Here is a 56206-nt window from a genome sequence, read left to right as displayed (position 1 = left end):
GCTAGATTGCGCAGCCATCCGGACCGCAGGCCCCGGCCTCCGCGGCATCGACCAACACCAACGGGTTGGCTTCCTGCCACGCCTGGTTAAGCGCGCGCGTGAACGTTTCCGCCGGCTGGGCGCCGGACAGGCCGAACTTGCGGTCAATGACAAAGAAGGGGACACCACTGATGCCCAGGGACTGGCCTTCCTGGAAATCGGACCGCACCGCGTCCGAGTACTTGTCCGTGGTGAACAGTTCGTCCACCTCGTCCTCCGGCAAGCCAAGCTCCCGGCCCAGTCCTGCCAGGTATTCCCGGCTGCCAATGTCTTTGCCGTGCTCGAAATGGTCGCTGAGGAGGCGCTCCTTGGCGGCATCCTGCTTGCCGTGGACGGCAGCGAGGTGGATCAGCCGGTGGGCCGTGAAACTGTTGGCCACCACCACCTTGTCGAAGGCGTAGTTGAGGCCCTCGTCCTTGGCCTGCTGTGCCACGTGCTCGAACATCTGCGAGACCTGCTGGGCCGGCATCCCCTTGCGGCTGCTCAGGTATTCCAGTTCAGTGCCATCGAAGTGCTCCGGCAGCCCAGGATCCAGCTGGTAGCTCCGCCACACCACATCAACAGAATCACGGTGCGGGAAGGATGCCAGGGCGGCCTCAAAGCGGCGTTTGCCGATGAAGCACCACGGGCAGGCGACGTCGGACCAGATCTCAATCTTCATGGCCTGCATAACCGGCCGGCAGGGGCCGCCATTCCGGCACCTGCCATGAGATCCGCCACATTGGGTCTTGTGGCAGCGGCCGTCGTGGGCAATAGTCGGATCAGGTGGTCATGCAGCGGCCCTCGGAATCGAAGACTCATCGGGTGCAAGAGCGCATCCGGTGTAATTTTGCCCGGCCTGCTGGGGAGCCCGGCCTGTAACCTGGGAGGCCAGGAATGCGGATTGGACTTGTCTCAGGGCCGTGGATCCCGGTCCCGCCGGCAACCTACGGAGGCACGGAAAGGGTGGTGGACGCCCTTGCCCGGGGCTTCGCCGCCGCCGGGCACGAGGTCCTGCTGGCGGCACCGCTCGAGAGTACGTGCCCGGTTAGGCTCGTTCCGGGGATGCGGGCCGCCGAGTACGAAGGACTCGGCACCAGCATCAGCGAACTCAGCCATGTTGTCAGGGCTTACGAGGGACTGCAGGACGTCGACATCATCCACGACCACACCATGGCGGGGCCCCTCTACCTGCACCGGCCGGCCGGGGTCCCGGTGGCCACCACCATCCACGGGCCCATCCACGCCCAAGCGGCGGATATCTACCGCGCCGTTGCCCGGCGTGGTGCCGTGATCGCCATCTCCAAGGACCAGGCGTCGCACGCCCCCGCTGTTCCCGTCACCCGGATCATCCACCACGGGGTGGACCTCTCCGCCGTGCCCGTGGGGACCGGCAGCGGGGGCTACCTGTGTTTCGTTGGCCGCTCGTGTCCGGACAAGGGACTCCTTGAGGCCATCACCATCGCCAGGCAGGTTGGAATGCACCTCAAAATTGCGGTCAAGATGCGCGAACCGGAGGAGGTCCGCTTTTTCCGGGAAGTCATTGAACCAATCCTGGGCCCCAACGAGGACTTCGTCGGGGAAGTGGACGATGCCGCCAAATACCGGTTGGTTGGCGGTGCAACGGCGTTCCTGAACCCTATCCAGTGGTCCGAACCGTTCGGCCTGGTGATGATCGAGGCGCTCGCTACCGGCACCCCGGTGATTGGGACGCTCATCGGAGCGGCTCCGGAAATTGTGGAGCACGGCCGGACGGGATTCCTGGGAAAAACCGAGGAACTGGCCGGCTTTGTGGCGGCCGCGGCCGGGCTGGACAGGGCTGTGTGCCGGCAAGCCGTGGAAGAGCGCTTCAGCGCCGCCCGTATGGTTGCCGACCACCTGGAGCTTTACGCCGAACTCATAGAAGGGAGGATGCCCTCAGGGGTTCCGCAGGTTCCCCGGGTGCACCAGAATTTATTGGGGGCCTGAATGCTTCCCGATCCAGGGGGCATCTGCCGGAGAAGGGAGCCTTTCCATGACCGCCTGGAACGAAGACAACGAGGCAGCAGTATCCGATTCGGGATCGGTCACGGTCTTGGAGGGATCGTCGTTCTGCATCTCCTCCGGCACGGGCGACATCAGTCCTGACGCCGGAACCAACGGAGTCTTCTTCCAGGACACGCGGATCATCTCGCGCTGGATGCTCAGGATCAACGGCGCATTGCGCGAACCATTGTCAGCCCAACGCCCGCAACCGTTCGAGGCCACGTTCGTGGGCCGCGCCAAATGGCCCGGCGGCAGGTTTGACAGCCCCCTGGTGGTCCGCCAGGTCCGCCACATCGGCCCGGGGCTGCAGGACGACATTTCCCTTGAAAACTATGCGGCCGAACCGGTGGAGTGCGAGATCGAGCTGCTCGTCGACGCCGACCAGGCAGACCTCTTCGAAGTAAAGGGCGGCCGTACCAGCGGCCTGGACGATACCACCCGGGCCATCACGGACGGGAGGCTGGTCATCGAAGCATCACGGCACGGCCAGCAACGAGGGACCGCCGTCGGCGCACGGGGGGCGGAGGTCAGTACGGACGGGCTGCGGTTCCATGTCACTGTTCCGGCACGGGGCAAATGGAGCACCAGCGTCATAGTGGTGCCCTTGGTCAACGGTGAGGCACCGGAGGAACCCTTCAAGGAGGGGCGGCTTCCGCACCACCGGGAAGGGGTTCGCCGGCACCTGGACTGGGAGGAAGGCGTTCCGCGGATCAGCATCGAGGACTCCAGCTTCCAGAACGTGCTCAACCGGAGCCAGAGCGACCTTGGTGCCCTGCGCATCTTTGATGCCCACCATCCCAACCGGGCTGCGGTGGCGGCCGGGGCGCCCTGGTTCATGGCCCTGTTCGGCCGGGATTCGCTGCTGACCTCCTACATGAGCCTGATGGTCAACCCCAACCTCGCCTTGGGCACGCTCCAAACCTTGGCCGGGATCCAGGGTAAGAAAGTGGACGTGGATTCCGAAGAGGAACCTGGCCGCATCCCGCATGAGGTCCGGCTCGGCGTCACTGCCGGCCTGTCCCTGGGAGGGACGGCGTACTACGGCACCGCCGACGCCACCCCCCTTTTCGTCTCCACCCTGGGGGAGCTAAGCCGGTGGGGCCTTTCCCGGGACGCGATCCAGCCCCTGCTGCCACACGCCGACCGGGCGCTGGAATGGATCGAAAAATACGGCGACCGGGACGGCGACGGTTTCGTGGAATACCTCCGGCCCAACGACCACGGCCTGGTGAACCAAGGCTGGAAGGACTCCTGGGACGGGATCAATTTCGCCGACGGAACCATCGCCGAAGCCCCGATCGCCCTCTGTGAAGTCCAGGCGTATGTCTACTCCGCGTACCTTGGCAGGTCCCTGCTGGCCCACTGGAGCGGCGATTCCGCCCTCGAAAAGCACTGGGCAGACAAGGCAGCCGCCTTCAAAGAGGAGTTCAACAAGAAGTTCTGGCTGCCGGACAAGGGCTACTACGCGGTGGCGCTGGACAAGGACAAACGGCCCGTCGATGCGCTGACCTCGAACATCGGCCACTGCCTCTGGACGGGCGTCGTGGACGAAGACAAAGCCGTGTCCGTCATGGAGAACCTGATGTCCCCGCAGATGTTCACCGGCTGGGGCATCCGCACGCTGGCGTCCGACATGGGCGCCTACAACCCGGTCAGCTACCACAACGGCTCGGTGTGGCCCCACGACACGGCACTGGTGGCCACCGGGCTGATGCGCTACGGGTTCGTGGACGAGGCCAAGCGGGTGGCCTCCGGGATCCTCGACGCCGCCCGGCATTTCGACGGGCGGCTGCCGGAGCTGTTCTGCGGGTTCGACCGTGGCGAATACCCTGGCCCGGTTCCGTATCCCACCGCGTGCTCGCCGCAGGCCTGGGCCGCGGCGGCGCCCGTGCAACTGGCACGGATCCTGTTGCGGTTCGACCCCGTCTTCACCCGCGGGGTGGTGCACCTGGCACCGATCCTGCCGGAGTCGGTGGGCACGTTCCGGGCCGAAAATGTCCTGCTGGACGGAAGCCGGGTGACCATCAAAGCCACCGGAACCACCGGCACCATTGAAGGCCTTCCGCCGGGACTGAAGCTGCTGGCCGAGCCCCGGCCGCCGCTGGCCTACCCGTTGGAAGGGGCGGCGGCGGGCCTTGGCGCCCGCAGGCTCCCCTAAGGGAGGGGGCGTTCCAGCACGAAGTCGTGTTCCACCGTGCTGCCCAGCCGGAAGGACTTGGTTCCCACCTTGCGGAAACCCGACTTCCCATAAAAGCGGATGGCCCGGGCGTTCTGGCTGTTGACGCCCAGCCAGGCGCCCGCCGCACCGGTTGCGGCGGCTGCCTCAAGGCTGGCGTGCATGAGCTCGGCGGCGGCGCCCAACCCGTGGTAGTCAGGGTGGACGTAGCACTTGCTGATCTCCACGGACGGGACCAGCGTCAGCGCGGAGGAAACGTCCGGGTCCGCGGCGGGCCGGTCCACCAGCAGGCTGTAGCCGGTGAGCGGGCCGTCGGCATCGATGACCAGGATAGTGATGTCCGGGTCAGCGAGGTAGCGCGTGAAGTGTGCTTCGCTGAGCGTGTTGGCCAGGTGCGCGGTGATGTCGGACGGTGACGACGACGGCGGGCAGGCAAGCGGAAAGGTGACGGCTGCCAGCTCGGCCAGCGGGCCGGCGTCGTCCGCTGTTGCCCTGCGGATGCTGTGGGTCATGGGGCCTTCCGGCTCAGTCGGTGATGGTGCGGATGGGGGAGCCGGCCAGCCAGGCGGTGATGTCCTCCACGGCTCCGCCGTAGAACTGCCGGTAGCTTTCCTGCGTGACGTAGCCCAGGTGGGGCGAGAGTACCGTGTTGGGGGCGGCCAGGAGCGGGTGCCCGGCCGGCAGCGGTTCCTGGTCGAAGACGTCCAGGGCCGCGCCGCGGATCCAGCCCTCGGCCAGGGCCCTGAGGAGTGCGTCCTGGTCAACCAGGGGACCCCGCGCCGTGTTCACGAGGATGCCTTCGGGGCCGAGCAGCCGCAGTTCCTCCTCGCCCACGATGTTTTCGGAGCGCGGGGAGAGCCGCAGGTGGAGGGTTGCGACATCGGCGAGGGTGAACAGTTCCGCCTTCGAGACCAGGCGCCCGCCGGCGTCGGCCGCGGCCTCCGCCGTCAGGTTCGGGCTCCACGCCACCACGTCCATCCCGAAGGCCCGGCCGTACGCCGCTACCCGGCGGCCGATCTTGCCCAGCCCCACGATGCCAAGGGTCTTCCCTGCCAGCTCGAAGCCCACCGTGGACTGCCAGCCGCCGGCGCGCAGCGAGTGGTCCTCGGCCGGCAGGTGCCGTGCGATGGCCAGCAGCAAGGCCCAAGTCAGTTCCGGGGCGGCAGTGGGTGAGCCGGGCGTGCCGCACACGGTAACTCCGTGCTCGGCCGCCGCCGCGACGTCGATCGAGGCGTTGGCCATGCCGGTGGTCACCAGCAGCTGCAGGGCGGGAAGTTGCTCAAACACCTCACGCGGGAACGCGGTCCGCTCGCGCATGGCGATCACCATCGTGGTGCCTGCCAACGCCGAGACCAGGGCGTCGCGGGAGGCGAAGGGTTCCCGGTACGAGGTGATGGTGACGCCCGCAGCCTCCAAGGCCGCGAAGTCGGCGAAGCCGTGGGCCACGTCCTGGTAGTCATCAAGGATGGCAAGCCGGTGCGTCATGGGTGTCCTTTGCGGTGTCCAGTCGTCCACAGTCACGTTCATCGTATGGCAGGGCCGCGCAGGCGGTCGCCTGGAGTTCCGGGCTCGCGCGGCGTGATAGCAATGAGGGTGATGAATCAAAGCCCATTCCCCATGTTGTCCCTGTGAGCGCCGGCGTCCTTTCCCGCGTGCCCAAGAGCTGGATCCTGCTGGCCTGCATCGGCCTGCTGGCCCTGAACCTGCGGGGCCCCTTCGTGGCGGTCGCGCCCCTGGTGGACCTCATGCAGGCCGAATTGCACTTCTCGCCGGTCATGCTGGGGCTGCTGACGAGTATCCCGGTGCTCTGCTTCTCGCTTGCTGCTCCATTGGCCTCTCTGGCGGCGCGGAGGTTCGGGGCAGAGTTCGCCGTCACGCTGACCATCCTGGGTGTCCTTGCCGGCGTGGTGGTCCGTTCCGCGGGCGGCCCGGTGCTGGTGGTGGCCGGTACCGTGCTCATCGGGGTGGCCATCACGGTGGGAAACATTGCGGTGCCCCTGATCATCCGCCGCGATTTCGCACCGCGCCGGCAGGGGACCGCCATGGGGATCTACACGGCGGCATTGAACATCGGGTCCTTCCTGACCTCGGTGGCCATGGCCCCGCTGGCAGCGGTCACCGGGTGGCGGCTTGCGCTCGCCGCCGTCGCTGTCCTTGCGGTCGCCGCCATTGTGGTGTGGGTCCTGGCGGTGGGGCCGCGCACGGCATTCCTGGTGTCGGATCCGGATGAGGCCTCGGGTGGGGACGGGCAGCGGGCGACGGCGCGCAGTTCCGGCTGGACAACGTTCGGGCTGACCGCGGGCTTCGGCGGCCAGGCGTTCTCCTACTACGGCGTCACCGCCTGGCTGCCCAGCTACCTGCACGACGAACTGGGGATGAATGCCGCGCAGGCCGGTGCCGCGTCCTCGATCTTCCAGATCCTGGCGATCGTGGGCGGCCTTGGCGTTCCCTTTGCGGCCAAATACATGAGTACGACGGCGGTGGCGGTCACCTTGGGGACGTTGTGGCTTGCCGTTCCCGTAGGGCTCCTGGTCCTGCCGCAGCTGTGGTGGCTGTGGTCCACGTCCGGCGGCATCGCCCAGGGCGGCGGCATCACCCTGATCTTCATCGCCGTGATCAAGCTGGCGCGCGACCAGGCCTCCGCCGGCCGGATGTCCGCAACGGTCCAGGGCCTTGGCTATTGCCTCGCTGCCGTTGCCCCTCCGCTGGTGGGCTTCGTCCACGACACGTCCGGCTCGTGGACGCCGGCCCTGCTGGTCATCCTGGCCTCCGTACTGACCTTCTTCGCCAGCACCACCCTGTCCGTGCGGAAGGTGCCGAAGGGGCGCTAAGGCCGCGTCCGCCGTCGGACGTTCCGCCACCCCGACGCCCGCTCACTTCTTGCATCAAACGGCGGAACGCCCGCTCACTTTCTTGGGGAAAGTGAGCGGGCGTTCCGGGTTTTCCTGCAACAAGTGAGCGGGGGTGTGAGGGGTGCTCCGTCGCCGGGCCGGCGCCCCGGATTTCGGGGGGCCTGTTGCGGAGGGCGTGCCGGCCCGGCAGACGGAAGTTGTGGTGGTTCAGGCCGCGGCCAGCTCCTCGACGGTGGCCTTTTCGCGGGCTTCCGTGAGGTAGCGGGCGTAGGCGGGGAGGGTGAGGAAGGACGGGAACTCGCGGCTGAGCGTTACTTCTTCGAAGATGTCCCGGGCGTCCTCGAAGCGGTCGCCGTCGAAGCGTTCCAGCCGGGCGAATTCCTCGTCCAGGAGTTCTTCCACCCATTCGTGGCTGATGATCTCGCCCTGGTCAGTGATGGCGCGGGCGTAGATCCACTGCCAGAGCTGCGACCGTGAGATCTCCGCGGTGGCGGCGTCCTCCATCAGGTTGTGGATGGCTACGGCGCCGTTGCCGCGGAGCCAGGACTCGATGTAGCGGATGCCCACCTCGATGTTGTTCCGGATGCCCTGCTCGGTGATGGTGCCGGTGGTGGCAGCGACGTTAATCAGGGCGCGGTCATCGGGGGTGACGTCCTCGCGGAGCCGGTCCAGCTGGTTGGGCTTGCTGCCGAGGACGCCGTCAAACACTTCGCGGCAGACGGGCACCAGGTCGGGGTGGGCCACCCAGGAACCGTCGAACCCGTCGTTGGCCTCGCGGGTCTTGTCCGCACGCACCTTCTCGAGGGCGTTGGCGTTGGCTTCCGGGTCCTTGCGGTTGGGAACGGCTGCGGCCATGCCGCCGATGGCCATGGCACCGCGCTTGTGGCAGGCCCGGACCAGCTGTTCGGTGTAGGCACGCATGAACGGCTGGGTCATGGTCACCTGGCCGCGGTCCGGGAGGACGAAGCGCGGGCCGCGGGTACGGAAGTTCTTGATCAGGGAGAAGATGTAGTCCCAGCGGCCGGCGTTCAGGCCCGAGGCGTGGTCGCGGAGTTCGTAGAGGATCTCCTCCATCTCGAACGCTGCCGTGATGGTTTCGATCAGCACGGTGGCTCGGATGGTGCCCTGCGGGATGCCGAGCAGGTCCTGGGCCAGGATGAAGATGTCGTTCCACAGCCGGGCTTCCAGGTGGTTCTCGATCTTGGGCAGGTAGAAGTAGGGGCCCTTGCCCTGGGCGAGCAGGCGGCGGGCGTTGTGGAAGAAGAACAGGCCAAAGTCCACGATGCCGCCGGCGATGGGCTGGCCGTCGATCAGCATGTGCTTTTCCGGCAGGTGCCAGCCGCGGGGACGGACCACGATGGTGGGCAGGTCGCCGTCCGCCTTCAGCTTGTAGTCCTTGCCTTCTTCGGTGGTGAAGTCGATCCGGCGCTCCAGCGCGTCGGTGAGGTTCAGCTGGCCCTTGATGACGTTCCGCCAGGTGGGGGTGGAAGAGTCCTCCATGTCGGCGAGCCACACCTTCGCTCCCGAGTTCAGGGCGTTGATGGTCATCTTCTTGTCCACCGGGCCCGTGATCTCGACGCGGCGGTCCTCCAGGCCGGGTGCCGGGGGAGCCACCCGCCAGGACGGATCATTACGGATGTGCTCGGTCTCCCTCAGGAAGCGCGGGTCCGTTCCGGCGGCAATGTCGGCCCGCCGCGCGCGCCGTGCCTGCAGCAGCTCCTGGCGCCGCTCAGCGGTGGCCCGGTGCAGCTTGGCAATGAAGGAGAGGGCATCCGGCGTCAGCACCTCGTCCTGCCGGCAAATGGGCTGGGCGGTCAAGGTAATGCCATTGATCGTGAAGCTGTCAGTGAAGCTGTTCATTTCAGTCTCCTTAAAGACGAAAGGGAAGTTCGACGGCGGGTAGCAGCAGGGTGGCGACTGAGGCACGAGGCCGAGGAGCCGGTGTCGCGGCAGCCTGCGTAAAAGGGGCCCTGCGTCCGGCCTCGGCGAGTTCTACGAGCCCAAGGCCGGACGTGGGGAATAGCAGGCAGAGACGATGCCGGTCCGAAGGCCGGACGGAAGCGCCGCCGTCGTAAGCGTTAGTGGAACTGGCCCTCTTCGGTCGATCCGACCAGGGCGAGGGTGGAGGCGTTGGGGTTGAGCGCCGTGGAGATGGTGTCGAAGTAGCCGGTGCCGACTTCGCGCTGGTGCTTGGTTGCGGTGTAGCCGCGGGATTCGGAGGCGAATTCCTTCTCCTGGAGTTCGACGTAGGCGCTCATGCCTTCACGGGCGTAGCCGTGGGCGAGGTCGAACATCGAGTAGTTCAGGGCGTGGAAGCCGGCCAGGGTGATGAACTGGAACGTGAAGCCCATGGCGCCGAGTTCGCGCTGGAACTTGGCGATGGTGGCGTCATCCAGGTGCTTGCGCCAGTTGAACGACGGCGAGCAGTTGTAGGAGAGCATCTGGTCCGGGAACTCGGCCTTGACGGATTCGGCGAACTTGCGGGCCAGCTCCAGGTCCGGGGTGCCGGTCTCCATCCAGATGAGGTCGGAGTACGGGGCGTAGGCCTTGGCGCGGGCGATGCAGGGTTCGATGCCGTTGCGGACCTTGTAGAAGCCCTCGGCGGTGCGCTCGCCGGTGATGAACTCCTGGTCCCGCTCGTCGACGTCGGAGGTGATCAGGGTGGCTGCCTCGGCGTCGGTGCGGGCAATGACGACCGTGGGGGTGCCGGCGACGTCGGCTGCCAGGCGGGCCGCGTTCAGGGTGCGGACGTGCTGCTGGGTGGGGATCAGCACCTTGCCGCCGAGGTGGCCGCACTTCTTCTCCGAGGCAAGCTGGTCCTCCCAGTGAACGCCGGCCGCGCCGGCCTGGATCATGGATTTCATGAGTTCGTAGGCGTTCAGCGGGCCGCCGAAGCCGGCTTCGGCGTCCGCGACGATCGGGACCAGCCAGTCCTCGACGGTCTGGATGCCCTCGGAGAACTCGATCTGGTCGGCGCGGAGCAGGGCGTTATTGATGCGGCGGACCACGGTGGGAACGGAGTTGGCCGGGTAGAGCGACTGGTCCGGGTAGGTGTGGCCGGAGTTGTTGGCGTCCGCGGCCACCTGCCAGCCGGAGAGGTAGATGGCGCGCAGGCCTGCCTTGACCTGCTGCACGGCCTGGTTGCCCGTGAGGGCACCTAGGGCGTTCGTGTAGCCGCCGGTCTCGTGCTCCTCGGTGAGCTGCTTCCACAGCTTCTCCGAACCACGGCGGGCCAGGGTGTGCTCTTCGGAGACACGTCCCCGGAGACGGACGACGTCGGAGGCTGAGTAGTCCCGGGTCACACCTTCCCAGCGGGGGTTGGCGGCCCACTCGAGCTCCAGGGCGGCGGCCTGCTGAGTTGTGTCCTGGCCGGACGGCTGCTGGGTGGGCTCAAATGCTGCAGTCATCGTTGATCTCCTTGATTGAGCTCCGGATGGAGTAGGTGGGAACCTCGCCGTTGAGGCTCCCACCGGCTTATCCGGTGCGGTGTTTCTTTCCGTGACAACTACTTTTCAGCACTTTCAACGCCCTTTCTAGATGAAAACTATGGAAAGAAATGCACTTCTTCCCGTATTCTTCAGAAATGTCGCCTTCAAGCTGGAACAGGGACGTTTCCCAGACGCCCTCCACCGCCGCCCCGGAACTGGACGTCATCGCCCTGGGACGCCGCGTCCGCCACCTGCGCAAACAAGCCGGCCTGACGCTCGATGACCTGAGCGCCGCCGTCGGCACCGCTCCCAGCCAGCTCAGCCTGATTGAAAACGGCAAGCGGGAGCCCAAGCTGACGCTGCTTCAACACCTCGCAGGGGCGCTCAATGTCAGCATTGACCAACTGCTCGGCGCCGAGCCGCCCAGCCGCCGGGCCGCCCTGGAAATCGAGCTGGAACGGTACCAGCGCGGACCGCTGTACGAGTCGCTGGATCTGCCCAAAATCCGCATCAGTTCGCGGCTGCCGCTGGATGTGCTGGAGGCCCAAGTGGGGCTGCTGCACGAGCTCGAACGGAAGATGAACGAGCAGGTGGCCACCCCCGAGGAAGCCCGCCGCGCCAACGGGGAACTGCGGGCCATGATGCGGGAACGCGGGAACTACTTTCCGGAGTATGAGGCCGAGGCCCAAAAGGTCCTCAAGGAGGTTGGCTACACCACCGGTCCGCTGAGCCAGCACGTCATCGCAGACATCGCCGCGCACCTCGGTTTCACCCTGCACCATGTAGGTGATCTGCCGCATTCCACCCGGTCCGTGACGGATTTGAAGAACCGCAGAATTTACCTGACCCAGAGCCAGCGGCAGGACCACGATCCCCGCTCGGTGCTGCTGCAGGCGCTGGGCCACTACGTCCTGGGCCATGAAACGCCCAAGAACTACGGCGACTTCCTGGCCCAGCGGGTGGCCACCAACTACTTCGCGGCCGCCCTGCTCCTGCCCGAACAGGCCACGGTGGAATTTCTGCAAAAAGCCAAAGCTGCCAAGGAAATCGCGGTGGAGGACATCCGGGACGCGTTCGCTGTGTCCTACGAGACCGCCGCGCACCGGTTCACCAACTTGGCCACCAAGCACCTGGGCATCACCACGCATTTCCAGAAAACGCACCAAAGCGGGATCATCTACAAGGCCTACGAGAACGACGGCGTGAACTTCCCCCAGGACCACACCGGCGCCATCGAGGGGCAACCGTCGTGCAAGGCGTGGACATCGCGGGCGGTGTTCGACGTGCCGGACAAGTTCAGCGCGTACAGCCAGTACACCGACACGCCGTCGGGCACGTATTGGTGCACGGCCCGCACGGAGCGCTCCGCCGCCGGGGAGTTCTCCCTGAGCATTGGGGTGCCCTACCAGCACGTGAAGTGGTTCCGCGGGCGCGAGACCACGGCCCGGGCCACCTCCAACTGCCCGGATCCGACCTGCTGCAAGCGTCCGCCTGCCGAACTGACCAACCAGTGGGCCGGCAATGCCTGGCCGTCGGCGCGTGCCCACTCACACCTGTTGGCCGCCATGCCGCCCGGCGCCTTCCCGGGCGTGGACGAAACCGAGGTGTACAGCTTCCTGCAGGCCCACTCCGGGAGTTGACACGCACGCCCGCTCACGTCTTGCGGCTATCCCAGCAACGCCCGCTCACATCTTGCCAAAGAAGTGAGCGGGCGTCGGGGGTTTTCCGGTCGAAAGTGAGCGGGCGTTGGGGGTTTTCCGGTCGGAAGTGAGCGGGCGTTGGGTCAGCCGTGCAGGGTCCGGTAGGCATCGGCCGCGGCGGGATGCAGGGGGACGCCGGCGGTATTGATGAGGCTTTCGGCGCTAAGGAACTGCACCCCCAGGCTGGACTGTGGAATGAGTTCGCCGGCGTTATGCACCAGCAGTTGCACCGTCCGCTCCACCGTGGCGTTGTCCAGGTCCCGGCGGCACAGGAGCAAATTGGGTGCGCCCACCGTCCACACGGCCGGGATGCCGGGGTAGCTGCCTTCGGGGATGAGGACACGGTCATAGATGCCGCCGTACCGCCGTCGCAGTTCGGGCAGCAGGCCGGAGAGGTCCAGCAGCCCCAGCGCCACGTCCAGCTGGGCTGCGGCGATGGCGGCCGTCGGCACGCCACCGGACCAGAACAACGCATCCACGGCACCCGCCTTCAGGGCGGCAATACCGTCGTTCAGGCCAAGATTTTCGACGGCGGCGGTCCCGGCTGTGGGCGCTGCGGCAGTTGCCGAGGCACCCAGGCCGGCCGCTTCAAGGAGCCTGGGGGTGGTGAGGGAAGTACCGGATCCCGGCTGTCCCACGGCAACCCGGCGCCCGGCAAGCCCGGAGACATCCCGGATCCCACTGTCCTTGCGCACCACGCAGTGGACGTAGTTTTCGTAGACCTTCCCGATCGCTGCGATCTCTGGCGCATTCCCGCTGGATTTGTCCCCGGCAGCGTCCGCGAGGGCCACGGCAAACGCGGCGCGCCCGGCTCGGAGTTCGGCAATGTTGTCCAGGCTCCCGCCGGTGGCTACGGCACGGGCATGGTTGGCCACGCCGTGACGCTCCAGGGCCGCCGCCAGGAGCGTCGAGAACTCGAGGTAGAAGCCGCCCGGTTCGCCGCCCGCCACAATGAGCCTCTCCGGCCGGTCCCCGCCGGTGCAGGCACTGAGGGCGGGCGGCAGCACGGTTGCAAGTCCGACGGCGGTGGCCCACGCCACGACGGACCGGCGGGACGGGTGCGGTGCGGGGATGGAAACGCTAGGCACGGGTACCACCGCCGGGCATCGCATCCGGGGCGGCATTCGAGTAGGCGTGGAACTCGATCCGGGCCGTCAATCCGTGGGGGACTGCTTCGGCCAGCACCAGCCGGGCCCCGTTCGCGGCGGCAAGCTCACCCACGATGGTCATACCCAGCCCGGTCCCCGGAACCGAGGAGTGCCGGGGGGACCGCCAAAACCTGGTGGCAGCCGAGGCGCGTTCGGACGCCGAAAGCCCCGGGCCGTCGTCGGAAATTTCCACCACAACCGCGTCCATCTCCGTCCGCACGGCAGCGGTGACGGTGGCCCCGGGCGCGTACTTGAAGGCGTTGCCGAGGAGTTCGTCCAGCATCTGGGCCAGCTCGGCGGCCCGGCACGCAATCAGGGCCGCAGGATGGGGTGCCGGCACGAGCACCAGGCGGCACCCGGCCTGGTCCGCCAGGGGTGCCGCCCTTTCGATTTCCCCCTGAAGGACGGGGAACGGGTCGACGGGCGGGGCGGCCGCATGGTCTGCGGGAGAGCCAGATGCCCGCAGGTACCCTTCCGAGGCCCGGTGCTCCGCGGCGGCAAGTTTCAAAACCCCGTCAAGGATGTCCTCCACCCGCTCAAGCTCCGCCACGGCCCGGTCCGCTGCGTCGTGTTCGCGGGCGGATTTCAGCTCAAGCTGGAGCAGGTCCAGCCGCAGCCGGAGTGCGCCCACGGGGTTGCGCAGCTGGTGGGACGTGTCCGCGATCAGCTGCCGTTGCGCTTCCATGCTGGCGCTCACGGTCCTGGCCATCGCCGTGAACGACCGGCTCAGTTCCCGCAGCTCCGGGGGACCTTCCTCCGGAAGCCGCTCGGTGCGCCCGGTCCGTTCCAGCTCGTGCACCGCCGAATCAAGCCGGAGGACGGGCCGCAGCACCCAGCCGGTGACCCTGGCCGCCCCCAGCAGCAGCACTGCTGCCAGCGCCAGGGCGGCAACGCCCACTCCGAGCCAGCGCTGCTGGAGCTTCTGCCGGGCCGTCTCCGCGTGGACGTCCAGGACCACGGCACCGAGCACCTGGCTGGCGCTGCCAAAGGGCCGGAATATGACGTGCGACCCCGCGCCGAAGGGCTCCAGCGGTTCCAGGGACGTGTTGCTCACGTTCAGCCGGGCCATCGACAGCGCGTCCCGCACATCGGGCCGGCCCGCGTCCAGGTCCCCCGAACGCAGCGTGGCCTGCTGGACGCGGACCACCATCCCTTCGCCATACAGCCCGGAATAGGTGTCCATTTCCCGCTGCAGGCGCACGGTGTCGCCGTCGTTGGCGGCGTCAAAGGCCACTTGTGCCAGCCGGTTCAAGGAGGCCGCCCGATTGATCTGCAGCTCCTGGGTCAGCTCCCGGGAGGCGGAGGTCAGGATGGTGCCCGAGATGAGGAAGACCACCACCAGGCACAGCACGCTGAGGACCCCGAGCACCCGCAGCCTCATCCGGCAGCCGCCTCGACGCGGTAGCCCACGCCGCGGACATTGATGATGAATCCCGGCTTGCCGAGTTTTGCCCGCAGCCCGGTGAGGTGCACGTCCAGGGACCGGGACGAGGCCAGGAAGGCGTCACCCCAGAGGGCGTCCAGGATCTGTTCCCTGGTGACCACCGAGCCTGCATGGCTGGCCAGCAAGGCGAGGAGTTCGAATTCCGTGGCGGTCAGCGGCACCGGTTCGCCTGCCCTGGACGCGGTGCGCTTGGCCAGGTCGATCTCCACGTCGCCAAGCACGATCACCTCCTGCGGCGTCCCCCTGCTGCGCCCGGCCCGGCGCGTTACAGCTTCTATCCGGGCCAGCAGTTCCACCAGCTTCACCGGTTTGACCAGGTAGTCGTCCGCGCCGGAGCGGAGCCCGAGCACCACGCTGCGTTCGTCGTCGCGCGCCGTCAAAATCAGGATGGGCACATCGGTGACCTGCCGGAGCTTGCGCAGCACCTCCAGGCCGTCCATGTCCGGAAGCCCCAGGTCCAGCAGGATCACCTGGAAATTCCGGTGGGAGAGCAGCGCGTCAGCGCCCCGGGACAACCGCCGCGGGTGGTGCCCGGCGCTTTCGACGGCGGCCGTGAGCGCGCCGGCCATGGCGTCGTCGTCCTCGACGATCAGCACGTCCATGGCCATCTTCCTTGCCGTGTTTCCAGTGGTTCCAGGTCCAGTTGCCGGTTCATTCCCGCCCCCGTGAGACTACCGCGTGGCGGCAAAATTTGCCCGACGGCGGGAGGTCGGGCAGGGGGAAAGCGGGGCGGCGCGAAACCTAAGGAAGTGTTAGGAAAGTGCGTTCCTCGTTGGTTGTGCGGTGGATCACCCATACCGTGGATGAGGCCCTCCGCCGCAGGAGGCCGAGGTTACTACAGGAGGAACTCACCGATGAGCACCCAACAAGCCGCGCCCCAGTCGGAGGCAGCCCAGACCCGCCGGGCGGTGGGCAACATCCTGAAGGGCTCCGCGGGCAACCTCGTGGAATGGTACGACGTCTACATTTACACGGCGTTCCTGGCGTACTTCCAGCCACACTTCTTCAACTCCAAGGATCCGCTGCAGGGCGCACTGGAAGGCATGGCTGTCTTTGCCGTCACGTTCCTGATGCGGCCCATCGGCAGCTGGTTCTTCGGCAGGTTCGCCGACCGCAAGGGCAGGAAGGCGGCCCTGACGCTGAGCGTGACCATGATGTCCGCGGGCTCATTCTTCATCGCCATCCTGCCCACCAAGGACGTGATCGGCGTCTGGGCGCTGGTCCTGCTGGTGCTGGCGCGCCTGGTCCAGGGCTTCTCGGTGGGTGGCGAATACGGCACCAGCGCCACCTACATGTCGGAGGCGGCCACCGCCAAACGCCGCGGGTTCTTCTCCAGCTTCCAGTACGTCACGCTGATCGGCGGCCAGATGCTGGCACTGCTGGTGCTGGTGGTCCTGCAGAACGTCCTGGACAAGGAGGCCCTGGCCGGGTGGGGCTGGCGCATCCCGTTCGCCATCGGCGGCGTGGCCGCACTGGTCGTGCTGTGGCTGCGGCGTTCCATGGAGGAAACCGTCTCCGCCAGCCAGGTCGAGGCCGCAGCAAACGCCAAGGCATCCGGGGAAGCCCAGCCCGGAACGCTCAGGCTGCTCTTCACCAAGCACTGGAGGGCGCTGCTGATCTGCATCGGCGTCACCCTGGGCGGAACGGTGGCGTTCTACACCTACACCAACTTCATCCTCAGCTTCATGAACACCACCAGCGGCATCGCCAAGGAAACGACCTCGGTCATCAACTTCTGGGCGCTGTTCATCTTCATGCTGCTCCAGCCCGTCTACGGCATCATTTCGGACAGGGTGGGCCGCAAGCCCCTGCTGCTCTGGTTCGGCATCACCGGCGTGCTGTTCACCTGGCCGCTGATGTCCGCGCTCGCCGGGACGAAGGATCCCTTCGTGGCCTTCATGCTGATGATGGGCGGCCTGCTGATCGTGGGCGGCTACACCTCCATCAACGCACTGGTGAAGGCCGAACTGTTCCCGGCTTCCATCCGCGCCCTCGGTGTCGGCCTGGGCTACGCGATCGCGAACTCCCTCTTCGGCGGGACGGTGCCGCTGATCGGTGCCGCGCTGCAGAAGGCCGGACAGGTTGAGCTCCTCTTCACCTACGTCACCGTGGCTATCGGCATCTCGCTGCTGGTCTACATCTTCGCCCTGAAGAACAAGAAGGCCACCCATCTCGATGACGAGCAGGGCCACGCTTGGGAACAAACGCCGGTGGGTGGCGGCAAGGACAAGGATCCGCTCGGCGTCTAGTCCGGGAGGCACCAGGGTGCCTGGTTCCCAAGGAGGCGTACGACGACGGCTGCCAGGCCGTCGTCGTACGCCTCCTTTATGCGCTGGGGGTCCTTAGCGCCGGGCAGTCCGCCGCCGCGCCAGGAAGCCGTGGGCGGCGAACAGGCGGGGCAGTACCACGTACACCGCAGTCGGCACCACCACCATGGTCAGGGCCATCGCCCGGAAGATGGGATGCCAGCTTTCCATCAACGGGGCGGAAGCCATCATTCCGATGGCCACCAGCGGGAAGATGGCCAGCCAGGTGATGGCGGCGCGGACGTGGATGGACGGCGGAATGGGCAGCGCCGCGGGCTCCGGTGGCGTGGGGGTTGTCGAATTGGCAATGGCGGGGGAGGCGGGCTGTGTCACCGTGTCCATGGAAACTCCAACTAGTTAGTTGCTTTTTGTTTGCAATGACAATAAACCGCGGCCTGCAACAATTGCAACTACCTGGTTGGAATTGTGTAGACTTGTGTCATGGCGTGGAACACGGAGCGGACCAAGGAACTGTTGCTCGCTGCTGCCACGGAGGAGTTCAGTGCCAAGGGCCTGGCGGGGGCCCGGGTGGACCGGATCGCAACTGCCGCGGGCGTGAACAAGGAACGCATCTACCAGTACTTCGGCAAGAAGGATGAGCTCTTCGACGCCGTCCTGGCCGCCGAAATGGTCCGGGTCATGACCGAGGTACCCATTAGCGGCAGCGGGCCGGAAGCGTTTGGAGAATACGCCGGCCGCCTCTTTGACCGGCACACCACCGACGGCGTCCTGCCCCGGCTCCTGTTCTGGGAAGGCCTTGAACGCGGCAAGGAAACCGTCAGCCGTGCCACCCGGTCCGACCACTGCGCCATCAAGGTGGGCCAGGTGCTTGACGTCCTGCCCGGGATCGACCGCACGGACGCCGCGGACCTGCTGATCACCGTCATCACCCTCTGCGACGGCTGGCCCGTCCTGCCCCAGATCGACACCCTCCTGGCGGGCAGCGGCCCTGACCGCACCGCCCGGCGTCGTGCGTTCATTGTGCGGACCGCCACCCTGCTCGCCGGCGCGCTCCTCGCGGAGGCGCAGGCAGCGTTGGCAAACGCGCCCGGCTAGCTGCACCACCTCGGCCGCTGGCGGCGGGCGGTCCGCCGGGCGCGGGCGGACTATATTGGGCCATGTCAGCACAGCACCACAAACGCGGGAGTCTGCACTCATGGCCAAGGAACTTGCCACCCAGCTCATCGAACAACTCCAGGCTGCCGGCGTGCAGCGGATCTACGGGATTGTGGGTGACAGCCTCAACCCGATCGTGGACGCCGTCCGGCAAACAGGTGGGGCGGCGAAGGGTGGGATCGACTGGATCCACGTCCGCCATGAGGAAGCCGCCGCCTTTGCCGCAGCCGCCGAAGCCCAGCTCACCGGCAAGCTAGCGGTCTGCGCAGGATCCTGCGGCCCCGGCAACCTGCACCTGATCAACGGCCTGTACGACGCCAACCGGTCCGGGGCGCCCGTGCTGGCCATTGCCTCCCACATCCCCAGCAAGCAGATCGGCAGCAGCTTCTTCCAGGAAACCCACCCGGACCGGCTCTTCAACGAATGTTCGGTGTACTCCGAACTGGTCAGCACCGCCGAGCAGGCGCCGCGGGTCATGCACAGCGCCATCCAGCACGCCGTGGGCCTCGGGGGAGTCGCCGTCGTGACCCTTCCCGGCGACATTGCCGGACTCGAGGCAACGGCACCCACCCCGCTGCCGGCCGCCTTCCGTCCCGCCAGCCTGGTCCCGGATCCGGCCAGCGTCCAAGCGCTCGCGGACGCCATCAACGACGCCGGCAAGGTGGCAATTTTCGCCGGCGCCGGCGTGGAGGGGGCACACGCAGAGCTGATGGCGCTCGCTGAGCTGGCCAAGGCGCCGGTGGGGCACTCACTCCGCGGCAAGGACTTCGTCCAGTACGACAACCCCTTCGACATCGGCATGACCGGCCTGCTCGGCTACGGCGCCGCCGCCGAGGGCATCGAAGACGCCGACCTTCTGATCCTCCTCGGCACGGACTTCCCGTACGACCAGTTCCTGCCCGACACCAGGACCGCGCAGGTGGACCGGGCGGCGCAGCGGCTGGGCCGGCGGACCGACGTCGACATTGCCGTCCACGGCGACGTCCTCCCCACCCTGCGGGCCCTGCTGCCGCTGGTGAAGGCCAAGAAGAGCCGCCGGTTCCTGGACCAGATGCTCAAGAAGCACGACCGGCTGATGAACAAGGCCGTGGGCGCCTACACCCGCAAGGTGGAGAAAAAGCAGCCCATCCACCCGGAGTACGCGGCCTCGCTCCTGGACCAGGTGGCGGCAGAGGACGCCATTTTCACCGCGGACACGGGCATGTGCAACGTCTGGACCGCCCGCTACATCAACCCGCTGGGCACCCGGCGGCTGATCGGGTCCTTCCTGCACGGGTCCATGGCCAACGCCCTGCCGCATGCCATCGGCGCACAGCTGGCCTATCCCGGCCGGCAGGTGGTCTCGGTCTCGGGCGACGGCGGCCTGTCCATGCTGCTGGGGGAGCTGATTACGGTGGCGGCGCACCGGTTGCCGGTCAACGTGGTGGTCTTCAACAACTCCACTCTGGGCATGGTGAAGCTGGAGATGCTGGTGGATGGCCTGCCCGACTTCGGCGTGGACGTGCCGGACGCCAACTACGCCGCCGTGGCCAAGGCCCTGGGGTTCCACGCCGTGCGCGTGACGGATCCGGCACAGATCGAGACGGCGTACCGGGAGGCTTTTGCACACCCCGGTCCCTCCCTGGTGGAGCTGATCACCGATCCCAAAGCGCTGTCCATCCCGCCCAAGATCTCCGGGTCACAGGTGCTGGGGTTCGCCACCGCCATGTCCAAGGTGGTCCTGAACCGGGGAGCGGGCGAGGCCGTGAGCATGGCCCGCAGCAACCTGCGCAACATCCCGCGGCGCTAGGAACACGTCGAGATCGCCGGAAACTCCCGGGTTCGCCGGAAACTCCCGGCGATCTCGAGGGTTTCCGGCGAACCCGGCGCGGGGAGAAGAGGTTCTACCGGGCTCCGCCCTGCCAGAGCGCATCGAACGGGGCGCCCGAGGCTACGCGGTTGCGGATACCGGCGGTGACGAAGTCCTTGGCGGTCCGGGCTGCATCCAATGGCGTGGCGCCCTTGGCCAGCTCCGCGGTCACGGCTGCGGCGAGCGAGCAGCCGGCACCGGAGACGGCAACTTCGCCCACCTTCGGGGCTGTGAGGACTTCCAGGGTCTCACCGTCGTAGAAGACGTCGACGGCGTCCGGGCCTTCCAGCCGCACCCCGCCCTTGGCCAGGACTGCTGCACCGCTGAGTTCGTGGATGCGGACGGCGGCGGCCTTCAGGGACTCGACGTCGGTGATCTCCAGCCCGGACAGGGACTCCGCCTCGAAGTGGTTCGGCGTCACGAAGGTTGCCAGCGGCAGGATCTGGGCTTTCAGGGCCTGGTCCGTGTCCAGCGCATGGCCCGGTTCCTGGCCTTTGCAGATCAGCACCGGATCCAGGACCACGTTGGCGAAGCTGTTTTCCTGCAGCGCGGAGGCCACCGTGCTGATCGTTGCCGGGCTGCCCAGCATGCCGATCTTCACCGTGTCCAGCGCGGACGGTGCGCCGGAGGCCGGACCATACGCCGCCGTCGTCGCCTCCAGCTGGTCAGCGATCACCTGCTGGTCCACCGGCACGAAGCGGTGGTTCCAGCTGTCCTTCGGGTCGAAGGAGACGATGCAGGTCAGGTTCGCGATGCCGAAGACGCCCAGCTCCTGGAATGTCTTCAGGTCGGTCTGGGCGCCGGCACCGCCGGTTGCCTCGGAACCTGCGATGGTGAGGACGACGGCGGGACCGTTGACGGACAGCGTTGCATCAGGGGTAGCGGAAGTCATGCCCCCATCCTGCCACCCGGCGTCGGGCGCTTTCCATGTGGTGACGTACAGGGCATCGGGACGTCATATGGTCAGGAATCCAGCGGTTCAGAGCCTGTCAGCGGGGCGCCGGGCAGGAATGCCCCTGGTCCAAAGGGGACGTGGAGCGGGCGGTTCACGGCCGGGACCGGGCGATCTGCAGCAAGGCCTGCCCCAGCTCCGGCTGGCTGTAAACGAAGCCCGCGTCGAGCAGTTTCTGCGGCTGTACCCACCTGCTCTTCAGAACGAGTTCGGTCTCCGTGCGGATCAGGATGGCGCCTGCCCGAAGGAGCCATCCCGGGGTAGGTATGCCGAAGCGCGCGCCGTAGGCCCGGCGCACCAAGTGCATCATCTCCCGGTTGCTCACCACGTCCGGTGAAGCCACATTTACCGGCCCTGCGATGCCGGTCCGCGCGTGCAGGAAGCGGATGCTGCGGTACAGGTCCTCCACATGGACCCAGCTGAACTTCTGCCAGCCATCACCCATGTGGCCGCCCAGCCCCAGCCGTGCGAGGTTGGCGAACGGAGCCACTGCACCGCCGCCGCGGCCCAGCACGATAGCGATCCGCAGGGGGATCTTCCGGGTTCCCGGTGTGACCGCCGACTCAAGGGCGGCTTCCCAAGCTTTGGCCACGTCCACCGAGAAGCCGGTGCCCAGCTCGCCGTCGAACTCGGACTGGGGACGATCGCGGGCATCGCGGTAGATGGTTCCGGTGCTGGCATTCAGCCAGGTCGACGGCGGCTCCTGGCACCGCGCGATGGCCCGGCCGAGTGCCTTGGTGGTGGACACCCTCGAGTCCATGATCACCCCCTTGTTCCGCTCGCTGTAACGGCACGAGACGGAGCGTCCGGCGAGGTTCACCACCAGTTCGGCGCCGCTGAGCACCCGGGCCATGCCGGCGTCGTCGGCCCATGCTGCCCCGGCACTGCCGGTTCCCTTTCGTCCTATGGTCCGCACCATCCAGCCGTCCTCCTGGAAACGCCGGCGCAGGTAGGTGCCAATGAAGCCCGAAGCGCCTGCCAGTACAACTGTCCTTGCTCTGTCCATCTTTTCCCCAATGGTTGTTGTCTTTCTTATCCGCGGATGCTGCGGCTCAGGTCGAGGACGTCGTCCAGCACCTTGCCGACTCCCGGGATGCGGGCAAGTGCCAGTCCGCGGGCCACCAGTGGAGCCGCTCCGTCCACCAGTTTCCTGGTCCGCCGCTGGCCCTCGGAGGTGTCGTAGACCCAGAACAGGGTGATGCCCATGTAGCAGAGCCAGAGCAGTTCCGGCAGGTCGTCCCGCACCTTCTTCGGTACGGCAGGGCGGGTCCCGTCCACCGTGTTCCTGAAGATATCCAGGGATGCTTCCCGAGCAAGGGTTGAGCCCCCGGAGAACGGGTTCACCGGCGATGTTGGCCGGATGGCGGTGGCCACGAAGTCCGCTCCGAAGCGGTGGTACGGGGCCATGACGTCAAGGCCGGCATGCAATGTGGCCTTCAGCCGCTCAGCGAATCCGGCGGTCCGCTCCAGCGCTTCGGAGGCCAGGGCAGCGTGCTCGGCCTGCACCTGGATGTACAACTCGTGGACAAGATCGTCCTTGGACGCGAAGTAGTAGTAGGCGTTGCCTACGGAAACGCCTGCCTCGGCAGCGATGGCGCGCATGGTGGTCTTCTCGAAGCCGATCTCACGGAACATGCGCAGCGCAGTGTCCGCCACCCGCTGCCGCGTCTGTTCGCTCTTGGCTACCACCGCGTCTCCCCACTCTTGAACGTGTTCAAAAATGAGTGTGACACAAAACTGAACGTGTTCAAAGACTGGTTGGGATCCGATATCCGCTGTGGTCCGGCAACGCCCCGGGTGTGGCGCTCCACGCCGGGTGGGTGTCAGATCGCCGGAAAGATGCCAGGTCGCCGGAAAGATGCCAGGTCGCCGGAAAGAACGGGCGATCTGGTCCCGTTCCGGCGATCTGGCGCTCCACTCGGCGGTTTGGCTACCGCCCAAGTGCGGCCAGGACACGGGCTTTGAACTCATGTTCACGGAAGAGGTCGGCCCAGGTCAGGCGAAGGAAGGTCCAGCCATTCTCGGTGAGGTCCTTCTCGCGCTGCCGCTCCTGAAACAGCACCTCAGCCGTTGGCCGGTAGTCGAAGTACTTCGCTTTCCCGTCGAATTCGAGTGCCACCTTCTTGTCCTTCCAGGCGAAATCAAGCCGGTACCGGCCGGCACGAGTTGCTACCAACACCTGGGGCTCCGGCAGGGGAAGTTTCAGCCGCATCAGGAGTTCCCGGGTCAGTGTTTCGCCGGCTGACTCCGAACGTGGATCTGCATGGTTAAGGGCGCGCCGGAGGGTCCGGATCCCGCGGCGCCCCTCCAGCCCCTCGGCCATGCTTTCGAGGAGGGTTTTGTCGGCCCCAAGCCGGAGGGCATGATCGGTCAGTACCAGTGCCTGGCGGTAACCCAGCATCATGGCGCAATCAACTACCGTCCGCTCCAGCGAGGTCACCCTGAGGCCGCCGAGGGTGACCACCTCCGACGCTGTCCACGGCCGGGTATGGCCTTGGACATCCTTGCCGAGCCGCTCGCTGGAAGGATTCCGCGGCAGCAGAAGGTGGATCGTGTCATCGACTGCCCACAGGTGCAGAGCGTGCATCCGGGCCGCAGAGGTATGGCTGTACACATAGCCGCCCGATGAGGTGGTCAGCGTCCCGTGCGCGTGCGCGCGAATCAACTGCTTGCTGCGGACGGGACTTGTCTGCTTCTCCCACAGCTCGGCGCGGATGTAGCAGCCGTGGCGAAGCCGTACCAGCTTCCCGTGGAGGACCAATGCCTTGATGGCCCGGGAATTGAGGCCGCTCTCGTGCAACTGCGCCGTCCGCCATAGGTTGCCGGTGCTCGGAAGGGAGGGGAGACGGAAAGGCGGCTGGAGTGTCATCCGGACAGGATCCTGCCGCTGCGGCAACTTAGGAAGGCGCCGCCGTCGTCATGTGGAAAACCTGCCAGGGCCGCCCTGCCCCCGGGCTCGCCGCAAGCCGTCCAGCTCGCCGGAAGCCGTCGGGCTCGCCGCAACGTTCCGGCGATCCGGCAGCTTTCCGGCGAGTTCGACGGCGGCCGGCCGGGTCAGGCCTTCAGCGTCCCGTCCAGGAGGGCCCGCAGTTCACGGAAATGTCGTTCCGTGGCTTCAGGGTGGAAGGCCGACGTGTCCGCCATCGTGTACCCGTGGGGAGCCCCGGTGTAGATGACGTTGGACGCCTCCAAGCCCGCGTCCCGCAGCGCGTCGCCCAAGCGGGCCACAGCGTCCGGGGCCATGCTCCTGTCGTTGTCGGCGTGGCCGAACACGAAGCGGGCCCGTGCGTTCCCCAGCCCACGGTGCGGGCTGTCCGGCTCGTCCGTGGCCAGGCCGCCGCCGTGGAAGCCACCGCAGGCTGCCACTAGCTCGGGGTGCGCAGTGGCGGTCCGGACGGCAAGTCGGGCGCCCATGCAGTAGCCGGTGGTTCCGATGGGGCCGGGGGCAACGCCGTCGAGTCCGGCCAGCGCGGCAACCCACGCATCGATGTCCGGCAGCGCCTTGTCCGACGTCAGGTGCCCGACCCGCGGGAACGCCGCCTTGCCGGCCGCTTCCCGGCCTTCGTCGGTGGACATGTCAACGGCCGGGGCCAGCTGCTCCACGGTTCCATCCCGGTAAAAAACGTTGGGAGCCAGCACCACGTAGCCCCAGTCCGCGATGCGCTGCGCCATCTCCTCGATGCGGGGGCGCAGGCCAAAGGCGTCCATGTAAAGGATCACGCCGGGGAACGGGCCGGTTCCGCTGGACGGACGGGCGACAAGGGCTTCGGCAGGGCCTGCTGCGGCCTGGATCTCAATGAGCATCTGGTCAGGATAGCGGAGGCTGCCGGGAGTACGCTCAGGAGTAGTACCGGCCCAGGGTTTCCGCCTTGAAGTCGAAGAACGTGCCGGACTCGATGGCCAGCCGGGCGTCGTCCACCATCTTTACCACGAACCGCTCGTTGTGGATGGAGATGAGGGTGGCGGACACCATTTCCTTGGCCTTGAACAGGTGGTGGATGTATGCCCGGGAGTAGTTGGCACACGCGTAGCAGTCGCAGCCTTCCTGCAGGGGCCCGAAATCGCGCTTGTATTTGGCGCCGGAAAGGTTGAACCGGCCGTAGGGCGTGTAGAAGGCCGAGTTCCGGGCCACGCGGGTGGGGGAGACGCAGTCGAACGTATCGGCGCCGTTTTCGATGGCCGTAAAGATGTCGTCCGGCTCGGAGATCCCCAGCAGGTGGCGCGGCTTGTCCTCCGGCAGTTCCTCGTTGCACCAGCGGACGATCGTGCCCAGGTTCTCCTTCTCCAAGGCCCCGCCAATACCGAAACCGTCGAACGGCATAGCACCAAGGTCCCGGCACGCCTTCCGGCGGAGGTCCTCGTACTGTGCCCCCTGGATCACGCCGAACAGGGCTTGGTACGGCTTGCCCGCGCGGTCCTCCGTCAGGCGGAAGTGCTCCTCAATGCACCGCAACGCCCACAGCCGGGTGCGCTCCAGGGACTCTTCCTGGTAGCGGCGGGAATTCTGCAAGGTGGTGAGCTCGTCGAACGCGAACATGATGTCCGCGCCGATCTGGTGCTGGACCTGCATGGAAATTTCCGGGGAGAAGCGGTGGCGGTCGCCATTGAGGTGGGATTTGAACCAGACACCGTCGTCGTCGATGTGCGCCAGGCGCTCTTTGCCGGGGGCCACGGCGTCATCCGGGCCGGGTGCGCCCGCGGCAGCAACAGTCTTCATGTCGATGACCTTCTTGAACCCGGACCCCAGGCTCATCACCTGGAAACCGCCGGAGTCCGTGAACGTGGGACCGGACCAGTTCATGAAGGCGCCCAGGCCGCCGGCCTCGTCCAGGATGTCCGGGCCGGGCTGAAGGTACAGGTGGTAGGCATTGGCCAGCAGGGCCTGCGCGCCCAGGTCCGCCATCGATTCCGGCAGTACCGCCTTGACCGTTGCTTTGGTGCCGACGGCGATGAACGCCGGCGTCTGGATCTCACCGTGCGGGGTGGTGATGGTGCCGGTGCGGCCCAGGAACTCGCCGCCGTTTTCCCTTTCTTGGGCCGCTGACGGCGGGCAGGAGTCCGCCAGCCGCGTGCCTACGGTGAAAGAGAACTGCGATTGGGTTTCAGGCAGGGCGAAGGCAGGGTTGGCAGGCACCACACCAGTCTGCCAGCAAACCTTACGACGCCGGCAACCGGCCCCGGGCAGGCCGGCGGCGGAGCGTCAGCTGGCTGGGTCCGTCCCGGGGTAGTTGGCCTCCCGCCAAGAATCCCAGGCGGAACGCACGGCGTCGAAGGCTCCGGCGCCAAGGTCATAGGTGGAAACCACCACCAGCGAACCGTCGCCCTCCGCACGGACGTCCTTGATGGCAGGGTGGTCCGCAACCACCAGCAGCCCTTCGCCGTGCTCGGCGTAACTGTGCACGGTGAGGCCCACTTGGTGGCTGGTCCGGTACCAGACCTTGCCGCTGATTTCCTCTCCGGTATCCAAAGTGACCTGGTACGGCTCGCCCGGGGCCGGAAGGTCCTTCAGTCCGAGTTTTTCGATGGCCGAGCCCTTCCCGCCCGTCAGGTGCAGGAACAGGGTGTGCCGCTTGCCGTGCGGGTGGCGTTCCAGCGCGAAGCGGAGCTGCTGCAGGAACGTCAGCCACCCTTGGGTGATGTCCTCGTCCCAGGCTGCCCACTCCGAATTGTGGTCCAGCGCCCCGCGTGTGACGCTGACCCTTGTCCCTTCCGGCACCGGGTGGAGTTCGAACGTGTCCCCGCCGTGCACCGTCAGGCTGGTATGGTCCGCGGATTCCTGTTCGTCGCCGGAGAAATAGATCTGCTTGATCTCGGACTCCAGGTCCTCGGCCTGCCAGCCGTGCCACTGGGCCACCTTGGACGGTTCACGCAGCATGGTCCAGACCTGCGGCGCGTCGGCGTTGATCACTACGCTGAGATTGTTCGTCATAGCCCCGAATGTACAACTCCGGCTTCGCCCCGGGTAGGGGGAATTTTTACCGCCGGAGGGTCGCCGCCGGGCTCAGGCTCGGACTGCCTCCAGCTCGTTGCTGATGCGGCGTTCAAGTTCGGTCATGCCGATGGTTTCCGAACCGCCGTGGGCACGCAGGAACAGCAGGGACTCCAGCCGCAGGAGCCGCCATTCGCGTTCTGCGTCGTGGTTGGAGTTGTCGATCGAGCGGAAGATTTCCTTGTCGTACAGGTTGGGCTCGTTGAGTGAGCGCTGCCGCACCTTGGCCGCCATGCGCGCCTTGAACGGATCCGTTTCCTGGTTTTCCGGGGTACGGATCAGTTTCTCGTAGACTTCGGCGCGTTTATCCTGGCCGTCCTGCCGGCAGATGTAGCTGGCCAGTGCCAGGGATGCTTCCACGGAGGTCCACCGGCCCGGGTTGCCGTCGTAGGGCAGCACCGTGAGGAGGTCCGCGACGGACAGCGCGGCGTCTGCGTCCTTGAGCGTGACGAACAGTTCGTGCGCGAGGTCGCTGAGGTCCTTCAGGCAGCTGCCGGACTTGAAGTTGACCCCTTTGGACAGCCGGTCGGCCAGGAGCAGGACACCCTCCGCATCAGGGTGCGCTTCCGCAGCGGCTTCCACCACGGACTCAGGGGTGCCGGCCGGCGCCGGGATGAGCGCGAGCTCCTCCTCGCTGGGTCCGGTTGCCGCGGGCGGCGCGGGCGGCAGCGGGGGAAGGACGACGGCGGGCGCCACCGCAATGGGGCCCGTCCCGGCCGCCGGCTGGGCCGGCGCGGCTCCCGCCTCGGGCAAAGGTGCGGCCTCTGGAAGGTCCGCCGGCAGCGGAAGCTGCGTGACGTCGTCGTGCGCTCCATCCACAACGGTGACCGTGGCGCCCACGGCAACCCTCAGCGTTCCGCCGCCGGAAAGGCTCGCCAGTACCAGGGCCGGGGAGCCGTAGTCGTCCCGCTCAAGCTCCACCTGGTCGATTTCGGCGGTGCGTTGGCCGTCCGGAAGGAGGATGTGGGTGCCGGTGGTCAGAGATCCAGCCTGCTGTTCACGGTGGTGCCTGGCGGCTGGTGTTTCGGTCATGGGAGTCCTTAAGTTCTCTTGCGGTCCGCCCTACAGTCTACAAAGCCGGGCACCTAAAACCGGGGACCCCCACGTCCCGGCGGGGTGGTCAGAAGCCCACGCCTGCGAAGGCCAGAGCCTGCCGGATGAGGCCGCCGCGGCCGCCGGAAAACTCCATCTGGACGCCCGGGCTGAGCACTTCTTCCGGGGTCATCCACGTCAGTTCCAGGGCGTCTTGGCGGGGTTCGCACTCGCCCGTGACCGGGATGATGTAGGCCAGGGACACGGCGTGTTGCCGCTCGTCGGTGAACCCTGTCTGGGACGGTGCCGGGAAGTATTCGGCCACCGTGAACGGCACGGGGCTGAGCGGAAGCTGGGGGAACGCCAGGGGGCCCAGGTCCTTTTCCATGTGCCGCAGCAGGGCGGCGCGGATGGTCTCGCGGTAGATGACCCGGCCGGACACCAGGGAGCGCACCATGGTCCCGTCGGCATCGGCCTGCAGCAGCGTTCCCACCTCGTTGACGTAGCCCAGCGGGTCCAGCCTGACCGGAACTGCCTCCACGTACACCATGGGCAGCCGCCCGCGCGCCTCAAAGAGGTCTTCTTCGGAGAGCCAGCCGGGATTCGGGTCAGGTGTGCGCACGTTCATGGTTAAGTTCTACCCCATGGGGCGGCGCTCCGAGATCCAGACGGTGGCGGGCGCGTTGGGGCTGCCAGCGTCCGGATTGGCCACGTGGAGGGTGCTCCCGAAGGCCTCCTCGGTAAGGCTGGCCGGGAAACCGGCTCCAGCGAGCCGCTCCCGCAACGGTTCCAGCGGGCCGCCGTACTCGAAGCCCAGGCCGGAGCGGGACGGCCCGGACGCCGCCCGGACCAGCAGGACGCCGCCGTTCTTGGCCGTGAAGTCGGCGGTTTCGTCGTCGTCGGGCACGGGCCGCGGCCGCGCCCCGATATGCAGCATGGTGCGGACGGCAGCTTCCGGATCTGCGGTGTACCAGACGGCGACGACGGCAAGGGCGGGGTCGGCGTCGGCGCACTGGGCCTCGTGGACGGCCTTGTCGGCCAAGAAGCTGAAGCCGTCCGGCGCGCTGATGCGGCAGGCTTCGCCGTGGTCGGCCGTGACCAGTTCGGCGGGCACGGTTGCCTCCTCCTGTGCCGAGTCGTTGGTGCGGCGGGCAAACTCTGCCACGTCGCCCACCTCCACCGCGAAGACGGTGCGGCCGTCCTGCCCGGACCCGGCCTCCGCCCCATGCAGCGCCAGGCGGCCGGACGCGGAATCGAAAACCTGCCAGCCGCCGTCGTCCTCTGTTTGTGCCATCCCCAGTACGGTAAGGAACTGCTTCCAGGTGTCGGTGCGCGAGGTGAAGTGGACGGGGCGGACTCGGAGCATGGCGTTGTCCTTGGTGCTGGGTGGCGTGCGGCTGTATGGCCATGATGCCACGTGGCCGGCCGGTGCGCAGGGGCTTGTGGCAGGTCATTTTCCCGGCAGAATGGGGCCATGGCCGATGACCTCGAGGAACTGCTGGTGCCCGACGCCGCTGCCTGGCGCGCCTGGCTGGAAGCGAACCACAACACCAGCCCCGGCGTCTGGCTGGTGCTGCATAAGAAGGGCGGCACGGTAACCGGCCTCGACTATCCGGCGGCCCTGGATGAGGCCCTGTGCTTTGGCTGGATCGACGGGCAGCTCCGGCGCCGCGATGATGAAAGCTCGTTCCAGCGGATGACACCCCGGCGGCCCAGGAGTATCTGGTCCGCCCGGAACGTGGGGCATGTCGCCCGGCTGGAAGCGGAGGGAAAGATGACCGACGCCGGCAGGGCGGCAGTTGCCGCGGCCAAGGCGGACGGCCGCTGGGAAGCAGCCTACGGCGGCCAGGCCGACGTGGAGGTCCCCCCGGACCTTGCGGCAGCGATCGCCGCGAACCCGGCCGCGCAGGAGATGTTCGATGTCCTGACCAAGACCAACCTGTTCGCCCTGGTGTTCCGGACCAACACGGCCAAGCAGGCAGCCACCCGGGAACGCCGGATCGCCGCGTTCGTGGAGATGCTGGCACGGGGCGAGACGCCGTATCCGCAGAAGAAGCGCCCCGCAGGCCGTGACTAGCTGCGGCCGCATGACGAACCGGATTCGGCTCCCGGCGGCCTGCCGGGTAAAATTGACGGTTCACTTGCGCTGGTGCCGTTCCCCGACCCGGGGGACGGCACTTGTGCGTTCAGCGACGGATCGATGACCCCATGCTCCCCAAAATTTTCGGACCGGCGTATGCCGCCCTTCGGCGCCGCCCCCTTCTGTGGACGGCCGCAGCCGTGGCCGTGCTCCTGGTGGCGGCGGCCCTGGTGATTACCGGAAACACGCGGACGGTCGACGGACAGCACGATGGTGCGGCACCCACGGCACCCCCAGCATCAACGGCACCCCCAGGGCCGCAGGCGCCACCGGCTGGCCAAACCGGCTACCGGCCTGCCTACCATCTCACCCCGGACCAGCGGTGGATGAATGATCCCCAGCGGCCGTTCTTCCTGGATGGTCTCTGGCATTACTACTACCTCTACAACGCCGACTATCCGGAGGGGAACGGGACCGAATGGTTCCACGCCACCAGCACCGATCTGGTGCACTGGGAGAACCGGGGCGTGGCCATCCCCAAGTTCCGCAACGGACTGGGGGACATCGAGACCGGCTCCGCCGTGGTGGATACGGAAGGCACCGCGGGCTTTGGCAAGGGGGCGGTCATCGCGGTGCTCACCCAGCAGCTCGACGGCGTGCAGCGCCAGTCCCTTTTCTACTCCACGGACCAGGGCTACAGCTTCCAAAGCTATGGACACAACCCGGTGATGGAAAACCCCGGCGCGGAGCACTGGCGGGACCCGCGCACTGTCCGCGACGACGCCAACAACCAGTGGCTCATGCTCCTCGCTGAGGGCCACAAGATCGGGTTCTATACCTCCCCCGACCTTAAGCGGTGGACCTACATGTCCGGGTTCGAGCAGGACGGGCTGGGTATCCTGGAGTGCCCGGACTTCTTCCAAATGGACATCGACGGCGACCCCGCCAAACGCACCTGGGTCCTGGCCGCGAGCGCCAACGGTTCCAAGGAAGGCCGCACCACCGGCCTGGCCTACTGGACCGGCACGTTCGACGGCAAGGCCTTCACGGCGGACGGCGGCCACCAATGGCTCGACGGCGGGGCGGACTTCTACGCGGCCGTCACCTGGGATGATCCGCGCCAAAGCGATGGCCAACGGAAGGCATCCCGGCACGCCATCGGCTGGATGAACAACTGGGCCTATGCCCGGGAGTTGCCCACTGACGGCTGGTTCGGGGCGGCTTCGGTGGTCCGCGACATCCGGCTCGCGTCCGGCACCGGCCGCCCCGCCCTGGTGCAGGCGCCCACCCCTGCGCTCCAGTCCTTGGAAGGGACGCCTGTCCAGGTGCCCGCCGGCCCGATCCGGGATGCCCGTACCCTGCCCATCCCGGACACCGGAGCGTTCAAGGCCGACGTCGAGCTGGAAAAACCCGCCGACGGCACCGGGAAAGCCACCCTGCTCCTGCAAAGCGGTGGCACCACCTACGCCACCATCGGCTACGACTTCGCGGCCGGCCGGGCCTTCATCACCCGGGACGGGGACGCCGCGGCCGGCGGCCAGGGGAAGGGACCCTCCGAGGGCAGCGGCGAGTACCGCCAGGCCCGTTCGGTGGAGGCGCGCACCGCCGGCGGGACCGTGCAGCTGACCGCCTACGTGGACCGGTCCTCCGTGGAGGTTTTCGTGGACGGACAGTCCCTGACGTCCCTCATGTTCCCGCCGGCAGGCCCGAAAGAGGTCCGGTTGGCCGCTGACGTGCCCCTGACGCTGAAAGCCGGAACAGTCACGCCGCTGTCCGGTATCCGCTGAGCGCAGGCCCTGCCGGTTTGGCCGGGCTTGCCTGTCATACGGCCGGACCGGGCTGTTCAGTGGCCCGGCCGGCGGACATGACCGTGGCCGCTGCCTCCAGCGTCATCCAGGCCTGCAGCTGGGTGGCGAGCTCCACCGGCACTCCCGGCGGATAGGTCCGGTCCGCGGGTTGGCAGGCGTGAACGGAGAAGATGCTCCTGCCGGCCAGGGGCGCCTTTGCTTCACCGGCGCCCACCGGCCGCCGTCCGGCCCAGAACGCCTCGGCGGTGTCCAGCACCAACGCAGCGGCCGCAGCGCGGGCAGGCCCGGGTAGCCGCCGGTCCGCCGCGGCAAGCGCGAGGTACCTGCAGAGGATCCCGGTGAAGAGACCGCCGTCGCCCGTTCCTTCGCAGCGCAGCACCGTGCCGGCGTTGGCGTTGCCGCCGGCTGCCGGAACGGTCAGCAGCCGCTGGACGGAGTCCACCAGTGCGGCGGCCCGGGCCAGGTTGGCGTCGCCGCCCAGTTCCAGGAGGGCGCCCAGGACCGGGCCTTGGTTGTAGGTGTACAGCGACCGTTCCACCAGCACATCCCCGGCAGGACCCAGCCGTGCACCGTCGAGGTAGAGTCCCTGGTCCTGGTCGAAGAGGGTGGCGTCCAGCCAGTCCAGCAGCGTCTGTGCCATGCCGCGCCGGCCGGTGCGGGCATAGAACAACGCCACAGGTGCCGTGGCCGGGGTGTTCTTGAAATCGCGCTTCTTGCTCCAGAACGTCCCCCCGCCCAAATCGTCGGTGCAGGCGGAGTCGAACTGCAGGGCCAGTGCGGAACGCACCCGGGCGTTGCGCCGGCGCCCGGGCCGCTGCGCTTCTTCTGCGAGCTTGTCCAGCCGCAGGGTCGCCAGGGCCAGCCATGCCATGTCGTCGTAGTAGCTGTTCACGAGCGTCAGGGCATTGCGGAGCCTCATACCGGTGACCAGCCGTGAGGCGAGATGCCCTGCGCTGGGACGGTCCGGCCCGTTGAACCGAGCAGCCGGCGTGGCTCCGCCGGCCAGCTCTCGCAGGCCGGTGTCCACCAGGCAGTCCACGTAATGCGCCTGCCACCAGTAGTGCCATGGGGACAGCAGACCCGCGGCAGGCCTTGCGCCGCGGAGTGCGGCGAGCCACCGCTCCCGCGGCCGGCCGGGTTCTTGCCCCGCAACGGGTTCTTGCCCCGCCTCGGGGGCGTCCTTCCCGGCCGGGTGCCTGCCCTGCCACACCACGGCAGCGAGGTGCGTTCCGGGAAGGAGCAAGAGGTTCCGGCCGAACAGCCCGGTCACGGAGCGGGCCGCGTGGTCCGCACGGTCCTGCCAGGTGGCCAAGTCGGTGCTGCTGGAGGTCATGCCGTCCACCCTAGCGGCGGTGCCGGGTCCTCGGCTCCGCGGGGGTGAGTGCGGCGGCGCGGTATTTCAGTTAACATTCATTAACTGTTGCCCGAGGCCGCGCCGCGGCCGGAGGCACGCGCATCAAGGAGGATGTATGGACATCAAAGGCAGCGTCGCCCTGGTCACAGGCGGGGCCTCCGGGCTGGGAGCGGCCACCGCACGCAGGTTGTTCGACGACGGCGCCTCGGTGGTGCTCCTGGACCTCGCCTCCTCGGGCGGCCAGGCGGTGGCGGACGACCTCAATGGCCGCGCCCAAGCCGGGCAGTCCGCCGTCTTCGCCGCGGCGGACGTGACCAGCGAAGCCGAGGTGCGGGCCGCCGTCGCAACAGCCGCCGGGCTGGGCCCGCTGCGGATCGTAGTGAACTGCGCAGGAATTGCCACTCCCGGCAAGGTGCTGGGCCGTGCTGGCGTCCTGCCGCTGGAAGCGTTCAGCCGCGTTGTCCAGGTCAACCTGGTCGGCACCTTCAACGTGCTGCGGCTGGCGGCCGAGGCCATGGCGGCCACCGAACCCGTCGCCACCCGGTTGGGCGGCCCGGAGCGCGGCGTCATCATCAACACGGCATCCGTGGCCGCTTTCGACGGGCAGATCGGCCAGCCCGCCTACTCAGCCTCCAAGGGGGCCGTGGCCGCCATGACGCTGCCCATCGCCCGGGAACTGGCACGCTCGCTGATCCGGGTGGTCACCATCGCCCCGGGCATCTTCGAAACGCCCATGATGGCAGGCCTGCCGCAGGAGGCCCAGGACTCGCTGGGCGCCCAGGTACCGCACCCGTCCCGGCTGGGGAAGCCGGCGGAGTACGCCAACCTGGTGGCGCACATCGTCGATAACGCCATGCTGAACGGGGAGACCATCCGCTTGGACGGCGCCATCCGGATGGGGCCGCGATGAGTTCCCCGGACATCCCGGACCTGCCGGCGGCGGACTTCTTCGCCGTCGAATCCATGCTGGGACAGGCCGAGCGCAACAAGCTGGCGGAGCTGCGGGACTTCCTTGCCGCCGACGTGGCACCCTACGCCGGCGACTGGTGGAACAAAGCCGAGTTCCCTGCCCACATCCTGCCCAAGCTGGCCGCCCTGGAACTGAGCACGCCGGCGCACCGGGGCTACAGCAACCTGTTCGCCGGGCTGGTCATCGCGGAGATGACCCGCGTGGACACCTCCCTGGCCACGTTCTTCCTGGTCCACCACGACCTCTTCGTCGAATCCCTGCACGCCTTCGGCTCGCCGGACCAGAAACGGCGGCTGCTGGCCGACGCCTCGAACCTGCGGATCACCGGCGCCTTCGCCCTCACCGAACCCCTGCACGGCTCCGACGTCGCCGGCGGCATGGAGACACGTGCCCGGCGGATTTCCTCCGGCACCGGAGAAGCGGACGACGCCGGCGACACGTGGGTGCTCAACGGCGCCAAACGTTGGATCGGCAACGGGACGTTCTGCGACCACATGCTGGTCTGGGCGCGCGACGAAGCCGACGGTTCAGTCCGGGGCTTCATCGTGGACGCCGGCCTGCCTGGCGTCAGCCGGAGCAGGATCGAGAACAAGATCGCGCTGCGGACCGTCCAGAACGCGGACATCGTCTTCAGCGACGTGCGGGTGCCGGAGGCGGACCGCTTCAGCGGCATCAGCAGCTTCGAGGACACCAAGGAGCTGCTGCGCAGTTCGCGGATCATGGTGGCCTGGCAGACGGTGGGCCAGCAGCTGGCGGCGTTCGACGTCGCCCGGCAGTACGCCGTGGAGCGTCAGCAGTTCGGCCGGCCGCTGGCGCACTTCCAGCTGATCCAGCAACAGCTGGTGACCATGCTGGGCAACACCGTGGCCAGCATGGGAATGATGGCTGGGATCGCCAGGCTCCAGGACGAGGGCGCAGCGGGCATGCCGCAGGTGGCCCTGGCCAAGTCGTACCTCAGCGCCCGGATGCGCGAAACCGTGGCGCTGGGCCGGTCCATCCTTGGCGGCAACGGCATTGTCACCGACTACCGGATGGCCAAGATCTTCGCCGACGCCGAGGCCATCTACACCTACGAGGGCTCGTTCGAGGTCAACACCCTGATCGTGGGCCGGGCCATCACAGGGGTGTCAGCGTTCGGGGGTTGAACCTGTCGAAACCGGTCACGCGCCCGGGTACGGCTGCTTCTCTCCTGCCTCCACGCGGATGTCCAGGCTGTTGTTCTTCACGGGCATGGGGCAGGTGCCGTAGGGGGTGAAGGCGCTGGGGTAGTTGATGGCACGGTTGAAGTCCAGGACCACGGAGCCGTCCGGGCGGGGCCGGGGCAGCGAAAGCTTCCGCCAGTCGTCCGTGGTGTCGCCGTTCGTTTCGTCGTGGAAGGTGACGGTCAGCGCGCCCAGTCTCTCCTCCTCGGCCTGCAGCCGGAACTCGTGGCTGCTGCCGGGGAGGCCAAAGACCACCTCACCCACGCTGCGGTGCACGCCGTCCACCAGCGGGTTGGCGGTTCCGATCGGTACGTCCACCGGCTCAGGGTAGGGCACGAACCGGCCGGTGACTTCCCACTCCGGGTTGTACGGGTAGGTGGGGACGCCGTCGAACTCGGTGAACACCGGCGAGGCCGAATCCCGGGTGCGGATCGCGTATTTCCCGCCGCGCATCGCCAGTTCCACCACCACCTGGTTCCCGTCCGGGCCGCCGAACCGGACCCACATCAGCGACTCCTCGTCCGCGAGGACAGCGGACACGGTGCCGTCCACCTTTCCGCCCGTCTCCACCAGCGTGAGCCCGTCCGCCGGGACCGCGGTGAGTACCGCCGTCGTGCCGTCCACGGACCAGAGGCCCGGGGCGAGGTCGACGCCGGCAGGTGAGTCCTCGAGCCACTGGAAAGAGGTCAGGGTGAGCCAGCCGTGCGGGGCTGCCAGCGCCTTGTCCCGGTTGGTGCGGAAGCGCTGCCAGCGCTCGAACTTGGCTGCGGTGGTGGTGGACATGGTTCCTTCCGGTTGCGTGTGCCCACGCTACAACCACGGGTATTTCCTGTTCATTCCGCCGGTGGCGACATCTTTTGAGACAGATTCCACTGTGGCGCCGGACCGGGGGTAGCATCTTTAGCTAGTAACGTGGCTCACAGTATCCAGCGCAGTGTACGAGCCAAGTCCGAAACCCTCGAAAGATAGCTTCCATGGCTCACACTGCAGCACATCCCGAAACAGACCTGGCCTCCGAACTGAGGGCAGACGTCCGCCGTGTTTCCACCCTCCTCGGCGAATCCCTGGTCCGCCAGCATGGGCCCGAACTCCTGGACCTCGTGGAACAGGTCCGGCTGCTGACCAAGGAATCCAAGGAAGCGGCGCGCGGCGGCGCGGACGCCACCGGCCCCTGGAGCGCGCACGACGTCGTCGCCCAGGTCCGCGAACTGCTCGGCTCCCTGCCGATTGAGCAGGCAACCGACCTGGTGCGCGCCTTCGCGTTCTACTTCCACCTGGCCAACGCCGCCGAGCAGGTCCATCGGGTCCGCGGCCTGCGAAACCGGGCGGAAAAGGACGGCTGGCTGGCCAAGACCGTGGCGGACATCGCCGAGCAGGCGGGCCCGGACGTCCTCCAGGAAGTGGTCAACGGGCTGGACGTCCGCCCAATCTTCACCGCACACCCCACCGAAGCGTCCCGCCGCTCGGTCCTGGACAAGATCCGCAAGATCTCCGACGTCCTGTCCCACTCCACGGCCGAGGGGTCAACGGCGCGGCGGAGGCAGGACCGGCAGCTGGCCGAGATCATCGACCAGATGTGGCAGACCGACGAACTGCGCCAGGTCCGGCCCACGCCCGTGGATGAGGCCCGGAACGCCATCTACTACCTGGGTGGCATCCTCACCGACGCCATGCCGCAGATGTTGTCCGAACTCGCCGACCTCCTGGGTGAGCACGGTGTCAGCCTGGCCGCCAAGGACGCACCCATCCGGTTCGGTTCCTGGATCGGCGGTGACCGCGACGGCAACCCGAACGTCACCGCGGCCGTGACCCGGGAAATCCTCCAGATCCAAAACCAGAGCGCCATCCGCATCAGCATCGGCATGATCGATGAACTGATCTCCGTGCTCTCCAACTCCACCGCCCTGGCCGGTGCCGACCGCGCGCTGCTCGAATCAATCGAAACGGACCTGAAGAACCTGCCGGGCCTGGACAAGCGGGTCCTGGAACTGAATGCGCAGGAGCCCTACCGGCTGAAGCTCACCTGCATCAAGGCCAAGCTCATCAACACGGGCAAGCGGGTGGCAGTCAATTCGAACCACGAGCACGGGCGCGACTACAACGCCACCGATGAACTCATGGCCGACCTGCAGCTGCTCGAACTCTCGCTCCGCAACCACTCGGCAGCCCTGGCCGCAGACGGTTCGCTGGCACGGGTGCGCCGCGCCATCGCCTCGTTCGGGCTGCACCTGGCCACGCTGGACATCCGCGAACACGCCGACCACCACCACGACGCCGTCGGGCAGTTGATGGACCGGATTGGTGGCCCCGGGCTGCGCTACGCGGAGCTGAGCCGCGAGGAACGCTTCGAGGTTCTGGGCTCCGAACTGGCGTCCCGCCGCCCGCTCTCCGGCCACCCGATCAAGCTCGACGGCGCCGCCGACGGCACCTACGACGTCTTCCGGGAGATCCGGCGGGCCCTGCGCATGTACGGGCCGGACGTCATCGAAACCTACATCATCTCCATGACCCGCGGCGCAGACGACGTCCTCGCCGCTGCCGTCCTGGCCCGCGAAGCCGGCCTGGTGAACCTGTTCGGCGACAAGCCTTACGCCAAGCTTGGCTTCGCCCCGCTGCTGGAAACGGTGGAGGAGCTGCGGGCCTCGGCCGAGATTGTCGACCAGCTGCTGTCCGATCCCTCCTACCGGGAGCTGGTGCGGTTGCGCGGGGACGTCCAGGAAGTGATGCTGGGCTACTCGGACTCGAACAAGGAATCCGGCGTCATGACCAGCCAGTGGGAGATCCACAAGACCCAGCGCAAGCTGCGCGATATCGCGGCCAAGCACGGCGTCCGCGTCCGCCTGTTCCACGGCCGCGGCGGTTCCGTGGGCCGTGGCGGCGGACCCACCTATGACGCCATCCTGGCCCAGCCCAACGGCGTCCTGGAAGGCGAAATCAAGTTCACAGAACAGGGTGAGGTCATCTCGGACAAGTACTCCCTGCCCGAACTGGCCCGGGAGAACCTGGAACTCTCACTCGCTGCGGTGCTGCAGGGTTCGGCCCTGCACCGCACCCCTCGGACTTCCGAGGACCAGCGGGAGCGATACGGACACGTCATGGAGTCCATCTCGGATGCCGCGTTCGACCGCTACCGCAAGCTGATCGACCACCCGGACCTGCCCGCCTACTTCATGGCGTCCACGCCGGTGGAACAGCTCGGGTCGCTCAACATCGGCTCCCGGCCGTCCAAGCGTCCGGATTCGGGCGCGGGCCTCGGCGGCCTGCGCGCCATTCCATGGGTGTTCGGCTGGACGCAGTCGCGGCAGATCGTGCCGGGCTGGTTCGGCGTGGGCTCGGGGTTGAAGGCTGCCCGGGAAGCCGGTCACTCCGCCCAGCTGGTGGAGATGATGGACCACTGGAACTTCTTCCGGTCCGTGCTGTCCAACGTGGAGATGACCCTGGCCAAGACGGACATGGACATCGCCGGCTACTACGTGTCCACCCTGGTCCCGGAAGAACTGCACCACCTGTTCCGCACCATCCGGGAGGAATACGAACTCACAGTGGTCGAGGTCCGCAAGCTCACCGGCGAGGACATCCTCCTGGACGCCCAGCCCACGCTGAAGCGTTCCCTGGAGATCCGCGACCAATACCTGGATCCCATCAGCTACCTTCAGGTCGAGCTGATGCGCCGTATCCGGACCGAGGCGGAAATCAGCGAGGCCGAGATCGACGAGCGCCTCCAGCGGGCCATGCTCATCACCGTGAATGGAGTTGCCGCAGGCCTGCGCAACACCGGCTAGGAACCCCCGCTCACTTCCGGCGGCTTTTCTTCCGACGCGGGCTCACCTATTGCCGTTGGCATCCCAACGCGCGCTCACGTTTTGCGGTTCCAACCCAAACCCCCGCTCACTTTTTACCATTCCAACCCAAACCCCCGCTCACTCTCTTGAAGAGAGTGAGCGGGGGTTGGGTTTTTGGCGGCAGGATGTGAGCGGGGGTTGGGTTTTGGGGGACAGGATGTGAGCGGGGGTTTGGATAGGGTGGAGGGCATGCCTTCCTTCCAGACCCGCCTCAAGATCACCGGGCTGCGGCCGGGGAATCCGCCGGAGTCCGTCATGGACGCCGCCGTAGAGGCGCTGGGCACCCGCCACCACGTGGAGGCGCACCAGTTGCAGATTGCCGGCGGGGTGCCGCAACTCAACCTTCGATTCCTTGTGGAAGCCACCGAGTACTCCGGTGAGAACCAGCAGGCGCTGGAGTCGGCAAGCATGATGCGCGACGCCGTCGAACGCGTTGCGCTGACAGGTGCGCTCAGCGTGCTGCGGCGCAGCCGCGGCAAGTGGCTGCCCGTCTAGCCTGCGTCCGGAATGGGCTCGTCCTCCACGGGGGACCTGTCGCCGCGCCGGCGGGTGACGATCAGCCCCACGACGGCGCCGATCACCAGGCCCACGGCCACCCCGATCAGGGAACTGGCCCAGAACGGCAGCCTGGTGGTTGACCCCGTAAAGTACCCCAGCCCGACGAGCCAGCAGGCCCAGAGGACCGCCCCCAGCCCGGCGCAGAGTCCGAAGCCGCGCACCGAGACATTTGCGACCCCTGACGCTGCTGAGGTTGCCAGCCGGCCGCCGGGGATGAACCGTGCGCCGATGATGGTGCCATAGGTGGACGACCGCCCGGCCTTGGCCAGGGCTGCATGGATGCCGGCGTGCACCCGGCGCCCCCATTTCCAGCGGTCCAGTACGTGGCTGAGCCGGCGGCGGAACAGGTGGAACACCACCATGTCGCCAATCCAGGACGCCAGGGCGGCGAGCACCAGGACAAGGAACACGTTGGCCCGGCCGTCCGCGGACAATGCGCCGCCGGTAATCACCACCATCTCCGAGGGGATGGGCGGGAAAATGGCGTCGCCAACCACCAGCGGGATGACCCAGAAATAGAGGGCCGCTCCCCAGCTGTCAGCGCTGCCGAAGTCCATTGCCACAAGGTACCGCACTTTTGCCGGCCCGGCGGTGCCCGTGACGGGCACCCACCCCGGGAGGGATACCGCCGAGGCCGTGCGTGCCCGGAACGCACGGTGGAGTGGGAAACTGGCGGCATGCGGATCACGGTATTGCAGGGCGACATAACGCAGCGGCGGGTGGATGCGGTGGTCAATGCCGCGAATTCGTCGCTGCTCGGCGGCGGGGGAGTGGATGGGGCGCTGCACCGGGCAGCCGGTCCGGAACTGTTGGCTGCGTGCCGTCAGTTGCGGGCAACGGACCTCCCGCACGGACTCCAGACCGGCGCCGCCGTGGCAACGGCCGGATTCCGGCTGCCGGCCCGCTGGGTCATCCACACCGTCGGCCCGAACCGGCATGCCGGGCAGACCAACCGGGCCCTCCTGGTGTCCTGCTTCAGCGAAAGCCTGCGGCTGGCGGACTCCCTGGGCGCCCGCGGACTGGCGTTCCCGGCGGTGGGTGCGGGCGCTTACGGCTGGGCGGCGGATGCCGTCGCCCAGGCGGCCCTGGACGCCGTGGCCGGGTTCCAGGCCCTGCACCCGGCCAGCGACCTGGAGGTGGTGGAGTTCGTGCTCCACACGTCCGGGGTTGAAGAGGTGTTCAGGGACGTGTTCGGACAGCTTCGCTAAGGTCCAGGGCGCTGCGGTACTCTACTGGCCGGCCTGAGATCGGGTCGACGAAGCGGATGCCGCGGGCCAGCAGCTGCAGCGGTTTCGCGTAGTCGTCCGGGGCTTTGTCCAGCAGGTCAGGGTAGAAGGCGTCGTTGACGATCCCAAGTCCCAGCGAGGCCATGTGCACCCGCAGCTGGTGGGTCTTGCCGGTGTGTGGTTCCAGCCGGTACCTGGCAAGGCGGCGCCTGCCGGTGCCGCTGCCACCGGTACCCGCGGCACCCTCCGGGCCACCGTCGTCGAACGTTTCCAGCTGCTCTATCCTGGTTTCCGCGTTCGGCTCGCCGTCAATGACTTCCGCCAGCAGGTAGCTTCGGGACTTGGTCATCCGGTTGCGGACCACCACGGGAAATTCGACGGCGGGATGTCCCGGAGCGGGCTCCGCGGCGGCGACGCACTCGTACTCCTTCTGCACCTGCCGCTTCTCGAACAGCACCTGGTACTTGCCGCGGGTCTGCGGGTTGGTGGAGAAGAGCAGGACCCCGGCCGTCATGCGGTCCAGCCGGTGCATGGGAATCAGGTCCGGCAGGTCCAGCTGGTTCCGCAGCCGGACCAGGGCGGACTCCTGGATGTAGGTCCCGCCCGGGGTGGTGGGGAGGAAGTGCGGCTTGTCCACCACCAGCAGGTGCTCGTCCTGGTGCAGGACGGACAGCTCGACGGGCAGCCGGGTCTCAGGCGGCAGCGTGCGGTAGTACCAGATGAACGTGTGGTCCTGGAGCGGGGTGCTGCGGTCCAGGGGGATGCCGCCCTCGCCCACGATCTCGCCGGCGTCGAACCGGTCCTCGATGCCCTGCGGATCGATGTGCCCCCAGCGGTGCATCATGTAGTCCATCGCGGTGTCCCAGGGGCCCTCGTCCGGGAGGCGGAGGCGGGTGGCGTTGACGCCGTCGCGCACGGGGAGGGGGGATTGCATCACCGCCCTATTCTACCGGTGCCCTTGGGCGGCCAGCGGGGCCAGGATCACGCGGACCACCGACGATAAAAAAGTTCTTGACAATAAAAGTTGTCGGTAGTGAGAATGGTGGCATGCAGGAAATTGCAGTCATCGAGGACCCGGCCGCGGCCGAAGCGTCGCTGGACCCCATCCGCACCAGCATCCTGCGGGAGCTGGCCCGGCCCAGCTCCGCAACGCAGCTGGCGGTTCGGGTGGGCCTGCCCAGGCAAAAGGTCAACTACCACCTCAAGGCGCTGGAGCGGCATGGACTGGTGGAGCTGGTGGAGGAGCGCCGCAAAGGGAACGTCACCGAGCGCGTGCTCCAAGCTACCGCAGCTTCCTATCTGATCTCACCGTCCGCGCTGGCCTCGATCTCGCCGGATCCGCACCGTTTCTCAGACCGTTTCTCCGCATTCTGGCTGCTGGCGCTCGCCGGCCGGATGGTCCGGGAAGTGGGAAAACTGATAGCCGGTGCCGCCGCAGCCCGGCAGAAGCTGGCAACGTTCGCCATCGACGGCGAGATTACTTTCCGCACCGCCGCCGACCGGGCAGCCTTCGCCGAGGAGCTCGGCGTGGAGGTCACCCGGCTGGTGGACAAGTACCACGACGACCGGCCCCCACAGGGGCGGCGGCACCGGCTGGTTGTGGCCCTGCACCCGGTCCTCAAAGAAACCTATGCCCCCAAGGCAACCAACGAATCCACTCCAGGCAAGGAACAGGACAAATGAACAACAAGCGCTCCTTTGAAATCGTCCACGACTCTGAGCTTCCCGGCACGCCCGAGCGGGTGTGGGAAGCCGTCACCGCCGGAACCCCGGCCTGGATGTTCCCCACGGACCAGTGGCCAGCGGTCAGGACCGTGGAAGAGTACCCCAGCCACCTGGTATCCAGGATGGAGGGCCCGGACGGCTGGTTCAACCAACTGGAACACGTCCTGGAGCCGCTGGACGACGGCCGAGCACGCCTCCACTACGTCCACAGCGGCATTTTCGCCGACAACTGGGATGAACAGTACGACGGCGCCAGCCGCCACACCGAGTTCTACCTGCACACGCTGGGCCAATACCTGCAGTACTTCGACGGCCGTCCCGTGGTGTTCACCGACATTCAGGCTCCCCCGGCTTCGCAGGCACCGGACGGGTTCGCCAAGCTGCGGGAAGCGCTGGGCCTGGGAACCGCCGGGCAGGGGGACAGTTTTGACGTGGAGCTCGACGGCGTGGGGCGGCTGGCGGGCGAGGTGGACTTCTCGAACGAGCACTTCCTGGGCCTGCGTACCCAAAACGCCTTGTACCGGTTCTTCGGCCGCAACGCCTTCGGCGCCCCGGTGGGCATGACGGTTCACGATTTCGGCGGCGCCGGCGACTCCGAGACCACGGCCAAGGCATGGGCCGGGTTCCTGGTGCACGTGTACGCGTAGCCACGACTCCCGTTTGGCGCGCGAAATCGCCGGAGCGGTGCGGGATCGCCGTTCCGCTCCGGCGGTTACGCACCCCTCCGGCGATTTCGGTGGCCCGGGTCAGCCGGTGGCCGGATCAGGCGATGGCGACGGCGGGGGCATGGATCAGTGACCGGCGCAGCTGGGGAGCGGCGTCCAGCCGGTCCTGGGCGGCGCGGAGTCCCAGCACCGCCGCCTCCAGTTTGTCCGGTGCGAGCGTGAAGGGCAGGCGCAGGTTGCGTTCAAAGGCGCCGCCGATCCCGAACCTGGGGCCGGCCGCGAGCCTGATGCCGAATTCCGGCGCCAAGACCGTGAGGGCCGTGCTGATGGGGGCGGGAAGCCTGCACCAGACGGAGAGGCCCCCGGCGGGAGGAGTCGTCTGCCAGGTGGGCAGGTGTTCCGCGAGCAGGCCGAGCAGGGTTGAGCGGTTGCCCCGCAGCGTGTGCAACAGTGCGGGCAGCGGCTCCTCAAGTGCCCGCACCAGGTGGGCTGCGGCCAGCTGCTCCATGACGGGGCCGCCCAGGTCCAGCGTGGTGCGCGCGGCGGCGAAGCGCTGGATCATCGGTTCGGAGGCGCGGATCCACCCGGTGCGCAGGCCGCCCCAATGCGACTTGCTCAGCGAGCCGATCGATACGATTCCGCTGCCGAAGCCGGCCAGCGGAGTGGTGGCGATGCCGTCGAGGTTGAGGTCGCGCAGCGTTTCATCCGCCACCAGCACTGTTCCGGATGCGGCCGCCGCGCGGGCCAGCAGGCGCCGTTGTTCGTCGGGCAGGATCATCCCAGTGGGGTTGTGGAAGTCCGGCACCAGGTAGGCGAGCTTGGGCCGCTGCTGGACCAGGGCCGATTCGAGGGCCGGCAGGTCCCAGCCGGACTCGGCGAAAGCCACCGGGACGGGGCGGCAGCGGGCGGAACGGATGGCATCCAGTGCGTGGGGATAGCTGGGGTGCTCCACCAGGATCCTGTCCTGCCGGTCGGCCAGGGTCCGGATGATGATGGTCAAGGCGTGCTGCGCTCCGGACGTGACCATGACCTGCCCCGGCTGGGTGGGTACACCGGCAGCCGTGTACCGGTCCGCAACTGCCTGGCGCAACGGCAGCAGTCCCAAGGCGTCATAGCCAAAACCCGGCAGCAGGGCAGGCAGCTCCGTCAGCGCCGCGGCGAAGGCCCGGTGCACCACTTCGCCGCTGGCGGGCAATGCCGAATAGGCCAGATCGATCAGCCCTTCAGGGGCGGTCAGGCCCGGCGCCGCCAGCGGGGAAGCGGATTGGGGTTGCGGGCCGAAAAGCGCCGGCCCGAACGGGGTCAGTTCCGGGATGCGGGTCTTGCCCCGGCTGCCTTGGCCGGTGCTCAGGAAGCCCTGGTCCCGGAGGGTGGCATACGCCGCCGTAACGGTTGTCCGGCTGACCCCGAGGACGGAGCTGAGCGAGCGCTCGCTGGGCAGGGCGGTATCCAGGGCAATCCGGCCGTCCAGGATCAGGAGCCGTACCACGTCCGCCAGCTCGCGGTAGGCCGGCCCGGTGCCGCTGTTCCACGGGCCGAGGAGGCGGGACAAAGCCTGGGGAGTGAGGACAGCCATAGAGCCAGTATCTCAAACTGGCTATGTATTCCAATGCCAGTTGCGTGGAATGGTTGTTCTCATGATGACCCGCAGACTTCTCCAACTCTTCACCGGCCTGGCCATGTACGGCATTTCGCTGGCCATGTTCATCCGTGCCGGCCTGGGCCTGGACCCCTGGGATGTGTTCCACCAGGGCGTTGCCAACCGGACCGGTTTGAGCATCGGGGTGGTGGTTATCGCGGTGAGTTTCCTGGTGCTTCTCCTGTGGATTCCGTTGCGGCAGTGGCCGGGGTTCGGCACCCTGTGCAATGCGGTACTGGTGGGAGTGTTCGCGGACATCGGGCTGGCAGTGATCCCGCAGGTTTCCCTCCTGGCCGGCCAGATCGGCCTCCTCGGCGGGGCCATCGTGCTGAACGGCATCGCTTCCGCCTGCTACATCGGGGCACGCTTCGGGCCGGGCGCACGGGATGGGCTGATGACCGGCCTGGCCCGCCGGACCGGCTGGTCGGTCCGGCTGTCCCGCACCCTCATTGAAGTGACCGTGCTGGCCATCGGGTGGCTGCTCGGCGGCTCCGTGGGCGTGGGCACCGTGGTTTATGCCTTGGCCATCGGCCCCTTGGTCCATGTCCTGCTGCCGCGCTTCATGGCCCCTGCGGCGACGCCGAAAGCGGCAAGCAAGCCGGCTCCCGCCAACTGCTGAGTCCCCGCCAGGCCTGCTGCTGTCAGTCCGGCACCGGCTGGCACGTGGGGCAGAAGTAAATGTCCCGTTCCTCCTCGCCGTTGGGCTTGCCCAGGAGGCCTCGCTGGATGGGAGTCCCACACTTGAGGCACGGTCGTCGTTCCCCGCCGTACACCCAATAGCCGGGCCTGCCGGCCATCCTGCCTACAGGGAGGCCGCGGGCATTGAGGACAGTAACGCGGCGGCCGGGGCCGAGGTTGGCCTCCAGCAATTGTTTGGCGTCGGTCATCATGGTCCGCACGTCCACGACGTCGGCCACGGGCGTGGCGGGATGCACTCCCGACAGGAAGCACGCCTCGCAGCGGTAGATGTTGCCGATGCCCGCGAGATTCCGTTGGTCCAGCAATGCCACGCCGATCGGTACCTCCGGGCGGGACCGGACACGGCGTTCGGCTTCATCCAGGTCCCAGTCCGGGCCCAGGAGGTCCGGACCCAGGAATCCCACGACGGAGTCCTCATTGGCCGTGGCCACCACTTCCAGGATTCCCAGGGAGAAGCCGACGGCGTCCGCAGCGGCCGTCCGCAGTACGCACCGGGCGGTGAATCCGGGCTTCCGCCACCGTCCGCCCGGCGGGTAGACCTGCCAGGCCCCTTCCATTTTCAGGTGCGAGTGGATGGTCAGCCGTTTGTCCTCCGGGCCCACCACCCGCATCAGCAGGTGCTTGCCGCGCGGGACCACTTCCTCGACGGTCCACCCTGCAAGGTTCAGCGTGGCAAACCGCGGCACACGGAAATCCGTGGCAAGCAGCGCCTGCCCCGCCAGGGCCTGGTGCAGTTGACGGGCGGCCCGCCAGACGGAATCCCCCTCAGGCACGGATCCTCAATCCCTTTGGCGTGGAGTAGGCGCCGGCGGCGCTGAGGGCTGCGGCAACGGGGGTGTCCAGGATTCCCTGCCCGTTCACCTTCTCCATGATCAGTTTGTCCACGGCTCCCCGGGTGACCACCCCGACCAGGGCAGCGCCGGCAGCCGCCAGGACGGCGGCGTCATCGCTGAACGCCAAAAGAGTCTTGCCACCGCGTTCCACGTACAGCACCAGCGCGCCATCCACCAGCACTACCAGGGCACCCGCCTTCCGGCCGGGGCGGTGGCCGGTACCGGCGTCGTCCCTCAGTGCGGGCCAGGGGAGGGCCGCGCCGAAAGGGTTGGCGGGATCGGTGGCGGCAAGGGCCAGGGCCACCGGTTCCGCCTTGGCCAGTTGCGTGTCCTCCGAGTAGGAACGGAGCCGGTCCACGGTGGCGGGAACGGCGAACTGGGCCGCGCCGAGGTGTTCGATGAAGTAGCCGCGCCGGCACCGGCCCGCTTCCTCCAGCCGCGCCAGTACCTTGTACATGAGCCCGAAGCCGCCGAGGATTTGTTCGGCCATGACCGAGCCCCTGGTGACCACGCCATACCGGTCCAGCAGGAGTTCAGCAGTGGCGCGGGCGTGGATGGTGGCATCGAGTTCGGGCTCGGGAAGGGCGGACCAGCGGCCGGCTGCCGTAGCAGGCGTTGAAGCTCCCTGCGCTCCGTACCGGCCGCCGGCCAGCCCGGGGGAGCCCATCAGGCCGGTGCCGTGGGAGCGGCCCAGCCGGCTCAACCGCGGTGCCCGGGCGCGCGGGGCACGGGCCACTTGCCGGTGCGCTGTATGCCCGCCGGCGATCAGGGACCGGACCGGGGCGAATGTGTCGCCGGTAATCCTGCCGGCCCATGCGAGTTCCCACAGCGCGGTGACCACCTCCTGGTCGCTGAGGACGGCGTCCATGCCGCCGGCCACTTCGGTGAGCTGCCGGAAGAAGTACCCGCCACCGTTGTTCCGCAGGTGGTCCAGGAGGCGCCGGCCGGCATCTCCGGGCTCGAAGTCAGGGGCAGGATTGAGCGTCAACTCCGCGGAGTCAGCGAGGTGGAGGCTGATCCAGCCGTCGTTTCCCGGCAAGGATCCGGCGCCCGACCACAAGACCTCACCTGCCGCCATGAGTTCATCCAGCATGGCGGGCTGGTAGTTGGATACCCGGCTTGCCAGGACCAGCGGCTCCCAGGCCGAGGCGGGAACGGGGACCCCGGAGAGCTGGTCGATGGCGGTGATGATGCCGTCCAGGCCGCGCAGGGAGGGTTGGCCGCGCCCGCCGCCGGGGGTTCTGACATGCTGCCAGGCCGGCAGGAAGCGCCCATAGGCTGCGGCGTCCACCGGTTCCACTTCGGCGCGCAGCGCGGCCAGGGAGCGGCGGCGGAGCTTGCGCAGCACCTCGGCGTCGCACCATTCGCTGGCGACCGCCTGCTGGCCGACAGGTGAGGAGCTGCCCGATGGTGCCGGCTGATCAGCCGGCCGGCTTTGATCCCCCGACCCCGATTCCTGCCCGCCCGGCTCCAGCGGTGGGGCCTCGGGCGGGGTAGCGTGGGGCCGGAACTCTCCTTCCACGACGCGTCCGTCCGCTGCCAGCCGTTTCAGTGCCGTGCCCACCACGGCAACGCCCAGGCCCAGCCGGGTGGCGGCTTCGGCTGCCGTGAAGGGACCGTGTGTCCGGGCATACCGGGACACGAGGTCGCCCAGCGGATCGGCAACGGGTTCGATGAAGGCCAATGGCACACCCATGGGCAGCGGCACGCCGATGGCATCGCGGAGGCGGGCGGCATCCTCGACGGCGGCGAACCGCTCAAACCCGCCGATGTTGACCTTGATGGCGCGATTGGCCCGCTGGAGCGCGGCAAGGTGGGCGGCCGCGTCGGCGACAGCGGCGGGGGTGTCGGACTGCCCGGTTTCGGCGGCCTCAACCGCAGGAGAGGTTTCGGCAGGTTCCACGGCCGGAGAGGTCTCGGCAGCCTCAACCGGCGGCGCCGTGCCCTGTAACCGCGCGGCTGCCTCTTCCGGCGCGAGCGGGCCCAGCAGCCGCAGGAGGTCGGCCACTCCCTCCATGCCCCGCGCACGCCGGTCCGGGGTCAGCCGCTGCAGTTCGCGTTCGGTGGCCTCAATGACCTTGCCGTCCAGGAGTTCGCGCAGTTCCACCCGGCCCAGCAGTTCGTTGAGCAGCGTGGAGTCCAGGGCCAGGGCCGCGGCTCGGCGTTCCGCGAGCGGGGAGTCGCCTTCGTAGAGGAACTGGGCGACGTAACCGAAGAGCAGGGACTTGGCAAATGGCGAGGGCTGCTGGGTGGTGGTCTCCACAATCCGCAGCTCGCGCCTTTCGACGGAGGCGGCGATGTCCTTCAAGGCCGGCAGATCGTAGACGTCCTGCAGGCATTCCCGGACCGTTTCGAGCACGATGGGGAACGTGGGGTACTTCCTGGCCACGTCCAGCAGCTGGGCCGACCGCTGGCGCTGCTGCCAGAGCGGCTGGCGCTTGCCGGGGGTCTGCCGGGGCAGCAGCAGCGCGCGGGCCGCACACTCGCGGAAACGCGAGGCGAAGAGGGCGCTGCCGCCCACCTCGGCGGTGACGATCTGCTCCAATTCCTCCGGGTCGAAGAGGAACAGTTCGGCGCCCGGCGGCTCGTCTTCCATCATGGGCACCCGCAGGACGATGCCGTCGTCGGCCGCCATGGCCGAGCCGTCCAGCCCGTACCGCTGGTGAAGCCGCTGGCCCACCGCGAGGGCCCACGGCGCGTGGACGGGCATGCCGAACGGGCTGTGCAGGATCACGCGCCAGTCGCCCAGTTCGTCGTGGAACCGCTCCACCACGAGCGTGGTGTCGCTGGGGACCACCTCGGTGGCCTGCTTCTGCTCGCTGAGGTACTGGATGAGGTTGTTGGCAGCGAAGTCGTCCAGGCCGCTTGCTTTGCACCGTTCGGTGGCCGGGCCGGGATCGGACGCGGACAGTTCGCGGACGAACGCGCCCAGGGCGCGGCCAAGGTCCACCGGGCGGCCCAGGGAGTCGCCCTTCCAGAACGGCAGCTTGCCGGGCTGGCCGAACGCGGGGGAGACCAGGACGCGGTCGTGGGTGATGTCCTCGATCTTCCAGCTGGTGGCGCCGAGGGCAAAGACATCGCCCACCCGCGACTCGTAGACCATTTCCTCGTCGAGTTCGCCCACGCGCCGGCCACCCTTGGGCGCACGCGCCGGTTTTCCGTCCTCGGCCGGGGACGCCGAGCCTTCCGCCTCCGTGCCGATGATGTAGACGCCGAACAGTCCGCGGTCCGGGATGGTGCCGCCGGACGTGACGGCCAGCCGTTGGGCGCCGGGACGGCCCTCGATGGTGCCGGCATTCCGGTCCCAGATGATCCTGGGGCGGAGTTCGGCGAATTCGTCGGACGGGTACCGTCCCGCCAGCAGGTCGAGGGTGGCCTCGAACGCGGAACGGGGGAGGGACGCGAAGGGAGCGGAACGGCGCACGGTGCTGAACCATTCCTCCACGTCGATGCTCCCAAGGGCCGTTGCCGCCACCGTCTGCTGGGCCAGGATGTCCAGCGGGTTGGCCGGGATGGCCAGCCGCTCGATCTTGCCATCCAGCATCCGTTCCACGGTGATGGCCGTGTGGACCAGGTCCGCCCGGTGCTTGGGGAACAGGACGCCTTGGGAGACCTCGCCCACCTGGTGGCCTGCACGGCCCACCCGCTGCAGGCCACTGGCCACCGACGGGGGCGATTCGACCTGGACCACCAGGTCCACGGCACCCATATCGATGCCAAGTTCCAGCGAGGACGTGGCCACCACGCACCGCAGCCGCCCGGATTTGAGGTCGTCCTCGATCAATGCCCGCTGGTCCTTGGAAACGGAACCGTGGTGCGCCCGCGCCAGTACCGGATCTGCGCCGGCGGAACTGCCCGCTTGCGCCATCATGTGCGCGGGTGTGGCCGTTGACGCGGGAAGGCCCGACGACGGTCCCCCCGGGGTGCCCGGCCCGGCGTCGAGCCCTTCCGGGGCGGCGTCGTCCCAGCCGCCGCCCACGGCCACCAGCTGGCGTTCGGCGTAGATTTCGTTGAGCCGGGCGGTGAGGCGTTCGGCGAGGCGCCGGGAGTTCGCGAAGACGATGGTGGACTGGTTGGCCAACACCAGGTCAACGATCTTTTCCTCCACATGGGGCCAAATGGATGCCTGCGGCTGGAGGCCGGAAGCGGGCCCGGAGTCGAACGCGCCCGCAGCGCCCTGCAGGTCCGACATATCCTCCACCGGCACCGACACCGTAAGGTCCCAGTTCTTGCTGGCCGGCGGCGCGACGATTTCCACGGGGGCGGAACCGGCCAGGAACTGTGCCACGAGTTCCCGCGGCTCCACGGTTGCGGAAAGCCCGATGCGTTGCGCAGGTTTGGGCAGCAGCGCATCGAGCCGCTCCAGGGACACCGCAAGGTGGGCGCCGCGCTTGGTTCCGGCCACGGCATGGACCTCGTCGATGATGATGGTGTCCACCTCGGTGAGGGTTTCGCGGGCCCTGGAGGTGAGCATGAGGAACAGCGATTCGGGGGTGGTGATGAGGATGTCCGGCGGGTTGCTGAGCAGGGCCCGGCGGTCCGCTGTGGGGGTGTCCCCGGACCGGACGCCCACGGTGATCAGCGGTGCCGGGAGCCCCAACCGCTTGGCTGTTTGCGTGATGCCGATCAGCGGCGAGCGGAGGTTGCGTTCGACGTCGACGCCCAACGCCTTGAGGGGCGAAATGTAGAGGACGCGGGTTTTGCGTTTGGGTGCCCGGGACCGCTTGCCTTTGGCCGGGGTTTCCGCTGCGGGATCGGGGGGCGGCGGGGCCGTGCCGAGGAGGCGGTCCAGGGCCCACAGGAAGGCGGCGAGGGTCTTGCCGGACCCGGTGGGCGCCACCACCAGTGCGTGCGAACCTGATGAGATGGCAGTCCAGGCCCCGGCCTGGGCCGGTGTTGGTTCGGAAAAGGCGCCCAGGAACCAGTCCCTGGTGGCGCGGCTGAATTGGGCCATGGGCGCAGCGGAGCCGGGAGCGCTGCCGGCAGGACGCTGTTCCTGGTTCATGCCTCCATCATGCCCCAAGGCACCGACACTGGGTTTCGACGGCCGCCGCGACCCGGCGTGGGTGCCGGGTCGCGGCCAGGTCCGCCGGGCCGTGCGCGGTCAGGCCGGTTGGAACGCCCCGATGGAGAGCAAGGTGATTTGCGCGTTGCCGCAGGCCTTGGTGGGCTGCGGGAGGAACAGGGAGTCGGTGTCCTCGGGCGGGTAGACCCGGTAGCCGGCGGCATCCACCGGCGAGCAGTCCATGTAGTTGCCGGCCTGCGTGTAGCGCAGTACCGCGGTGCCGGTCTGGCCGGGGGCCAGCAGGACGTCAACCACTCCCGTGGAGTCGTCGCGCGAGGCCGGGGCTCCGATCGGGGCGCCTGCGGCGTCCGCAACCAGGGAGACGCCGGCGAATCCCTTGAGGATGCAGGGTTCGGTTCCCTTGTTGGTGAGGTTGAGCTTCATGTAGACGCTGCCAGCCGCGCCGCCGCCGGAGGCATCGGTGGCGGCCGTGAGTCCGGCCGCCTTGCACAGGGCAGGCGCTCCGGCGGCGGTGGTGCCGGGGGCGGGGGAGTCCGGCGTCGTGGCAGGTGCGGAGGACGACGGCGGGGCCGAGGATGCCGACGACGTGGGCGACTGGCTGGCCTGCCCGGTGGCGGGTGTCGTCGTCGTTTGGGACTGCGGCTGGCTTGGAGCGCACGCGGTGAGCAACAGCGTTGCCGTTGCGGCCGCCGTCGTCAGGGCAATCGCCTGGGAAATTATCTGAGACCTCATGGCACCACCTTCGCCGTACCGGTTGCCCGCGTCAACGATGCCACCTGCCTTGGCGGCAATTTGATGCCCGGATCGTGATGATCCGGTCACTGGAAGGCTTCCGCGGGATGGCATGCGGCGGCGCACCCCGGCCGGGAGCGGCCATCCTCAGTCCGTCTCAGGTCCCGTGCAGTACGGGCAGTCCTCGGGGCACTCCGTCATGCCGGCACCACCGCCAGGTCCAGGCCGTCTGCGACGTGGAACAGCCGGCGGCCCCCCGCGGGCGCGGTCACCCACACGATGCCGCCGTCGTCCGTCCTGTCATCCACCACGCCGCTGAAGGCCACCCGGCCGTTCCTGCGGAGTTCCACCAGGTCGCCGGTCTCGACCGGGTCCCAGCGGACAGGGCTTTTTACGCGGCTCGTCGTTGAAGTCACGGGCATTCCTTTGCACGGCGTGGTTGCGACGGCAGCTGCCGCCCAATGAAGCCATCAAACAGGGACGCTGCCGCCCAACTCAATGGAGGAGTGACCACGCTCCACGCTCCTTCTTTGTGCAGGCCTCCAGCAGGCTGGTGCAGGGGTCCGGAAGGCCCGTGTGCCATGGGGAAGGGCGGGGTTAGACTGCCTGCGTAAGCGTCGGCGATCGAAGGAGAAGTTCATGGACTACACCGGAAGCCAGTCGGAAAAGGCAGTCACAGCCGGTGAACTGGGCCGCAGCCACATCGGGCAGACAATCAGCTTCCAGCCGAATGAATTCACGGTGGTCTTCGGCAAGCTCGCAGGAATCGCGCGGACGGAAGCCATGGTTTACATCTCCCTGACAGGGGTGGGGAACGGCACGCACCTGAAGGATGAGTACGACCTGCCGGCCGCCCACGAGGTTTTCGTTCCCGTGGACGTCATCACCAACGCCGAATCCACCATCAAGGATTTGTTCGGCAAGGTCCAGGAGAACCTCCGCGGGACCGGCCACAAGGGCGGCGAAGACCGGACCGACCGGCTGTAGCCCCGGAAACCTGGCTGATGGCCGGCATCGTTTTCGATGCCGGCCATCAGTGCTTGGGACGCCAGTGCACCACATCTCTGTTGGAAGGAACATCATGGGCAACGAAGCTGCGTGGCAGGAAACCACAACCGCGGGCCGGTTCGCCGGCAGGACCGTTATTGTCACCGGTGCAGGCTCGGGCATCGGGCTGGCAACCGCGCTGCGCGTCGCCAAGGAAGGCGGCCGCGTGATCGCGGCGGACATCAGCAAGGAACGGCTGGATGAGCTTGTGGCCGGGAACCCCGGCCTGGATTTGGTTGCCGTTGCCGGTGACATCTCCACCGAAGAGGCCGTGGCGGCAGTGGTGGCGGCCGCCGGCGGCAGGGTGGATGCGCTGGCCAACGTTGCCGGCATCATGGACAACTTCGCCCCCATCCACGAGGTGGACGACCAAGTCTGGGAGCGGGTCTTCCGGATCAACGTCACCGCGCTGATGCGACTCACCCGTGCGGTGGTGCCGCTGATGCTGCAGGCGGGCACCGGCTCCGTGGTCAATGTCTCCTCGGAGGCCGGGCTGCGGGGTTCCGCCGCGGGTGCGGCCTACACGGCCTCCAAGCATGCAGTGGTGGGCCTTACCAGGAACTCTGCCGTCATGTACGGCCCGTTGGGGCTGCGCTTCAACACCGTGGCGCCGGGCGCCACCATCACCAATATCGAGGCGAACTGGGGCTCGGAGCTGGCGGCGGGGCGGCTGGGTCCGCTGATGCAGGCGAACATCCCGACACCCGCCACCGCCGCGCAGCTCGCCGCGTCCATCACCTTCCTGCTCAGCGACGACGGCACGAACGTCAACGGCGCCGTGCTCGCTTCCGACGGCGGCTGGTCGGCACTGTAGCGGGCAGCACCGCTGCCGGCAGGCACTTTAAAGCCAAGCGGACGACGCCGGGTGCGGCCCGTCGTCGTCCGCCCACCCGGGCAGCACCCCGCAGTGCGGCCTAGTACGCCTTGACGCGCTGGTCCACCACGAGGTGGACCAGCGCGAACGTGCGGTCCCGGTCGATGGCCGCCAATGCGGCGTCCAGGGCCGCCGGCACGTCGCGGTCATCCCTGACCGTGATGCCAAAGCCACCGAACGCCGTGGCCATCAACCCGAAGTCCGGGTTCTTGAGTTGGGTGCCGGAGACCCGCTGCGGGTAATGCCGTTCCTGGTGCGTGCGGATGGTGCCGTACTCCTGGTTGTCCATGACCACCACCAAGGGTGTGGCGCCATACTGGGCGGCGGTCGCCAATTCCTGGCCGTTCATGAGGAATTCGCCGTCCCCCGCGATGGTCACGACGCGCCGGTGCGGCTCGGCCAGCGATGCGGCAATGGCGGACGGGATGGAGTACCCCATGGAGCCGTTGCGGGCACTGAGCATGGACGCATAGCGGCGGGTGGGGAAGTACCGGTGCGCCCAGTTGGTGTGTTCGCCGGCCCCGAAGGTCACCACGGCGTCCTCGGAAAGCCGGGGCACCAGGTTGGCCATCAGGGTGTCCATCCTGGCCTGCCCGGCCCCCGGGGCAGCGGGCGGCAGCGCGGCAAAGCGTTCCTGTTCCGCCCTCATCCGGGCCGTCCAGTCACGCCACTCGTCCTTGACCGGCAGCGCGACGCCCTGGAGGTCGCGCACGAAGGCCTCCGGTTTGGCCAGGATTTGCCGGGACACCGGGCCGGACCGTCCGCGCAGCGACGGGTCCACCGTGACCAGGAAGTTCTCCTTGGTCCAGTCCTGCCGGCAGACGAAGCCATCCGTAATGACATCGCCTGGGACCGTGCCCACAAAGACCAGCAGGTCGGTTTCCTCCAACAGGTCGTAGGTGGGCCGGGGGCGGCCGTACCCGATAGGGCCCACGTAGGACGGCGAATCGAAGGGAACCGTTCCCTGGGTCCGCCACTCGGCAGCGGCCGGGATGTGGTGCCGTTCCAGCCACCCGGTGAGCTGGAGGGCGGCTTCCTGGGTCCAGTCGTTGCCGCCAGTGACGAACAGCGGCTTGCTGGACCTGGCCAGGGCGGCTTCAAGGGCTGCGGAATCCGTGCTGCCCATGCCGCCGGCTGCCACGGGAATCGCCGGATGCAGGGCCGGGCTGACCTGCCGCCGGATCACGTCCTCCGGCAGGCCGACCACCACGGGGCCGGGCCGTCCGCTCATGGCCGCGAACATCGCTTCGGCCACGATTTCGGAGGCCCGCTCCGGGTGGTCAAGGACCATGACCCTTTTGGCTCCGGTATCGAACCAGGACTTGATGTCGAACTCCTGGAACGCCTCGCGGTCCCGGTGGGCGAACGGGATGAGCCCCACGAAGAGCAGCATGGGGGTGGAATCCTGCCAGGCGGTGTGCAGTCCCACATGGGCGTTGGCCGCGCCCGGCCCGCGGGTCACCATCGCCACCCCCGGACGCTGGTTCATCTTGCCGTCGGCCTCGGCCATGTAGGCGGCGCCGCCCTCATGGCGGCAGACGATGGTTTCGATGGCGGACCCGTGCAGGCCATCGAGCACATCGAGGAAGCTCTCGCCGGGAACAACGTAGGTGCGCTCCACACCATGCGCCACCAGGGAATCGACAATGACGTGCCCGGCGGACTTCAGGGTTGGCTGCGCGTTCTCCGGCACGTGTGGGCGGAAGTCCTGCCGGTCATCGACGACGGCGGCGGGCTGGGAACGGGATGCGGTCAGGGAGGGCTGCGGCTCTGGAGTCATGTTCTTTCTTTGGTTCGAAGGGTGGCGGAAGGTCCGGGTCAGGTGATGGGTGTCCGGTTGGCGATGACGGGGGAGGTGCCGGTGTAGCCGTCGCGGGTTTCGGCGATGTGG

Annotated in this window: 48 protein-coding genes; 19 read left to right on the top strand and 29 right to left on the bottom strand. The window is 67.8% G+C overall.

Annotated features, from left to right (window positions below; genetic code table 11):
* Position 1 precedes the first annotated feature (1 nt).
* A complete protein-coding gene (locus tag QRM96_RS17360) occupies positions 2 to 700 on the bottom strand; it encodes a DsbA family oxidoreductase (RefSeq protein ID WP_285320429.1) in 699 nt (232 codons plus the stop codon).
* Positions 701 to 915: 215 nt separating this feature from the next.
* Between QRM96_RS17360 and QRM96_RS17355 the strand changes: the two genes are divergently transcribed.
* Together QRM96_RS17355 and QRM96_RS17350 are read left to right on the top strand one after the other, a co-directional pair.
* Positions 916 to 1986 (top strand): glycosyltransferase family 4 protein, encoded by a 1071-nt coding sequence (locus tag QRM96_RS17355; RefSeq protein WP_285320428.1) that lies wholly within the window; start codon positions 916 to 918, stop codon positions 1984 to 1986.
* 46 nt (positions 1987 to 2032) lie between these two features.
* Complete coding sequence (locus tag QRM96_RS17350; protein WP_285320427.1) at positions 2033 to 4201, top strand: amylo-alpha-1,6-glucosidase; 2169 nt, start codon at positions 2033 to 2035, stop codon at positions 4199 to 4201.
* On the opposite strand, the gene QRM96_RS17345 is transcribed toward QRM96_RS17350, so the two are convergent.
* Both QRM96_RS17345 and QRM96_RS17340 read right to left on the bottom strand, forming a co-directional pair.
* On the bottom strand, positions 4198 to 4731 hold the full coding sequence (locus QRM96_RS17345; protein WP_285320426.1) for a GNAT family N-acetyltransferase: 534 nt from the start codon (positions 4729 to 4731) through the stop codon (positions 4198 to 4200). The two genes, QRM96_RS17350 and QRM96_RS17345, sit on opposite strands and share 4 nt — an antisense overlap.
* A gap of 13 nt (positions 4732 to 4744) precedes the next feature.
* Positions 4745 to 5704: a D-2-hydroxyacid dehydrogenase family protein gene (locus QRM96_RS17340; protein WP_285320425.1), complete on the bottom strand. Its 960-nt coding sequence runs from the start codon at positions 5702 to 5704 to the stop codon at positions 4745 to 4747.
* A 143-nt stretch (positions 5705 to 5847) separates the two neighbouring features.
* Here QRM96_RS17340 and QRM96_RS17335 point away from each other — a divergent pair, with 143 nt between their 5' ends.
* Positions 5848 to 7050 (top strand): MFS transporter, encoded by a 1203-nt coding sequence (locus QRM96_RS17335; protein ID WP_133831106.1) that lies wholly within the window; start codon positions 5848 to 5850, stop codon positions 7048 to 7050.
* Between the two features lie 228 nt (positions 7051 to 7278).
* On the opposite strand, the gene aceB is transcribed toward QRM96_RS17335, so the two are convergent.
* Positions 7279 to 8931, bottom strand: a complete 1653-nt coding sequence (gene aceB, locus QRM96_RS17330; protein WP_285320424.1) for a malate synthase A — start codon at positions 8929 to 8931, stop codon at positions 7279 to 7281.
* Positions 8932 to 9149: 218 nt separating this feature from the next.
* Complete coding sequence (gene aceA, locus QRM96_RS17325) at positions 9150 to 10478, bottom strand: isocitrate lyase (RefSeq protein ID WP_285320423.1); 1329 nt, start codon at positions 10476 to 10478, stop codon at positions 9150 to 9152.
* Between the two features lie 149 nt (positions 10479 to 10627).
* Between aceA and QRM96_RS17320 the strand changes: the two genes are divergently transcribed.
* Complete coding sequence (locus QRM96_RS17320) at positions 10628 to 12139, top strand: helix-turn-helix transcriptional regulator (protein ID WP_133831104.1); 1512 nt, start codon at positions 10628 to 10630, stop codon at positions 12137 to 12139.
* A 143-nt stretch (positions 12140 to 12282) separates the two neighbouring features.
* Here the strand turns inward: QRM96_RS17320 and QRM96_RS17315 are convergent, their stop codons facing one another.
* The 3 genes from QRM96_RS17315 to QRM96_RS17305 are packed head-to-tail and all read right to left on the bottom strand — an operon-like array spanning position 12283 to position 15393.
* The gene (locus tag QRM96_RS17315) at positions 12283 to 13287 is read right to left on the bottom strand and encodes a TAXI family TRAP transporter solute-binding subunit (protein ID WP_285320422.1); all 1005 of its coding nucleotides are present in this window, start codon (positions 13285 to 13287) and stop codon (positions 12283 to 12285) included.
* A complete protein-coding gene (locus QRM96_RS17310; RefSeq protein ID WP_285320421.1) occupies positions 13280 to 14728 on the bottom strand; it encodes a sensor histidine kinase in 1449 nt (482 codons plus the stop codon). Before QRM96_RS17310 ends, QRM96_RS17315 begins: the two co-directional genes overlap by 8 nt.
* On the bottom strand, positions 14725 to 15393 hold the full coding sequence (locus QRM96_RS17305) for a response regulator transcription factor (RefSeq protein WP_285320420.1): 669 nt from the start codon (positions 15391 to 15393) through the stop codon (positions 14725 to 14727). Before QRM96_RS17305 ends, QRM96_RS17310 begins: the two co-directional genes overlap by 4 nt.
* A 252-nt stretch (positions 15394 to 15645) precedes the next feature.
* On the opposite strand from QRM96_RS17305, the gene QRM96_RS17300 reads away from it, so the two are divergent.
* On the top strand, positions 15646 to 17040 hold the full coding sequence (locus QRM96_RS17300; RefSeq protein WP_285320419.1) for an MFS transporter: 1395 nt from the start codon (positions 15646 to 15648) through the stop codon (positions 17038 to 17040).
* Between the two features lie 93 nt (positions 17041 to 17133).
* On the opposite strand, the gene QRM96_RS17295 is transcribed toward QRM96_RS17300, so the two are convergent.
* Complete coding sequence (locus tag QRM96_RS17295; RefSeq protein WP_285320418.1) at positions 17134 to 17439, bottom strand: hypothetical protein; 306 nt, start codon at positions 17437 to 17439, stop codon at positions 17134 to 17136.
* 99 nt (positions 17440 to 17538) lie between these two features.
* Between QRM96_RS17295 and QRM96_RS17290 the strand changes: the two genes are divergently transcribed.
* Together QRM96_RS17290 and QRM96_RS17285 are read left to right on the top strand one after the other, a co-directional pair.
* Positions 17539 to 18153, top strand: coding sequence for a TetR/AcrR family transcriptional regulator (locus QRM96_RS17290; RefSeq protein ID WP_018763764.1), 615 nt, complete (start codon positions 17539 to 17541; stop codon positions 18151 to 18153).
* A gap of 100 nt (positions 18154 to 18253) precedes the next feature.
* Complete coding sequence (locus QRM96_RS17285) at positions 18254 to 20002, top strand: pyruvate dehydrogenase (RefSeq protein ID WP_285320417.1); 1749 nt, start codon at positions 18254 to 18256, stop codon at positions 20000 to 20002.
* 94 nt (positions 20003 to 20096) lie between these two features.
* Here QRM96_RS17285 and QRM96_RS17280 read toward each other — a convergent pair whose 3' ends face one another.
* The 10 genes from QRM96_RS17280 to QRM96_RS17235 all read right to left on the bottom strand — a co-directional run bounded on the left by QRM96_RS17280 (position 20097) and on the right by QRM96_RS17235 (position 29401).
* On the bottom strand, positions 20097 to 20954 hold the full coding sequence (locus QRM96_RS17280; protein WP_285320416.1) for a hydroxymethylpyrimidine/phosphomethylpyrimidine kinase: 858 nt from the start codon (positions 20952 to 20954) through the stop codon (positions 20097 to 20099).
* Positions 20955 to 21108: 154 nt separating this feature from the next.
* Positions 21109 to 22020: a TIGR01777 family oxidoreductase gene (locus tag QRM96_RS17275; RefSeq protein ID WP_285320415.1), complete on the bottom strand. Its 912-nt coding sequence runs from the start codon at positions 22018 to 22020 to the stop codon at positions 21109 to 21111.
* 26 nt (positions 22021 to 22046) lie between these two features.
* Complete coding sequence (locus QRM96_RS17270) at positions 22047 to 22703, bottom strand: TetR/AcrR family transcriptional regulator (protein ID WP_109045896.1); 657 nt, start codon at positions 22701 to 22703, stop codon at positions 22047 to 22049.
* Between the two features lie 241 nt (positions 22704 to 22944).
* Positions 22945 to 23883, bottom strand: a complete 939-nt coding sequence (locus tag QRM96_RS17265) for a type IV toxin-antitoxin system AbiEi family antitoxin domain-containing protein (RefSeq protein ID WP_285320414.1) — start codon at positions 23881 to 23883, stop codon at positions 22945 to 22947.
* Positions 23884 to 24068: 185 nt separating this feature from the next.
* Positions 24069 to 24818, bottom strand: coding sequence for a dienelactone hydrolase family protein (locus QRM96_RS17260; RefSeq protein WP_285320413.1), 750 nt, complete (start codon positions 24816 to 24818; stop codon positions 24069 to 24071).
* A 34-nt stretch (positions 24819 to 24852) separates the two neighbouring features.
* Positions 24853 to 26148 carry a tRNA guanosine(34) transglycosylase Tgt gene (gene tgt, locus QRM96_RS17255; RefSeq protein WP_285320412.1) on the bottom strand — a complete coding sequence of 432 codons (1296 nt, stop codon included), beginning with the start codon at positions 26146 to 26148 and terminating at the stop codon, positions 24853 to 24855.
* Between the two features lie 66 nt (positions 26149 to 26214).
* A complete protein-coding gene (locus QRM96_RS17250) occupies positions 26215 to 26943 on the bottom strand; it encodes an SRPBCC family protein (protein WP_285320411.1) in 729 nt (242 codons plus the stop codon).
* A gap of 72 nt (positions 26944 to 27015) precedes the next feature.
* Complete coding sequence (locus QRM96_RS17245) at positions 27016 to 28035, bottom strand: DUF6707 family protein (protein WP_109045900.1); 1020 nt, start codon at positions 28033 to 28035, stop codon at positions 27016 to 27018.
* 88 nt (positions 28036 to 28123) lie between these two features.
* On the bottom strand, positions 28124 to 28663 hold the full coding sequence (locus QRM96_RS17240) for an NUDIX hydrolase family protein (RefSeq protein WP_018763774.1): 540 nt from the start codon (positions 28661 to 28663) through the stop codon (positions 28124 to 28126).
* A gap of 9 nt (positions 28664 to 28672) precedes the next feature.
* Entirely contained in the window at positions 28673 to 29401 is a 729-nt protein-coding gene (locus QRM96_RS17235; protein ID WP_133831092.1) for a VOC family protein, read from the bottom strand.
* 108 nt (positions 29402 to 29509) lie between these two features.
* On the opposite strand from QRM96_RS17235, the gene QRM96_RS17230 reads away from it, so the two are divergent.
* Both QRM96_RS17230 and QRM96_RS17225 read left to right on the top strand, forming a co-directional pair.
* Positions 29510 to 30112 carry a YdeI/OmpD-associated family protein gene (locus tag QRM96_RS17230; RefSeq protein ID WP_285320410.1) on the top strand — a complete coding sequence of 201 codons (603 nt, stop codon included), beginning with the start codon at positions 29510 to 29512 and terminating at the stop codon, positions 30110 to 30112.
* Between the two features lie 131 nt (positions 30113 to 30243).
* Entirely contained in the window at positions 30244 to 31902 is a 1659-nt protein-coding gene (locus QRM96_RS17225; RefSeq protein ID WP_285320409.1) for a glycoside hydrolase family 32 protein, read from the top strand.
* Positions 31903 to 31936: 34 nt separating this feature from the next.
* Here QRM96_RS17225 and QRM96_RS17220 read toward each other — a convergent pair whose 3' ends face one another.
* Complete coding sequence (locus QRM96_RS17220) at positions 31937 to 33256, bottom strand: glycoside hydrolase family 76 protein (RefSeq protein ID WP_285320408.1); 1320 nt, start codon at positions 33254 to 33256, stop codon at positions 31937 to 31939.
* A gap of 136 nt (positions 33257 to 33392) precedes the next feature.
* Between QRM96_RS17220 and QRM96_RS17215 the strand changes: the two genes are divergently transcribed.
* Both QRM96_RS17215 and QRM96_RS17210 read left to right on the top strand, forming a co-directional pair.
* Complete coding sequence (locus QRM96_RS17215) at positions 33393 to 34187, top strand: SDR family NAD(P)-dependent oxidoreductase (RefSeq protein ID WP_133831089.1); 795 nt, start codon at positions 33393 to 33395, stop codon at positions 34185 to 34187.
* Complete coding sequence (locus QRM96_RS17210) at positions 34184 to 35392, top strand: acyl-CoA dehydrogenase family protein (RefSeq protein WP_285320407.1); 1209 nt, start codon at positions 34184 to 34186, stop codon at positions 35390 to 35392. Before QRM96_RS17215 ends, QRM96_RS17210 begins: the two co-directional genes overlap by 4 nt.
* A gap of 15 nt (positions 35393 to 35407) precedes the next feature.
* Here the strand turns inward: QRM96_RS17210 and QRM96_RS17205 are convergent, their stop codons facing one another.
* Positions 35408 to 36232, bottom strand: coding sequence for a DUF1684 domain-containing protein (locus QRM96_RS17205; protein ID WP_285320406.1), 825 nt, complete (start codon positions 36230 to 36232; stop codon positions 35408 to 35410).
* Between the two features lie 191 nt (positions 36233 to 36423).
* Here QRM96_RS17205 and ppc point away from each other — a divergent pair, with 191 nt between their 5' ends.
* Together ppc and QRM96_RS17195 are read left to right on the top strand one after the other, a co-directional pair.
* Positions 36424 to 39231, top strand: a complete 2808-nt coding sequence (gene ppc / locus QRM96_RS17200) for a phosphoenolpyruvate carboxylase (protein WP_285320405.1) — start codon at positions 36424 to 36426, stop codon at positions 39229 to 39231.
* A gap of 249 nt (positions 39232 to 39480) precedes the next feature.
* Complete coding sequence (locus QRM96_RS17195) at positions 39481 to 39786, top strand: hypothetical protein (RefSeq protein ID WP_109045907.1); 306 nt, start codon at positions 39481 to 39483, stop codon at positions 39784 to 39786.
* Here QRM96_RS17195 and QRM96_RS17190 read toward each other — a convergent pair.
* Entirely contained in the window at positions 39783 to 40406 is a 624-nt protein-coding gene (locus tag QRM96_RS17190; RefSeq protein ID WP_043424487.1) for a DedA family protein, read from the bottom strand. The genes QRM96_RS17195 and QRM96_RS17190 overlap by 4 nt on opposite strands.
* A 120-nt stretch (positions 40407 to 40526) precedes the next feature.
* On the opposite strand from QRM96_RS17190, the gene QRM96_RS17185 reads away from it, so the two are divergent.
* Complete coding sequence (locus QRM96_RS17185; protein ID WP_285320404.1) at positions 40527 to 41057, top strand: O-acetyl-ADP-ribose deacetylase; 531 nt, start codon at positions 40527 to 40529, stop codon at positions 41055 to 41057.
* Here the strand turns inward: QRM96_RS17185 and QRM96_RS17180 are convergent.
* Positions 41029 to 42009, bottom strand: a complete 981-nt coding sequence (locus QRM96_RS17180) for an RluA family pseudouridine synthase (RefSeq protein WP_285320484.1) — start codon at positions 42007 to 42009, stop codon at positions 41029 to 41031. The genes QRM96_RS17185 and QRM96_RS17180 overlap by 29 nt on opposite strands.
* A 113-nt stretch (positions 42010 to 42122) precedes the next feature.
* Here QRM96_RS17180 and QRM96_RS17175 point away from each other — a divergent pair, with 113 nt between their 5' ends.
* Both QRM96_RS17175 and QRM96_RS17170 read left to right on the top strand, forming a co-directional pair.
* Entirely contained in the window at positions 42123 to 42758 is a 636-nt protein-coding gene (locus QRM96_RS17175; protein WP_109045909.1) for a winged helix-turn-helix domain-containing protein, read from the top strand.
* Entirely contained in the window at positions 42755 to 43447 is a 693-nt protein-coding gene (locus QRM96_RS17170) for an SRPBCC family protein (RefSeq protein WP_285320403.1), read from the top strand. The genes QRM96_RS17175 and QRM96_RS17170 overlap by 4 nt, the downstream gene beginning before the upstream one ends.
* Positions 43448 to 43562: 115 nt before the next feature.
* On the opposite strand, the gene yczR is transcribed toward QRM96_RS17170, so the two are convergent.
* Positions 43563 to 45041, bottom strand: coding sequence for a MocR-like transcription factor YczR (yczR, locus tag QRM96_RS17165; RefSeq protein WP_285320402.1), 1479 nt, complete (start codon positions 45039 to 45041; stop codon positions 43563 to 43565).
* A gap of 61 nt (positions 45042 to 45102) precedes the next feature.
* Here yczR and yczE point away from each other — a divergent pair, with 61 nt between their 5' ends.
* Positions 45103 to 45723 (top strand): membrane protein YczE, encoded by a 621-nt coding sequence (gene yczE, locus QRM96_RS17160; protein ID WP_285320401.1) that lies wholly within the window; start codon positions 45103 to 45105, stop codon positions 45721 to 45723.
* Between the two features lie 22 nt (positions 45724 to 45745).
* On the opposite strand, the gene QRM96_RS17155 is transcribed toward yczE, so the two are convergent.
* From QRM96_RS17155 to QRM96_RS17140, 4 genes are all read right to left on the bottom strand, one after another.
* Positions 45746 to 46576: an Fpg/Nei family DNA glycosylase gene (locus tag QRM96_RS17155; protein ID WP_109045912.1), complete on the bottom strand. Its 831-nt coding sequence runs from the start codon at positions 46574 to 46576 to the stop codon at positions 45746 to 45748.
* Positions 46569 to 51641, bottom strand: a complete 5073-nt coding sequence (locus tag QRM96_RS17150; protein WP_285320400.1) for a DNA glycosylase AlkZ-like family protein — start codon at positions 51639 to 51641, stop codon at positions 46569 to 46571. Before QRM96_RS17150 ends, QRM96_RS17155 begins: the two co-directional genes overlap by 8 nt.
* Before the next feature lie 99 nt (positions 51642 to 51740).
* Positions 51741 to 52394: a DUF4232 domain-containing protein gene (locus QRM96_RS17145; protein WP_285320399.1), complete on the bottom strand. Its 654-nt coding sequence runs from the start codon at positions 52392 to 52394 to the stop codon at positions 51741 to 51743.
* Between the two features lie 197 nt (positions 52395 to 52591).
* Positions 52592 to 52810, bottom strand: a complete 219-nt coding sequence (locus tag QRM96_RS17140) for a hypothetical protein (RefSeq protein ID WP_285320398.1) — start codon at positions 52808 to 52810, stop codon at positions 52592 to 52594.
* A gap of 223 nt (positions 52811 to 53033) precedes the next feature.
* On the opposite strand from QRM96_RS17140, the gene QRM96_RS17135 reads away from it, so the two are divergent.
* Both QRM96_RS17135 and QRM96_RS17130 read left to right on the top strand, forming a co-directional pair.
* On the top strand, positions 53034 to 53381 hold the full coding sequence (locus QRM96_RS17135) for a hypothetical protein (protein ID WP_018763796.1): 348 nt from the start codon (positions 53034 to 53036) through the stop codon (positions 53379 to 53381).
* A gap of 94 nt (positions 53382 to 53475) precedes the next feature.
* The gene (locus tag QRM96_RS17130; protein ID WP_285320397.1) at positions 53476 to 54255 is read left to right on the top strand and encodes an SDR family NAD(P)-dependent oxidoreductase; all 780 of its coding nucleotides are present in this window, start codon (positions 53476 to 53478) and stop codon (positions 54253 to 54255) included.
* Between the two features lie 100 nt (positions 54256 to 54355).
* Here QRM96_RS17130 and QRM96_RS17125 read toward each other — a convergent pair whose 3' ends face one another.
* Positions 54356 to 56095, bottom strand: a complete 1740-nt coding sequence (locus QRM96_RS17125) for a thiamine pyrophosphate-dependent enzyme (RefSeq protein WP_285320396.1) — start codon at positions 56093 to 56095, stop codon at positions 54356 to 54358.
* Positions 56096 to 56206: the final 111 nt, after the last annotated feature.

Origin of the sequence: Pseudarthrobacter sp. lyk4-40-TYG-27 (assembly GCF_030209295.1) — a bacterium.
In the GTDB taxonomy this organism is placed as follows: Bacteria; Actinomycetota; Actinomycetes; order Actinomycetales; family Micrococcaceae; genus Arthrobacter.
The sequence above is the reverse complement of the archived record's forward strand: the minus strand, read 5'-3'. Positions and strand labels throughout refer to the sequence as shown.

Coding starts and splice junctions, on each gene's coding strand:
- QRM96_RS17360 (WP_285320429.1), bottom strand. CDS start 700: ATGAAGATTGAGATCTGGTCCGACGTCGCCTGCCCGTGGTGCTTCATC.
- QRM96_RS17355 (WP_285320428.1), top strand. CDS start 916: ATGCGGATTGGACTTGTCTCAGGGCCGTGGATCCCGGTCCCGCCGGCA.
- QRM96_RS17350 (WP_285320427.1), top strand. CDS start 2,033: ATGACCGCCTGGAACGAAGACAACGAGGCAGCAGTATCCGATTCGGGA.
- QRM96_RS17345 (WP_285320426.1), bottom strand. CDS start 4,731: ATGACCCACAGCATCCGCAGGGCAACAGCGGACGACGCCGGCCCGCTG.
- QRM96_RS17340 (WP_285320425.1), bottom strand. CDS start 5,704: ATGACGCACCGGCTTGCCATCCTTGATGACTACCAGGACGTGGCCCAC.
- aceB (WP_285320424.1), bottom strand. CDS start 8,931: ATGAACAGCTTCACTGACAGCTTCACGATCAATGGCATTACCTTGACC.
- aceA (WP_285320423.1), bottom strand. CDS start 10,478: ATGACTGCAGCATTTGAGCCCACCCAGCAGCCGTCCGGCCAGGACACA.
- QRM96_RS17320 (WP_133831104.1), top strand. CDS start 10,628: ATGCACTTCTTCCCGTATTCTTCAGAAATGTCGCCTTCAAGCTGGAAC.
- QRM96_RS17310 (WP_285320421.1), bottom strand. CDS start 14,728: ATGAGGCTGCGGGTGCTCGGGGTCCTCAGCGTGCTGTGCCTGGTGGTG.
- QRM96_RS17305 (WP_285320420.1), bottom strand. CDS start 15,393: ATGGACGTGCTGATCGTCGAGGACGACGACGCCATGGCCGGCGCGCTC.
- QRM96_RS17300 (WP_285320419.1), top strand. CDS start 15,646: ATGAGCACCCAACAAGCCGCGCCCCAGTCGGAGGCAGCCCAGACCCGC.
- QRM96_RS17295 (WP_285320418.1), bottom strand. CDS start 17,439: ATGGACACGGTGACACAGCCCGCCTCCCCCGCCATTGCCAATTCGACA.
- QRM96_RS17290 (WP_018763764.1), top strand. CDS start 17,539: ATGGCGTGGAACACGGAGCGGACCAAGGAACTGTTGCTCGCTGCTGCC.
- QRM96_RS17285 (WP_285320417.1), top strand. CDS start 18,254: ATGGCCAAGGAACTTGCCACCCAGCTCATCGAACAACTCCAGGCTGCC.
- QRM96_RS17280 (WP_285320416.1), bottom strand. CDS start 20,954: ATGACTTCCGCTACCCCTGATGCAACGCTGTCCGTCAACGGTCCCGCC.
- QRM96_RS17275 (WP_285320415.1), bottom strand. CDS start 22,020: ATGGACAGAGCAAGGACAGTTGTACTGGCAGGCGCTTCGGGCTTCATT.
- QRM96_RS17265 (WP_285320414.1), bottom strand. CDS start 23,883: ATGACACTCCAGCCGCCTTTCCGTCTCCCCTCCCTTCCGAGCACCGGC.
- QRM96_RS17260 (WP_285320413.1), bottom strand. CDS start 24,818: ATGCTCATTGAGATCCAGGCCGCAGCAGGCCCTGCCGAAGCCCTTGTC.
- QRM96_RS17250 (WP_285320411.1), bottom strand. CDS start 26,943: ATGACGAACAATCTCAGCGTAGTGATCAACGCCGACGCGCCGCAGGTC.
- QRM96_RS17245 (WP_109045900.1), bottom strand. CDS start 28,035: ATGACCGAAACACCAGCCGCCAGGCACCACCGTGAACAGCAGGCTGGA.
- QRM96_RS17240 (WP_018763774.1), bottom strand. CDS start 28,663: ATGAACGTGCGCACACCTGACCCGAATCCCGGCTGGCTCTCCGAAGAA.
- QRM96_RS17235 (WP_133831092.1), bottom strand. CDS start 29,401: ATGCTCCGAGTCCGCCCCGTCCACTTCACCTCGCGCACCGACACCTGG.
- QRM96_RS17230 (WP_285320410.1), top strand. CDS start 29,510: ATGGCCGATGACCTCGAGGAACTGCTGGTGCCCGACGCCGCTGCCTGG.
- QRM96_RS17225 (WP_285320409.1), top strand. CDS start 30,244: ATGCTCCCCAAAATTTTCGGACCGGCGTATGCCGCCCTTCGGCGCCGC.
- QRM96_RS17220 (WP_285320408.1), bottom strand. CDS start 33,256: ATGACCTCCAGCAGCACCGACTTGGCCACCTGGCAGGACCGTGCGGAC.
- QRM96_RS17215 (WP_133831089.1), top strand. CDS start 33,393: ATGGACATCAAAGGCAGCGTCGCCCTGGTCACAGGCGGGGCCTCCGGG.
- QRM96_RS17210 (WP_285320407.1), top strand. CDS start 34,184: ATGAGTTCCCCGGACATCCCGGACCTGCCGGCGGCGGACTTCTTCGCC.
- QRM96_RS17205 (WP_285320406.1), bottom strand. CDS start 36,232: ATGTCCACCACCACCGCAGCCAAGTTCGAGCGCTGGCAGCGCTTCCGC.
- ppc (WP_285320405.1), top strand. CDS start 36,424: ATGGCTCACACTGCAGCACATCCCGAAACAGACCTGGCCTCCGAACTG.
- QRM96_RS17195 (WP_109045907.1), top strand. CDS start 39,481: ATGCCTTCCTTCCAGACCCGCCTCAAGATCACCGGGCTGCGGCCGGGG.
- QRM96_RS17190 (WP_043424487.1), bottom strand. CDS start 40,406: ATGGACTTCGGCAGCGCTGACAGCTGGGGAGCGGCCCTCTATTTCTGG.
- QRM96_RS17185 (WP_285320404.1), top strand. CDS start 40,527: ATGCGGATCACGGTATTGCAGGGCGACATAACGCAGCGGCGGGTGGAT.
- QRM96_RS17180 (WP_285320484.1), bottom strand. CDS start 42,009: ATGCAATCCCCCCTCCCCGTGCGCGACGGCGTCAACGCCACCCGCCTC.
- QRM96_RS17175 (WP_109045909.1), top strand. CDS start 42,123: ATGCAGGAAATTGCAGTCATCGAGGACCCGGCCGCGGCCGAAGCGTCG.
- QRM96_RS17170 (WP_285320403.1), top strand. CDS start 42,755: ATGAACAACAAGCGCTCCTTTGAAATCGTCCACGACTCTGAGCTTCCC.
- yczR (WP_285320402.1), bottom strand. CDS start 45,041: ATGGCTGTCCTCACTCCCCAGGCTTTGTCCCGCCTCCTCGGCCCGTGG.
- yczE (WP_285320401.1), top strand. CDS start 45,103: ATGATGACCCGCAGACTTCTCCAACTCTTCACCGGCCTGGCCATGTAC.
- QRM96_RS17150 (WP_285320400.1), bottom strand. CDS start 51,641: ATGAACCAGGAACAGCGTCCTGCCGGCAGCGCTCCCGGCTCCGCTGCG.
- QRM96_RS17145 (WP_285320399.1), bottom strand. CDS start 52,394: ATGAGGTCTCAGATAATTTCCCAGGCGATTGCCCTGACGACGGCGGCC.
- QRM96_RS17135 (WP_018763796.1), top strand. CDS start 53,034: ATGGACTACACCGGAAGCCAGTCGGAAAAGGCAGTCACAGCCGGTGAA.
- QRM96_RS17130 (WP_285320397.1), top strand. CDS start 53,476: ATGGGCAACGAAGCTGCGTGGCAGGAAACCACAACCGCGGGCCGGTTC.
- QRM96_RS17125 (WP_285320396.1), bottom strand. CDS start 56,095: ATGACTCCAGAGCCGCAGCCCTCCCTGACCGCATCCCGTTCCCAGCCC.